This is a genomic window from Pseudomonas sp. AM8 (assembly GCF_036346475.1).
GTDB classification, from domain to species: Bacteria; Pseudomonadota; Gammaproteobacteria; order Pseudomonadales; family Pseudomonadaceae; genus Aquipseudomonas; species Aquipseudomonas marginalis.
The window spans coordinates 797,944-855,174 of sequence record NZ_JAOTNX010000002.1; the positions used below are offsets into that span (position 1 = coordinate 797,944).

51 protein-coding genes and 1 pseudogene (2 of these 52 cut by a window edge) are annotated in these 57,231 nt (G+C 63.4%); 17 read left to right on the forward strand and 35 right to left on the reverse strand.

All coding sequences use genetic code 11. The features are described from left to right. From pxpB to nac, 4 genes are all read right to left on the reverse strand, one after another. A protein-coding gene (pxpB, locus tag V3W40_RS08745) for a 5-oxoprolinase subunit PxpB (RefSeq protein ID WP_315872206.1) crosses the window boundary here: on the reverse strand, nt 1–126 show its beginning. The gene continues 531 nt to the left of window position 1, outside the view; 126 of the gene's 657 nt are visible here — the first part of the coding sequence; it begins with the start codon at nt 124–126; its stop codon lies beyond the left edge, outside the window. Next, the gene (gene accC, locus V3W40_RS08750; RefSeq protein ID WP_315872207.1) at nt 123–1,475 is read right to left on the reverse strand and encodes an acetyl-CoA carboxylase biotin carboxylase subunit; all 1,353 of its coding nucleotides are present in this window, start codon (nt 1,473–1,475) and stop codon (nt 123–125) included. Before accC ends, pxpB begins: the two co-directional genes overlap by 4 nt. A 33-nt stretch (nt 1,476–1,508) precedes the next feature. Then, nucleotides 1,509–1,922: an acetyl-CoA carboxylase biotin carboxyl carrier protein gene (locus V3W40_RS08755; RefSeq protein WP_315872208.1), complete on the reverse strand. Its 414-nt coding sequence runs from the start codon at nt 1,920–1,922 to the stop codon at nt 1,509–1,511. Nucleotides 1,923–2,036: 114 nt separating this feature from the next. Next, nucleotides 2,037–2,942, reverse strand: a complete 906-nt coding sequence (gene nac, locus V3W40_RS08760) for a nitrogen assimilation transcriptional regulator NAC (RefSeq protein ID WP_150675591.1) — start codon at nt 2,940–2,942, stop codon at nt 2,037–2,039. Between the two features lie 379 nt (nt 2,943–3,321). Here nac and V3W40_RS08765 point away from each other — a divergent pair, with 379 nt between their 5' ends. The 4 genes from V3W40_RS08765 to V3W40_RS08780 all read left to right on the forward strand — a co-directional run bounded on the left by V3W40_RS08765 (nt 3,322) and on the right by V3W40_RS08780 (nt 8,555). Then, on the forward strand, nt 3,322–4,530 hold the full coding sequence (locus V3W40_RS08765) for an aspartate transaminase (protein WP_330214853.1): 1,209 nt from the start codon (nt 3,322–3,324) through the stop codon (nt 4,528–4,530). Nucleotides 4,531–4,539: 9 nt separating this feature from the next. Beyond that, entirely contained in the window at nt 4,540–6,090 is a 1,551-nt protein-coding gene (locus V3W40_RS08770; protein WP_330214854.1) for an MFS transporter, read from the forward strand. A 63-nt stretch (nt 6,091–6,153) separates the two neighbouring features. Continuing rightward, complete coding sequence (locus V3W40_RS08775) at nt 6,154–7,485, forward strand: OprD family porin (protein ID WP_315872211.1); 1,332 nt, start codon at nt 6,154–6,156, stop codon at nt 7,483–7,485. A 245-nt stretch (nt 7,486–7,730) separates the two neighbouring features. Further along, entirely contained in the window at nt 7,731–8,555 is an 825-nt protein-coding gene (locus V3W40_RS08780) for a 5'-nucleotidase, lipoprotein e(P4) family (protein ID WP_315872212.1), read from the forward strand. 7 nt (nt 8,556–8,562) lie between these two features. Here V3W40_RS08780 and V3W40_RS08785 read toward each other — a convergent pair whose 3' ends face one another. From V3W40_RS08785 to gabT, 6 genes are all read right to left on the reverse strand, one after another. Further along, nucleotides 8,563–9,903, reverse strand: coding sequence for an OprD family porin (locus tag V3W40_RS08785; RefSeq protein ID WP_442962836.1), 1,341 nt, complete (start codon nt 9,901–9,903; stop codon nt 8,563–8,565). A gap of 69 nt (nt 9,904–9,972) precedes the next feature. Further along, nucleotides 9,973–11,178 (reverse strand): DUF1624 domain-containing protein, encoded by a 1,206-nt coding sequence (locus V3W40_RS08790; RefSeq protein WP_065926969.1) that lies wholly within the window; start codon nt 11,176–11,178, stop codon nt 9,973–9,975. A gap of 28 nt (nt 11,179–11,206) precedes the next feature. Then, complete coding sequence (locus tag V3W40_RS08795) at nt 11,207–11,977, reverse strand: DUF4198 domain-containing protein (protein ID WP_242001079.1); 771 nt, start codon at nt 11,975–11,977, stop codon at nt 11,207–11,209. An 825-nt stretch (nt 11,978–12,802) separates the two neighbouring features. Next, a complete protein-coding gene (locus V3W40_RS08800) occupies nt 12,803–13,291 on the reverse strand; it encodes an Lrp/AsnC family transcriptional regulator (protein ID WP_010449292.1) in 489 nt (162 codons plus the stop codon). Between the two features lie 45 nt (nt 13,292–13,336). Continuing rightward, nucleotides 13,337–13,981: a 2-haloalkanoic acid dehalogenase gene (locus V3W40_RS08805; RefSeq protein ID WP_330214856.1), complete on the reverse strand. Its 645-nt coding sequence runs from the start codon at nt 13,979–13,981 to the stop codon at nt 13,337–13,339. A gap of 48 nt (nt 13,982–14,029) precedes the next feature. Next, nucleotides 14,030–15,322 (reverse strand): 4-aminobutyrate--2-oxoglutarate transaminase, encoded by a 1,293-nt coding sequence (gene gabT, locus V3W40_RS08810; protein WP_141606817.1) that lies wholly within the window; start codon nt 15,320–15,322, stop codon nt 14,030–14,032. A gap of 194 nt (nt 15,323–15,516) precedes the next feature. On the opposite strand from gabT, the gene V3W40_RS08815 reads away from it, so the two are divergent. Continuing rightward, nucleotides 15,517–16,443, forward strand: coding sequence for a 2-hydroxyacid dehydrogenase (locus tag V3W40_RS08815; protein WP_330214934.1), 927 nt, complete (start codon nt 15,517–15,519; stop codon nt 16,441–16,443). A 226-nt stretch (nt 16,444–16,669) separates the two neighbouring features. On the opposite strand, the gene V3W40_RS08820 is transcribed toward V3W40_RS08815, so the two are convergent. The 12 genes from V3W40_RS08820 to V3W40_RS08875 form a co-directional block, all read right to left on the reverse strand. Continuing rightward, entirely contained in the window at nt 16,670–17,761 is a 1,092-nt protein-coding gene (locus tag V3W40_RS08820) for a tartrate dehydrogenase (protein ID WP_330214857.1), read from the reverse strand. Between the two features lie 20 nt (nt 17,762–17,781). Next, the gene (locus V3W40_RS08825; RefSeq protein ID WP_330214858.1) at nt 17,782–19,242 is read right to left on the reverse strand and encodes an NAD-dependent succinate-semialdehyde dehydrogenase; all 1,461 of its coding nucleotides are present in this window, start codon (nt 19,240–19,242) and stop codon (nt 17,782–17,784) included. Between the two features lie 117 nt (nt 19,243–19,359). Beyond that, nucleotides 19,360–20,517 carry an acetylornithine deacetylase gene (gene argE, locus V3W40_RS08830; protein ID WP_330214859.1) on the reverse strand — a complete coding sequence of 386 codons (1,158 nt, stop codon included), beginning with the start codon at nt 20,515–20,517 and terminating at the stop codon, nt 19,360–19,362. Beyond that, a complete protein-coding gene (locus V3W40_RS08835) occupies nt 20,514–21,668 on the reverse strand; it encodes an NAD(P)/FAD-dependent oxidoreductase (protein WP_330214860.1) in 1,155 nt (384 codons plus the stop codon). Before V3W40_RS08835 ends, argE begins: the two co-directional genes overlap by 4 nt. Beyond that, on the reverse strand, nt 21,665–23,044 hold the full coding sequence (locus V3W40_RS08840; protein WP_330214861.1) for an FAD/NAD(P)-dependent oxidoreductase: 1,380 nt from the start codon (nt 23,042–23,044) through the stop codon (nt 21,665–21,667). The genes V3W40_RS08835 and V3W40_RS08840 overlap by 4 nt, the downstream gene beginning before the upstream one ends. Continuing rightward, complete coding sequence (locus V3W40_RS08845; RefSeq protein ID WP_330214862.1) at nt 23,026–23,334, reverse strand: (2Fe-2S)-binding protein; 309 nt, start codon at nt 23,332–23,334, stop codon at nt 23,026–23,028. Before V3W40_RS08845 ends, V3W40_RS08840 begins: the two co-directional genes overlap by 19 nt. Then, entirely contained in the window at nt 23,331–25,172 is a 1,842-nt protein-coding gene (locus tag V3W40_RS08850; protein ID WP_330214863.1) for an ABC transporter ATP-binding protein, read from the reverse strand. Before V3W40_RS08850 ends, V3W40_RS08845 begins: the two co-directional genes overlap by 4 nt. A 1-nt stretch (nt 25,173) precedes the next feature. After that, complete coding sequence (locus V3W40_RS08855; protein WP_330214864.1) at nt 25,174–26,049, reverse strand: ABC transporter permease; 876 nt, start codon at nt 26,047–26,049, stop codon at nt 25,174–25,176. Next, nucleotides 26,046–27,002 carry an ABC transporter permease gene (locus V3W40_RS08860; protein WP_053138848.1) on the reverse strand — a complete coding sequence of 319 codons (957 nt, stop codon included), beginning with the start codon at nt 27,000–27,002 and terminating at the stop codon, nt 26,046–26,048. Before V3W40_RS08860 ends, V3W40_RS08855 begins: the two co-directional genes overlap by 4 nt. A 13-nt stretch (nt 27,003–27,015) precedes the next feature. Next, the gene (locus tag V3W40_RS08865) at nt 27,016–28,653 is read right to left on the reverse strand and encodes an ABC transporter substrate-binding protein (RefSeq protein WP_330214865.1); all 1,638 of its coding nucleotides are present in this window, start codon (nt 28,651–28,653) and stop codon (nt 27,016–27,018) included. 95 nt (nt 28,654–28,748) lie between these two features. After that, nucleotides 28,749–30,023, reverse strand: coding sequence for an NAD(P)/FAD-dependent oxidoreductase (locus V3W40_RS08870; protein ID WP_330214866.1), 1,275 nt, complete (start codon nt 30,021–30,023; stop codon nt 28,749–28,751). A 23-nt stretch (nt 30,024–30,046) separates the two neighbouring features. After that, entirely contained in the window at nt 30,047–30,715 is a 669-nt protein-coding gene (locus V3W40_RS08875; RefSeq protein ID WP_053138855.1) for a haloacid dehalogenase type II, read from the reverse strand. An 805-nt stretch (nt 30,716–31,520) separates the two neighbouring features. Here V3W40_RS08875 and V3W40_RS08880 point away from each other — a divergent pair. Together V3W40_RS08880 and V3W40_RS08885 are read left to right on the forward strand one after the other, a co-directional pair. Then, the gene (locus tag V3W40_RS08880) at nt 31,521–32,372 is read left to right on the forward strand and encodes a GNAT family N-acetyltransferase (RefSeq protein WP_065948057.1); all 852 of its coding nucleotides are present in this window, start codon (nt 31,521–31,523) and stop codon (nt 32,370–32,372) included. Nucleotides 32,373–32,394: 22 nt separating this feature from the next. After that, the gene (locus tag V3W40_RS08885) at nt 32,395–33,108 is read left to right on the forward strand and encodes a cupin domain-containing protein (protein ID WP_330214867.1); all 714 of its coding nucleotides are present in this window, start codon (nt 32,395–32,397) and stop codon (nt 33,106–33,108) included. A gap of 1 nt (nt 33,109) precedes the next feature. Here the strand turns inward: V3W40_RS08885 and V3W40_RS08890 are convergent, their stop codons facing one another. Beyond that, a complete protein-coding gene (locus V3W40_RS08890) occupies nt 33,110–33,994 on the reverse strand; it encodes a LysR family transcriptional regulator (protein ID WP_330214868.1) in 885 nt (294 codons plus the stop codon). A gap of 95 nt (nt 33,995–34,089) precedes the next feature. Between V3W40_RS08890 and V3W40_RS08895 the strand changes: the two genes are divergently transcribed. The 7 genes and pseudogenes from V3W40_RS08895 to V3W40_RS08920 all read left to right on the forward strand — a co-directional run bounded on the left by V3W40_RS08895 (nt 34,090) and on the right by V3W40_RS08920 (nt 39,897). Then, nucleotides 34,090–35,226: a DSD1 family PLP-dependent enzyme gene (locus V3W40_RS08895; protein WP_330214869.1), complete on the forward strand. Its 1,137-nt coding sequence runs from the start codon at nt 34,090–34,092 to the stop codon at nt 35,224–35,226. Further along, on the forward strand, nt 35,216–35,623 hold the full coding sequence (locus tag V3W40_RS08900; RefSeq protein ID WP_330214870.1) for a RidA family protein: 408 nt from the start codon (nt 35,216–35,218) through the stop codon (nt 35,621–35,623). Before V3W40_RS08895 ends, V3W40_RS08900 begins: the two co-directional genes overlap by 11 nt. Next, complete coding sequence (locus V3W40_RS08905) at nt 35,620–36,792, forward strand: NAD(P)/FAD-dependent oxidoreductase (RefSeq protein WP_330214871.1); 1,173 nt, start codon at nt 35,620–35,622, stop codon at nt 36,790–36,792. Before V3W40_RS08900 ends, V3W40_RS08905 begins: the two co-directional genes overlap by 4 nt. Nucleotides 36,793–36,935: 143 nt before the next feature. Further along, nucleotides 36,936–38,399 carry an aldehyde dehydrogenase family protein gene (locus V3W40_RS08910; protein ID WP_330214872.1) on the forward strand — a complete coding sequence of 488 codons (1,464 nt, stop codon included), beginning with the start codon at nt 36,936–36,938 and terminating at the stop codon, nt 38,397–38,399. Nucleotides 38,400–38,903: 504 nt separating this feature from the next. After that, a pseudogene (locus V3W40_RS34680) lies at nt 38,904–39,209 on the forward strand (NAD synthetase); the annotation flags it as partial. Further along, entirely contained in the window at nt 39,194–39,415 is a 222-nt protein-coding gene (locus V3W40_RS34685; RefSeq protein ID WP_442962832.1) for a hypothetical protein, read from the forward strand. The pseudogene V3W40_RS34680 and the gene V3W40_RS34685, both read left to right, overlap by 16 nt. Next, on the forward strand, nt 39,412–39,897 hold the full coding sequence (locus V3W40_RS08920; RefSeq protein ID WP_137213134.1) for a hypothetical protein: 486 nt from the start codon (nt 39,412–39,414) through the stop codon (nt 39,895–39,897). Before V3W40_RS34685 ends, V3W40_RS08920 begins: the two co-directional genes overlap by 4 nt. A gap of 3 nt (nt 39,898–39,900) precedes the next feature. On the opposite strand, the gene V3W40_RS08925 is transcribed toward V3W40_RS08920, so the two are convergent. Beyond that, on the reverse strand, nt 39,901–41,235 hold the full coding sequence (locus V3W40_RS08925; RefSeq protein ID WP_330214873.1) for an LLM class flavin-dependent oxidoreductase: 1,335 nt from the start codon (nt 41,233–41,235) through the stop codon (nt 39,901–39,903). A 317-nt stretch (nt 41,236–41,552) separates the two neighbouring features. Here V3W40_RS08925 and V3W40_RS08930 point away from each other — a divergent pair, with 317 nt between their 5' ends. Next, on the forward strand, nt 41,553–42,281 hold the full coding sequence (locus V3W40_RS08930; protein ID WP_259191820.1) for a class I SAM-dependent methyltransferase: 729 nt from the start codon (nt 41,553–41,555) through the stop codon (nt 42,279–42,281). Here the strand turns inward: V3W40_RS08930 and ribD are convergent, their stop codons facing one another. The 7 genes from ribD to V3W40_RS08965 all read right to left on the reverse strand — a co-directional run bounded on the left by ribD (nt 42,282) and on the right by V3W40_RS08965 (nt 49,436). After that, entirely contained in the window at nt 42,282–43,385 is a 1,104-nt protein-coding gene (ribD, locus tag V3W40_RS08935; protein WP_330214874.1) for a bifunctional diaminohydroxyphosphoribosylaminopyrimidine deaminase/5-amino-6-(5-phosphoribosylamino)uracil reductase RibD, read from the reverse strand. Then, entirely contained in the window at nt 43,382–44,038 is a 657-nt protein-coding gene (locus V3W40_RS08940; protein WP_065948047.1) for an SAM-dependent methyltransferase, read from the reverse strand. The genes ribD and V3W40_RS08940 overlap by 4 nt, the downstream gene beginning before the upstream one ends. A 17-nt stretch (nt 44,039–44,055) precedes the next feature. Continuing rightward, entirely contained in the window at nt 44,056–45,744 is a 1,689-nt protein-coding gene (locus V3W40_RS08945) for a WD40 repeat domain-containing protein (RefSeq protein ID WP_065927310.1), read from the reverse strand. A 28-nt stretch (nt 45,745–45,772) separates the two neighbouring features. Beyond that, complete coding sequence (gene ribA, locus V3W40_RS08950) at nt 45,773–46,369, reverse strand: GTP cyclohydrolase II RibA (protein ID WP_330214875.1); 597 nt, start codon at nt 46,367–46,369, stop codon at nt 45,773–45,775. Nucleotides 46,370–46,379: 10 nt separating this feature from the next. Continuing rightward, nucleotides 46,380–47,411 (reverse strand): formylglycine-generating enzyme family protein, encoded by a 1,032-nt coding sequence (locus tag V3W40_RS08955; protein ID WP_330214876.1) that lies wholly within the window; start codon nt 47,409–47,411, stop codon nt 46,380–46,382. Between the two features lie 76 nt (nt 47,412–47,487). Further along, nucleotides 47,488–48,381, reverse strand: coding sequence for a VOC family protein (locus V3W40_RS08960; protein ID WP_065927308.1), 894 nt, complete (start codon nt 48,379–48,381; stop codon nt 47,488–47,490). After that, the gene (locus V3W40_RS08965) at nt 48,381–49,436 is read right to left on the reverse strand and encodes a class I SAM-dependent methyltransferase (RefSeq protein ID WP_065927307.1); all 1,056 of its coding nucleotides are present in this window, start codon (nt 49,434–49,436) and stop codon (nt 48,381–48,383) included. Before V3W40_RS08965 ends, V3W40_RS08960 begins: the two co-directional genes overlap by 1 nt. Nucleotides 49,437–49,779: 343 nt before the next feature. Between V3W40_RS08965 and V3W40_RS08970 the strand changes: the two genes are divergently transcribed. Together V3W40_RS08970 and V3W40_RS08975 are read left to right on the forward strand one after the other, a co-directional pair. Continuing rightward, entirely contained in the window at nt 49,780–50,433 is a 654-nt protein-coding gene (locus V3W40_RS08970; RefSeq protein WP_065927306.1) for a helix-turn-helix transcriptional regulator, read from the forward strand. 35 nt (nt 50,434–50,468) lie between these two features. Then, entirely contained in the window at nt 50,469–51,206 is a 738-nt protein-coding gene (locus V3W40_RS08975; RefSeq protein ID WP_330214877.1) for a nitroreductase family protein, read from the forward strand. Here the strand turns inward: V3W40_RS08975 and V3W40_RS08980 are convergent. The 4 genes in view from V3W40_RS08980 to V3W40_RS08995 are tightly spaced (at most 36 nt apart) and all read right to left on the reverse strand, a layout consistent with a single transcriptional unit that may run on beyond the window. After that, the gene (locus V3W40_RS08980) at nt 51,173–52,615 is read right to left on the reverse strand and encodes a TolC family protein (RefSeq protein ID WP_330214878.1); all 1,443 of its coding nucleotides are present in this window, start codon (nt 52,613–52,615) and stop codon (nt 51,173–51,175) included. The genes V3W40_RS08975 and V3W40_RS08980 overlap by 34 nt on opposite strands. Next, nucleotides 52,612–55,695, reverse strand: a complete 3,084-nt coding sequence (locus tag V3W40_RS08985) for a MexW/MexI family multidrug efflux RND transporter permease subunit (RefSeq protein ID WP_330214879.1) — start codon at nt 55,693–55,695, stop codon at nt 52,612–52,614. Before V3W40_RS08985 ends, V3W40_RS08980 begins: the two co-directional genes overlap by 4 nt. Before the next feature lie 21 nt (nt 55,696–55,716). Then, nucleotides 55,717–56,823 carry an efflux RND transporter periplasmic adaptor subunit gene (locus V3W40_RS08990; protein WP_065927302.1) on the reverse strand — a complete coding sequence of 369 codons (1,107 nt, stop codon included), beginning with the start codon at nt 56,821–56,823 and terminating at the stop codon, nt 55,717–55,719. A gap of 36 nt (nt 56,824–56,859) precedes the next feature. After that, on the reverse strand, nt 56,860–57,231 hold the 3' portion of the coding sequence (locus tag V3W40_RS08995) for a DUF2165 family protein (RefSeq protein WP_323147364.1). 129 nt of this gene lie beyond the right edge of the window; only the last 372 of its 501 coding nucleotides appear in the window; its start codon lies beyond the right edge, outside the window — the gene reads right to left on this strand; the stop codon is at nt 56,860–56,862.

Genomic DNA, 57,231 nt, shown 5'->3' on the forward strand with positions numbered 1-57,231 from the left:
GGGCCATTCGCCGGCTTGCAGGGCCAGGCGCCAGATACGCTGCTGCGGGGCCAGGTCCAGTTCGCCCGGCGCCTCGAACAGCAAGGCGCTGGAGCCCAGCAGGCTGATGACAGGGGCGGTGTTCATGTCGGACTCCTTTGCTGCAACCAGCGCTCCAGGTGATGAATATCGACGCCGGCGGCGCAGAACGCCGGGTCATCCAGAATCTCGCGGTGCAACGAAATGTTGGTGCTGATGCCGTCCACAATCATCTCGCTCAGGGCCAGGCGCATGCGTGCCATGGCTTCTTCACGCGTGGCGCCGTGGGTGATGACCTTGGCCACCATCGAGTCGTAGTACGGCGGCACGCGGTAGCCGGTGGTGACATGGGAGTCGACCCGCACACCAAAGCCGCCGGGCACTTCCCAACGCTGGATCAGGCCGGGGGTCGGCATAAAGGTCAGCGGGTCCTCGGCGTTGATGCGGCACTCCAGGGAGTGGCCGTTCAGCTGCACGTCTTCCTGGCGCACGCTCAGCACTTCACCGCGGGCCATGCGCAGTTGCTGCTGGACGATGTCGATGCCGGTGGTCATCTCGGTAACCGGGTGCTCCACTTGCAGGCGCGTGTTCATCTCGATGAAGAAGAACTCGCCGTCCTCATACAGAAACTCGAAAGTGCCCACGCCGCGATAGCCGATGCGGCGGCAGGCCTCGGCGCAGCGTTCGCCGACCGTGGCGATCAGTGCGGGATCGATGCCCGGCGCCGGCGCTTCTTCCAGGACTTTCTGGTGGCGGCGTTGCAGGGAACAGTCGCGGCAGCCGAGCCAGATCGCATGGCCATGGGCATCGCACAACACCTGGATTTCCACGTGCCGGGGGTGGCCGAGGAATTTCTCGATATAGAGCTCAGGGTTGCCGAACGCCAACCGCGCTTCTTCGCGGGTGAGGCCGATGGCAGCGAGCAAGTCGCCCTCTGCCTGTACCACGCGCATGCCGCGACCGCCGCCGCCACCGGCGGCCTTGACGATCACCGGGTAACCGATTTCGGCGGCGATGGCGAGGATGCTCGCATCGTCGCTCGGCATGCTCGAATCCGGCCCCGGCACGCACGGCACACCGGCTTCACGCATGGCGCGCTTGGCTGCCACCTTGTCGCCCATGGTGCGAATGCATGCGGCGCTCGGCCCGATAAAGGTCAACCCGGCCGCTTCGATGCGCTCGGCAAACCCGGCGTTTTCCGACAGGAACCCGTAACCGGGGTGGATCGCCTGGGCGCCACTGACCTTGGCGGCAAACAGCAGCGCGGTCTGGTTGAGGTAGCTCAGCCCCGGTGCGGCCGGGCCGATGCACAGCGACTCATCGGCGTTTTGCACATACTGCGCATGGCGGTCCGCTTCGGAGTGCACCGCCACGGTTTTGATCCCCAGGCCATGGCAGGCACGCTGAATGCGCAGGGCGATTTCGCCACGGTTGGCGATCAGCACTTTGTCGAACATTGAATTCACCTGAATAACGAATACGCGTGGGGGTCAATCGAGCCGGAACAAGGCTTGGCCCGCTTCGACTTCGACGCCGGCCTGGGCAAGAATCTCAACCAACTTGCCGGCAACCTTGGCCTTGACCGGGTGGAACATCTTCATCGCCTCGATCACCGCCACCGTCTGGCCGGCCTCGATGGCTTGGCCCACGGTGACAAACGGCGCCTCACCGACGGCGGGCGTCAGGTGCAAGACGCCATAGAGGCTGGCCTTGATCTCCACGGCGGCGCTGGCCACGGCGGTGGCGGGTGTTGGAGCTGAAGTCACGGTCGGTGCGGCGCTGGTGATCACCTGACCTGCCTGCTTGAACAGCCGCAGCGTGCTGTCGCCTTCGGTCAGGCTCAGTTCCAGCAGATCGGATTCGGCCAGCAAATCCATCAACCCCTTGATACGTGCTGAATCCATGTATGGCCCCTGCCTGTCGAGCGTGTCTTGAGTGGATGGGCCCAATCTACCGAGCCCCTCGAAAAGCGGCCAAGACGCTTTGGCTTTGGGGTGATAAGCCGACCTTATGACCGCTCAAATCAGGCTGCCACGCATCTTCGCCACCAGCTCCAGCAGGATCGCCTTGACCGCCTGGGCCGGCACCGACAACGGCAAATGCCCCGACAGGCACAGCGCCAGCGGCGCCTCCACCTCGGGTTCGACGATGCGGCACATGTGCACCGAAGTGGCCGCCACCATCACCCGCGCCGACGACTCCGGCAGGATGGTCGAGCCGAAATGGTCGGCCACGGCGGCGGTCAGCGTGGTCGAGGATTCAATTTCGGCCACCACCCGCGCACTCAGGCCAATGCGCAGGAAGGCTTCGTCCACCAGCCGGCGCATGACGTTGTAGGGACGCGGCAGCAGCATGTCCATGTCGGCCAGTTCGGCCAGGGGCACTTCTTCACGCGTGGCAATCGCCGGGTCGGCACTCACCAGGTACAGCGGCTCGCGCAACAGCGAGACAAAACTCAGGCCATGCACCTCGCGCCCGCCATACAGCACGGCCATGTCCATGCGGCCGTTCATGATCAGCTCGCTCAAGGTGGTACCGAAGTTTTCATTGAGGTACAGCAGGATGCCAGGGTGGCGCTCACGCACGGTGCGCAGCAGCGGCAATGACAACGCCGACGCCGCAGTGCCCGGCGCCAGCCCCACCGACACCTGCCCGGACAACGCCTGGCCGGTGGCATTGATATCGCTCTGGGCCTGCTCGCACTGACGCAAAATAATCTGCGCATGGGCATACAACACCTTGCCCGCCTCAGTCGGCGTGACGCCGCGCTTGGTGCGAATCAACAGCTGCTGTTGCAGCTCGGCTTCCAGGGTTGCCAGTTGTTGGCTCAACGCCGGTTGCGCCACATGCAGTACATCGGCGGCCTGGGTCATGCTGCCGATGTCGACCAGTTTCACGAAATACTTCAGGCGGCGCAGGTTCAAAATGGCGATGCTCATGTAATGGACAAGTGATGCCTTAAATGTGGGAGGGGGCTTGCTCCCGATGAGGCAGTGTCAGTTGATGCATCTGTGACTGACATACTGCTATCGGGAGCAAGCCCCCTCCCACATTTGGTTTTGCGTACACCTGGCAGGTTTGCAAAAGACAGGCCATCCGTATAACCAGCCATAAGGCTTTGCTATGGCTGTCCCTGATCTCCGATCCAAAGCACCCGCCCGGAGCAGCCAGGACTGGAGGCACCACAACAGTGCAACCCCAGCCATAAGCACTGCCTATCAAACCAGAACGAACTCATCTTATGGCGCCCTTCCCCGCGCCTCGTACTGTGGCCCCTGTCAACGCCATCAACGAGGAACGCCTGTGACTGCCTCCCGCATCGCCGCCCGTGTGCAACGCATCAAACCATCGCCCAGCAGCGCCGCGTCCGACCGCGCCAACGAGCTGCGTCGCCAGGGCCAGTCCATCATCAACCTGGTGGTGGGCGAGCCGGATTTCGATACGCCACCTAACATTCGCCAGGCCGCCAGTGCCGCCATCGAGCGCGGTGAAACCCGCTACACCCAGAACGCCGGTACCCCGGAGCTGCGCCAGGCCATCGTCGACAAGCTGGCACGGGAAAACGCCCTGATCTACACCGCCCAGCAAGTGCTGGTGACCAGCGGCGCCAAAAGTGCGATCTTCAACGCCTTCGCCGCCACCCTCGGCGCCGGCGATGAGGTGCTGATCCCGGCGCCATACTGGGTGTCGTACCCGGACATGGTGCTGGCCTGCGAAGGCGAGCCCGTGACCCTCGCCTGCCCTGAACACAACGGCTTCAAGCTGACCCCAGGCCAGCTGCGCGCGGCGATCACCCCGCGTACCCGCTGGCTGCTGCTCAACTCCCCCAGCAACCCCACCGGCGCCAGCTACAGCCACAGCGAATTGCGCGCCCTGGCCGATGTGCTGCTGGACTATCCGCATGTGCTGCTGATGACCGATGACATCTACGAGCACATCCGTTTCGACGGCCTGGACAACCCGCATATCCTCGCCATCGAGCCGGCCTTGAGCGAGCGCAGCCTGGTGGTCAACGGCGTGTCCAAGACCTACGCCATGACCGGCTGGCGCATCGGTTACGCCGCAGGCCCCGCCGACCTGATCGGCGCCATGGCCACCCTGCAATCGCAGTCCACCAGCAATGCCTGCTCGATCAGCCAGGCGGCGGCGGTGGAAGCGCTCAACGGCGACCAGAGCTTCGTCAAGCAAAGCGTGTTGGTCTACCAGCAACGCCGCGACCGCTGCCTGGAGCTGCTCAATGCCATTCCCGGCCTCAGTTGCCGCAAGCCCGATGGTGCGTTCTACCTGTATGTGAATTGCGCTGGCCTGCTGGGTAAAACCACGCCCGAGGACAAGGTGCTGCACACCGACAGCGACGTCGTGATGTACCTGCTGGAAAGCCAGGGCGTGGCGGTGGTAGCCGGCACGGCGTATGGCCTGGCGCCGTTTTTCCGTATGTCGATCGCCACCGCGATCGCTACTCTCGACCAGGGCTGTGCACGCATCGCCACCGCCGTCACCGCGTTGCGCTGAGGGCCGACCATGACCGTGGCAGCCCACCCGCCCTTGAGTTTCCAGCAAGCCTTGCTGGCCATGCTCGGCATCTCCCTGGTGCTGATGCTCTCGGCACTCGACCAGACGGTGATCGGCAACGCCTTGCCAAGCATCGTCGCCGAACTCGATGGCTTTGAACTCTACGCGTGGGCGGCCACCGGTTACCTGTTGGCGTCCATCGTCACCATTCCGATTTTCGGGAGGCTGGGGGATTACTACGGGCGCAAGCCGTTCGTGCTCGCCGCCACGTTGATTTTCACCCTGGCCTCCCTGGCCTGCGCCGTGGCCGATGACATGCGGGTGCTGGTGATCGGCCGCGCCTTGCAAGGCGTGGGCGGCGGCATGCTGATCGGCACCGCGTTCGCCTGCATTCCCGAACTGTTTCCCGATACCCGTCAACGCCTGCGCTGGCAAATGCTCTTGAGTGCGCTGTTCAGCGTGGTCAATGCCATCGGCCCGGGCCTGGGGGGTTACCTGACCGGCGCCTTTGGCTGGCGCTCGGTGTTCTACCTCAACCTGCCCCTGGGGTGCCTGGCGCTGTTGATCGCCTGGCGCTTCCTGCCCTGGTACCGCCCGCAGCAGCGCAGCGGCATTCGCCTGGACTGGCCCGGCGCGCTGCTGATCGCCACAGCCCTGGGCAGCCTGCAATTGTTTGTGGAATGGCTGGGGCATTCGAGCCTGGCGTTGAGCGCCGCCCTGGGCCTGGGCTGTATTGCCGCGATCATCGCGCTGTGGCACTGGGAGCGGCGTTGCCCGCATGCGCTGTTGCCGGCGGCGTTATTCAGCTTGCCGAGCCTGCGATTGTTGTTCGTGCTGTCGGTGGCGGCCGGCGCGATCATGTTTTCGCTGTTGTTCTACCTGCCGCTGTTGCTGCAAGGCGCCTACGGCTACTCGCCCCAGGACGCCGGCCTGCTGATCACGCCGCTGGCGTTGAGCATCACCTTGGGGGCCATCGTCAACAGCCGCATCGTGACCCGTTTGCGCAACCCCAACCATTTGCCGCTGGCGGGCTTTGTCGCGCTGCTGCTGGCGTGCCTGGGCCTGGCGGTGGTCGGGCGCGGGGCCGCGTTCAACCTGTTGCTCGGTTTGATCCTGCTGGCCGGCCTGGGGCTGGGATTTATCCTGCTCAACCTCACGGTCTTCACCCAGACCCTGGCCGAACGGCAGTTCCTGGGGATTGCCACGGCACTGACCCAGTCCCTGCGCCTGGTCGGCGGGCTGCTCGGCACCGCGGGCATGGGGGTGCTGGTCAACCTGCTGTACAGCGCCAATGTGCAGCGGGTGTTTCTCGCCGCGAATCACGCCGAGGGCATTGCCGTGTACGCCGATCCGCAAACGCTGTTGCATGCCAGCCTCGACGCCTCGCCGTGGCTGAACCTGGCCCGGGATGCCCTGGCTCAGTCCGTTGGCGTAGGCCTGTTGCTGTGCGCCGGGATCGGCGTGCTGGCGCTGTTCATCCTGTACCGCTTGCCGCCGGTGCGACTGCATGTCGTGCCGGCCACCGTCGCTCCTGAAAAACCTGCTCCTGAAAACAAATAGAAAACCTTCACTGCCGCTTTTGACTGCCCTCAAAAAAACCAAACACACATGGGGATGACACCGATGGAGCTTTTCAATCGCGCACCGACAGTACTCGCCGGCCTTTGTGGCCTGCTGATCGCCCAACAGGGCTACGCCGCCGGCCTGGTGGAAGACAGCAAGCTCAACGTGCTGGCCCGCAACTTCTTCAGTAACGCCGACAACCGCAGCGGCGCGGCCGACCCCAACTACACCCAGGAATGGGGCCAGGGCTTTATCGCCAACTTCGAGTCGGGTTTCACCCAGGGCACGGTGGGCTTCGGCATCGACGCCATCGGTATGTTCGGTGTGCGCCTGGACTCCGGCAAGGGCCGTCACTACAACCCGCAAAGCACCGCATTCAACGGCAACGTGTTCCCCACCGATCACGATGGTCGCGCGGTGGACGAGTTCGGCAGCCTGGGCCTGACCGCCAAGGCACGCTTTGCCCGGACCGAGCTGAAATACGGGACCCTGGTGCCGATGCTGCCGGTGGTGATGTCCACCGACCGCATGCTGCAACAGACCTTCAACGGCGGACAGGTGCAGTCCAAGGACCTGGACCATTTCACCTTCACCCTCGGCCAGTTGGAACACGTGAAAGGCCGTGGTTCGAGCAACCAGATGGGCATGTCGATCCCGGGCGCCAACAACGCGGTCAGCGGTGAGTTCGTCAACAAGTTCTACTACGGCGGGGTCGACTACAAACCCACCAAAGACCTGACATTGCAGTACTACTACGGCAACCTGCAGGACTTCTATAAGCAGAACTTCCTGGGCCTCAAGTACGACTGGCAGATCGGCCCGGGCACCCTGCGCACCGACCTGCGCCACTTCGACAACCGCTCCGACGGTGCCAACGGCAACGACCCGGCGTTCTACACCTTCGGCTACTACGGCGACGGCGTGACCAAGGGCAAGGTCGACAGCCGCCTGAGCAGCGCCCTGTTCAGCTACCTGGTCAACGGCCATACGATTGCCGCCGGCCTGCAACAGGTCAGCGGCGACAGCGATGCGGTGTGGCTGAACCAGGGTGACGGTTCCACGGCCTACTTCATGACCGAGTCGATGATCGGCAAATTCCAGCGCGCCGGGGAAACCACCTGGCAGGTGCGTTACGGCTATGACTTCGCCACGGTCGGCGTGCCAGGCCTGAGCTTTATGGGCATGTACGAAAGTGGCTCGAACATCCGCACGCCAACGGGTGACAAGAGCGAGTGGGAACGCAACCTGACCGTGAGCTATGTGTTCCAGCAAGGCCCGCTGAAGAACCTGAGCATCGCCTTGCGCCATGCCTCATTGCGCACCGAAGTGACCACCCAGCGTGACAGCGATGAGCATCGGGTGATCATCAGTTACCCGTTGAGCATCTTGTAAGCCGATCAAATGTGGGAGGGGGCCTGCCCCCTCCCACAGTTTGACTGGCGTTATGGCTGGCTGATGTGTTCCAGGGTGTAGCGCAGCGATGCCGGCAACATCGAGCTGGCGATGAGGCCGATGCTAGATGATAAGTTTCACAATCACGTCAATTTCGCATCCGGCAAAAGTTTCGCAATGTGGTGAATCCACGCCGGATTAGGCTAAGGTGCCGCCCACGCGCCCTTTCCCTGCGAGACCTCTGCATGCGACCCCTGATCTTCGCCAGCCTGTGCCTGCTGGCAGGCTGCCAACAAACGCCGCCGGCCAACGACCAGCTCGACGCCGTACTCTGGACCCAGACCTCCATCGAACACGAGTTGATCTATCGCCAGGTCTTCGCCCATGCCACCCGCCAGCTCGACGTGGCGCTGGCCGATCCCAGCTGGGACGCGCTGCCCTTCCCGCCCCGCAACCTGAGCGGCCTGCCGCCGGCGGTGGTGGTGGATATTGACGAAACCCTGCTGGACAACGTGCCGCTCAATGCCCGCGACGTCATCAATAACCAAGTGTATGGCTACGACCGCTGGAACACCTGGGTCGACCAGGCCAAGGCCCAGGCCCTCCCCGGTGCCGTGGCGTTCCTGCAAGCGGCGCAACAAAAAGGCATCACGGTTTACTACCTGACCAACCGCGAGCACAGCCAGGTCGCGGCCACGGTGGCCAACCTGCGCCTGCGCGGTTTTCCGGTGGAGAGCCATCAACAGGTGCTCGCCGCCAGCACGCCTACCGGGCACTGCGAAAGCGCCGGCTACGGCAAGAACTGCCGCCGCCAATGGGTCGCCAGCCAGGCTCGCGTGCTATTGATGGCCGGTGATTCCCTGGGGGATTTCGTCCAGGCCGAACGCAACACCCTCGAGGCCCAGCGCAAGGCCGTCGAACCCTATGTGAACTGGCTCGGGCAGCGCTGGTTTTTGCTGCCCAACCCGACTTACGGCAACTGGTACAGCGCGCCCTATGGGGACGATGAAAAGCTGCCGTTCGCGCAGAAACGCCAGCTCAAGCAGCAGGCGTTGCAGTTGCAGGAGTAACGCCGGCCTAGTGCAAGCGCCCGCCCAATGGGTACTCGACCGCCAGGCGGATCTGGTTGGCATCCAGCTCCGCCTGGGCCGCATTGCCCCGGTGCACGGCATGGCGCAGGGTAAAGGCGAGATTTTTCGCGGCCCCGGACTGCACCACGTAGCGTGCTTGCAGGTCGCGTTCCCAGTGTTTGCCCCCATCACCGTAGCCGAGCCATTGGTAGCCACCGCCAGGATCCATGTGGCGGCCGTCGATGCCACTGCCGCGGACATACAACGCCGCCAGGCTCAGGCCGGGCATGCCATGGGCCGCCAGGTCCAGGTCATAGCGCGCCTGCCACGAGGCCTCCCGTGGGGCGTTGAAGTCGGACAACGCCACGGCGTTGCTCAGGTAAATCGCCCCGCGCGTCACGTAGTCGAACGGCGTGTCGCCACTGACTTTCTGATACCCCACGCCCACACTGTGGGCACCGAACCGATAGGTCGAGAGCAGGCTCCATGTGGTGTTATCGATGCGCCCCGACAACGCCTTGCCAGTGTCCTGGGTGCGATACAGGTTCAGGTCAACGGTCAGTGCCTGGCCGGGAAACAGCGGCCGGGTGTAGACCGCCCCCAGGTAATGCTGGCGCCAGGTGTCTTCATAGACAGCACTGAACACGCTGGCGCTCAGCCCCTTGATTGCCGTATTGCGCACGCCCACCAAGTCAAAGCGGTCGCCTTGCCTGCCGTTGGAATAGTTGACGACAAACCCTCGGTCATGGCTGCTGGCGTTGCGGTCGGTGCTCTCATTGAAGTGCCCCGCGAACAGGGTGGTGGCCGGCAACTCGCGGCTGGTCAACCACCATCCCGTCGCGGTTTCGGGCAGCAAGCGGCTGTCGGACGAGGCAAACACCGGGGTTTTCACCCGCTGCTCGCCGTAGCGCAATTCGGTGGAGGAAACGCGTAGTTTGGCAACTGCGCCACCGCGGCTGAACTGCTCCTTGGGGTGGCCGTCATTGTCCACCGCCAATAGCCGTGCCTTCCCGGTGCGCCCACCGCCACTGTCCAGTTGCCAGGCGGAATAAACGTGCGCATCCAGGCCAAAACCCAGGGTACCGGTGGTGAAACCCGAGGCGTAGTCAGCCATCAGGCCATAGGCCCATTCTTCCGCCAGGTCGCTGCGCTGGGATCGCGGTTTGTAGGCGTTGCGTGCGCCGTTGCTGAGGGCGCCATGCTGGTAGTCGCGGCGGTCGTAGACACTGCGGTTGAGCAGGTTCCACTGGCTGTCCTCGATAAAGCCTTTGGCGGTGTCTTGTTCGGCGGCGAAGGCGAGCAGGCTCTGCCCTCCCAATGCCAATAGCAGGGTGCGGGTCGATAGCATCTTCACGGTTTGACTCCAGAACGTGTCAGGCAAAGGTGTTCCGCAGGACGCAGAACACCGTTGGTTCCGTCAGAGGTATTTGAGAATCGCGATGTCGCGACGACGCTGTTTGAGGTCGGCGAACCAGCGTGTCGGGAAGAACAGCAACACCCCGAGTATCACGCTCCACAACCACACCATCGGCAGGTCGTCAAAACCGTAGTAGGTGCCTTGGTTGGCGCCCCAGATCGCCAGCGCGACCAGGTACATGGCCTTGAGCACGTACAGGTGCAGCAAGTAGAAAAACATCGGCGCCCCACCGTAGATCGCCAGGGTCGCAGTGGCCCAGCGGGCCTGCCACTTCTCGAACAGCGCCAACAGCAGCAGCGACAGGCCCAGGGTGGGCATCAGGAACATCAGCGACGGCGGGTATTTCTTCGCGCTCATGAAGCTCATGAAGGTGCGCAGCGCATCACCGGTCTGCACCCAGGGTTTCTCGCCATACACATTGAGGTAGCGGATAAACACGAACGCGACCAGCAAGCCTGCACCCAGCTTGACCAGGCGCGAGATACGCTCCGCCGACGGCATTGCCTTGCCAAACCACGGGCCGATGCCCCAGCCCAGCAGGATCACACCGATCCACGGCAATATCGGATACGTCGTGCGGGCGCGGGTGAATTCGGTAATGTCGATAAACACCCGCTGATGCAGGATCGACCAGGGCACGAAGAACGGCGACTCCGGCCCGACGCTCACGCCGTCGAGCAGGTTATGCCCGGCGACAATCGCCACCCCCAGCACGATCAGCCAGGCGCGCTTGAAGTGCAGCAAACCGGCGAGCACGATCATGCACAGGCCGATACACCAGATCACTTGCAGCCACAACGTCTTGGGTGGGAATTCGGCATTCCAGGCAAAGCACACGAAGGTGATTTCCAGGAACACCAGGAACAGCCCGCGCTTGAGCAAAAACACCGAGGTTTCGCGGGCGCTGTGTTTCTGGCTGTAGAGCCAGGCCGACAAGCCCGTCAGGAAGATAAACGCCGGGGCGCAGATCTCGCTGAGCATACGGGTGAAATACAGGTCCGGGGTGACACTCAAGGCGTCGATCGGGTCGGTGACCTGCCGGTGCAGCAAGAAGGTTTCGCGCACATGGTCGATGAGCATCAACAGCATCACAAAACCACGCAGCGCATCGATAGCCAGCATGCGCGTGGCCGCCGTGACGTTCGTGCGGGCAAGCGTCGGCGCAACAGTGCCCGCCTGACCGGCCAATCCTGAAGAAAGGGTCATATCAATCACTCATGAAGGAGGCAATGAATCAGGCTGACTTTTTCAGCCTGGCGACTTCCGATGCCGGCAGTTGCGACGGCGCGCGAGGTAACGCCGCCTGGCCTTGCTGGCGGTGGAACGACAACGTCGAACTGAAGCGTTTGACGTCAAACCGCTCGGGCTTGCCCGCCGGATCAAGACGCTCCCCAGGGCTGTTGTCCTGGTACTCGACGGCCACCACGTAAGTGCCCTGCCAGGGCAGCTCGAAGCTGACGTTGCCGGCGGCATCGCTGCGCTGCTTGAAGACTTCACCGGAGGCGGTTTCCAGCACGACCTCCTGGCCCGTCAGCGGCTTGCCCGCGTAGAACACCCGGAACTGCGCACGGCCCGCCTCGGCAACGCCGGTGGGGACGATATCCAGGGTCAGCTCCGGGCTACGGGCCCGCAGGTCACCGACCCAACGCGTGGCCGGGGTCCAGGCGGCTTTCAAGGTCTTGGCGCCTTCATGCACATCGAACATCGGATAGTGCAGGTCTTGCGCCAGCAGCGAATCCTCTTGCCCGGGCTGCTCCGCCAGCAGGAACGCCTGGCGCTGCAGGCTCAGCTGCAGCGGTGCCGACCGGTCGGCCATCGACCAGGCCCGCAGCTGCCTGAACCGGTCCATGCCCCCCGGGGTCACCTCCAGAACATTCTTGTCATACTCCCCGTAGTACAAGGCCAATGGCTGGCCGGGAAGTTGTTCGTACCAAATCTGATGCGCCTCGCTGGCGGTCGCCAGCATGAACGCCCCATAACCCAACAGTGCTTTTGCGTTGCTCATTCGCATTTTTTTCGCTCCGATTGGTGGTGTTCAACCCAAGGCTGTCGCGGCTGGAAAACACCGCACAACCCTGCGCTCCCTCACTCTGCGAGCATTACAGCGCAGGCCCTTTTGCGTTTTTCGCCGAATTGCACCCACGGATCGGTGCAGACCACTGTTTAAGGGCCCGAAAAAGTGTTTTATGCGGGTTGCGTCGAGATGAGGCGTTTAGCCAAGACTACGAGTGAGCGTGTCCAATTGAGGTGCAAAAGCAGTGAGCTTTGATCGTTCCCACGCCCTGCGCAAAGCTGTGTACCTGATGTACCGAGGTGCCTGCATCGCAGGCAAGCCAGCTCCCACATTTGAACCGGTTCACCCCATAAAGCGGGGTCAGCTGAAAGACCGCCGTCGGGGCATAGCTATCTAACAACGTCGTAGCCGCCAACAGTAACCACGATGCGAAGCGAGCCGCCCTTGATCTTGCTTTTGATCTTGATCTTGATCTCAGGCGCCCCGTTAAACCACGCTGGCCGGAATTCGACAGTGATTTGGGGGGTAAACCGGCAGGGATGCCGGTTTAGCCGCCCCGCACCATGGATGGCGCGTGGCGGCGGCCCCCCAAATCACTGTCGGATTACGGGCACACCGAGCCTGGGCGAGGTGCCGAGTGGTGGGGCGAAGCGTTTTGCTTACTTTTGCGCTGTTCAAAAGTGAGTCGCTGTAAGAGCGAAACCCTAAGTGGCCGTTACCGCAGCAACGGATATGTACTCGATCTGATCCAACATCCTCGTCGGCCGTCAGGCCGCCATCGGGGGCAAGTCCCTCCCACAGGAAAGCGAGCGTGGGTCAGTGCCGCAGCAGTTTGCGCAACGGCACACCATCCTTGAGCACCGGTGACTTGATCACGATGTAGCTGAAGTACTTGGAGATGCCAATGTTCTTATCCAACAGGCTCTCGACCACTTCCTGGTAGTGCTGGATGCTGCGAGTCATGAAACGCACCAGATAGTCGTAGCCACCGCTGATCAAGTGGCACTCAAGTACCTCGTCCACCAGGCGGATATTCGATTCGAACTTGGCGAAGTCTTCGCGTTTATGGTCGCTGAGGGTGATCTCGGTAAACACCGTCACCGAGTCGGTGATCTTGGCCAGGTTCAAGTGCGCCTTGTAGCTGGAAATATACCCGGCCGATTCCAACCGCTTGACCCGTTGCAGGCAGGGGCTGGCGGACAGGCCCACGGCATCGGCGAGGCTGACATTGGTCATCCGCCCGTCTTTTTGCAGTTCAACCAGAATACTGATGTCGATCCGGTCCAGCTTGACTTGCCCTTCCATCACGTACCTCTTGACTGCCATTTGTAAGACAATCTTCTAGCAAAATCAGCGCCGTAAAGACAGCTGATGCTGCGCCACCAGATCCGCCATGCTGTTGATGCAGTACTCCGCCGCACAAGGCGAAGGCTGCCGTGCCCGGTGGCGGCCGATCAAACAGCGGTCCAGCGCCCCGTGTGCGCCGACCGCCGGTCGCGTCACATGCAGCACCGGTTGCAGCTGCGCGCCTCGGTCCGTGAGCCATTGCGGGTCTTCGGCGAGGGAAATGAAATCTTCCGGTGCAATCCCCAATCGCTCGCACAACACCCCGCGGTCCTCGGCATCACGGTCGCCACGCACCAGCAAACGGTAGAACTTGCGCAGGTACAGCATGGCCCCCGGCGCATCCTCGAACAACGACCAATTGCCCGCCGAACGCGCAAAGCTCATGCCCTCCTCCCAACTGGCGTGCAGCCCCCAACTTTCGGCCAGTTGGCGATGGGCAAAACACAACACGCCACTGAAACCCAGCTCGGCGAAACGCGGGTAGAGCCTGGCAACCTGCATGTTGAATTCGGCCAGCACCTGATCCTTGGCCGGCTGCCCGCCACGGCTGTCGAGCAGCGGCTGCAACGCCGCCCACACCCCTGAATCGCGATCCACCAGCACTTCATCGCAATCGATCAGCAACGCTCGATAATCTGTCAGTCCCATGTGGGGTCAAGCCTCCAATGCCGCAGTTGGCCCGTAGCGGGCACAGCCTCAGTTCAAGACCCGTGCCAAGGCGCCGTCGAGGATTTCCAGCGCTTCGTCGACCTGGGCTTCGCTGGTCACCAGCGGCGCGAGGAAGCGCAGCACATTGCGATGTACCCCGCACTTGATCACCAGCAAACCACCGGCCCGGGCTGCATCGATCAGGCGTTGGTTGAGGTCGGCATCCGGGGTGCGGGCCGGGTCATCCTTGATCAACTCCATCGCCAACATAAAGCCGGTGCCGCGCACATCGCCGATGCGCGAGCAGCGCGCCTGCAAATCGAGCAACCCCTGGCGCAGGCGCTCGCCCAGTACTTGGCTGCGCGCCAGCAACTGCTCCTGCTCGAACGCATCGATCACCGCCAACGCCGCCGCACAGGCCAGCGCATTACCACCGTAGGTGCCGCCCAGCCCGCCGGGCAGCGGTGCATCCATGATGTGCGCCTTGCCGACCACGCCGGACAACGGCAAGCCGCCGGCCAGGCTCTTGGCCACGGTAACCAGGTCGGGCTGGATGCCCGCGTGCTGGAAACCGAACCAGGTGCCGGTGCGACCGAAGCCGGTCTGGATCTCGTCGAGGATCAACACGATGCCATGCTTGTCGGCCAACGCTCGCAGCGCCTGGAGAAACTCAGGGGGCGCAGTGAGGAAACCGCCGTCGCCCTGCACCGGTTCGATGATGATCGCAGCCACCCGCTCCGGCGCTACCTGGGTCGCCAGCAACTCATCCAGGGCCTTGAGCGCGATGTCACTGGTCACGCCGCGATAAGCGTTCGGGTAAGGGGTATGGAACACCTCCGGCGCAAACGGCCCGAAGTTCTGCTTGTAGGGCTGGCTCATGCCGGTGAGCGTGGTGCCCAGCAATGTGCGCCCGTGGAAACCGCCACGGAAGGCGATGACCGCCGAGCGATTGGTATGGGCGCGGGCGATCTTCACCGCATTTTCCACCGCCTCGGCGCCGGAGGTGAAAAACGCCGCTTTATAGGCTTCCTGGCCGCCGATCATTTCACACAGGCGCTGGGCCAGGTCGAGGTAAGGCTGGTAGGCCACCACCTGGAAGCAGGCATGGGAAACCTTCTGCAACTGGGCCTGCACGGCGGCGACCACCTTGGGGTGGTTATGGCCGATGTTGAGCACGCCGATACCGCCGACGAAGTCCAGGTAACGCTTGCCATCCACGTCCCACAATTCGGCGCCCTGGGCGCGGTCGATCACCAGCGGGTGCGCGGTCACCAGGCCACGGGGCACGAACTGCTCGCGCTGACGGAGCAAATGAGGGGTTTCGTCGACTTTGCTATTCATGGCATTTCCCATCGTGAGTCCGGCAACCGGAAGGTGGTTGCGATGCAGTCCAGAGTACGGCCTGCGGGCAACCAACTACGCCGAACTTGCCCCGTGAGAAATTCGGATCAACTGTTTTCGCCCCGCGTTTCAACAGATCCTGCGCCGGGCTTTGGGCGATGATGATGCTTCCGTTTATCCAGCAGGAAATGCCCATGGCCTTGCTCTACAAAGCTGACCCGGTGCGCGGCCGACACTGGCAGGCACTGTTCGCCCAACACGCGCCGGACATCGAATGGCGCACCTGGCCCGACCTCGGCAACCCCGCCGAGGTCGACTACCTGGCCGCCTGGCAGGCGCCGGACGATCTGGCGCGCGTGCTGCCCAACCTGAAGGTGTTGTTTGCGTTGTCGGCCGGTGTCGATCAGTTGGACCTTGATCGCCTGCCTGCGGGCCTGCCGGTGGTGCGCCTGTTGGATCCGGGCATCACCCGCGGCATGTGCGAATACGCCAGTTGGGCGGTGCTGAGCCTGCACCGGGATATGTTGCGCTACCGCCAGCAACAGGTGGCGCGCTGTTGGCAGGCGCACCTGTTGCATCCGGCTGCGAACCGGCGTGTGGGGGTAATGGGGTTGGGTGCCCAGGCCCAGCAGATCCTGGCGACCTTGGCACCGCTGGGCTTTGCCCTGTCCGGCTGGGCGCGCAGTACGCACCGGGTGCCGGGGGTGGAGTGTTATGCGGGGGAAGCGCAACTCCCGGCGTTTCTCAGCCAGTGCGATATTTTGCTGTGCGTGTTGCCGTTGACGGAGCAGACCCAGGGGATCCTGGACCGGCGCTTGTTTGCGCAACTGCCACGGGGGGCGGGGTTGGTGAATATGGGCCGTGGGGGGCACCTGGTTGAAGAGGATTTGCTCGAGGCGCTGGAGAGTGGGCAGTTGAGTGGGGCGGTGCTGGATGTGCTGCGGGAAGAGCCGGCGACGCCGGAGCATCCGTTTTGGGAGCACCCGCAGGTGTTGTTGACGCCGCATATTGCGGCTATGACCCAGCCGGAGAGTGCGTTTGGGGTGTTGTTGGAGAATATTCGGCGGTTTGAGCGGGGGGAGGAGATGGTGGGTGAGGTGGATCGGTTGCGGGGGTATTGAGTACCTATTCGGTTCCAAGGCCGTCGGTTCCAAGGCCGCAAGAGCAGGCCAAGGTTTACCTGATGTATGCAGATCAAATTGTGGGAGGGGGCTTGCTCCCGATGGCGGTGGGTCAGTACCAGATGCATCCACTGACACCGCCTCATCGGGAGCAAGCCCCCTCCCACATTTTTAACCCAGTACATCAGGCAGAACGCCGATCGGCTATAAGGCCGCCGCGCGTTGATCAATTCGCCTCAGCCAACCGCGTCGCAATTGCCAATCCCACATCCTGAGTCGATCCCCGGCCCCCCAGATCCGGCGTGACCCCCCCTTCTGCAATCACCGCCTCAATCGCCCGCAATATCCCATCATGCGCGTCCCGATAACGCCCTTCCCCATTGCCCAAAAAGTCCAGCATCAATGCCCCCGACCAGATCATCGCAATCGGATTGGCAATGTTCTGCCCATAGATATCCGGCGCCGACCCATGCACCGGCTCGAACAATGACGGAAACCGCCGCTCCGGATCCAGGTTCGCCGACGGCGCGATCCCGATGGTCCCCGCACACGCCGGCCCCAGGTCCGACAGGATGTCGCCGAACAGATTCGAGGCCACCACCACATCAAAGCGGTCCGGCTGCAACACAAACCGCGCACACAGGATGTCGATGTGCTGCTTGTCCCACGTCACCTCGGGATAGTTCGCCGCCATCAATGCCGTGCGTTCATCCCAGTAAGGCATGCTGATGGAAATCCCATTGGACTTGGTCGCCGCCGTCAGCTTCTTGCGCGGACGAGTCTGGGCCAGGTCGAAGGCGAACTTGAGAATGCGATCAACCCCACGTCGAGTGAACACCGATTCCTGCAGCACGAACTCATGCTCGGTGCCTTCAAACATCTTGCCGCCCACCGAGGAGTATTCGCCCTCGGTGTTTTCGCGGATCACCACAAAGTCGATGTCCCCCGGCGCGCGCCCGGCCAGAGGGCAAGGCACGCCGGGGAACAGCCGCACCGGGCGGATGTTCACGTACTGGTCGAAGTCGCGGCGGAACTTGAGCAGCGAGCCCCACAGGGAAATATGGTCCGGGACTTTGTCCGGCCAGCCCACGGCGCCGAAGTAGATCGCGTCAAAGCCCTTGAGCTGCTCGAACCAGTCCTCGGGCATCATCTGCCCGTGTTCCAGGTAGTAATCGCAGTGGGCCCAGTCGAGCACTTCGATGCTCAGGTCCAGGTCCCAGATCCTGGCGGCCTGCTCCAGTACCCGCAGCCCTTCGGGCAGGACTTCCTTGCCGATGCCATCGCCGGCAATCGCGGCGATTCTGAATGCCTTGCTCATGGTGCATGCCTCGCAAAAATTCAGTTCAGCCCACCGATATGGAAGGCTTTGACTTCAAGGTATTCGTCCAGGCCGTACTTGCTGCCTTCGCGCCCCAGGCCCGATTGCTTGATGCCGCCGAACGGCGCGACTTCCATCGAGATGATCCCCGTGTTGAGCCCGACCATGCCGAACTCCAGGGCCTCGCCAAAGCGCCACGAACGCTGCAGGTCCTGGGTGAAATAGTAGGCGCCCAGGCCGTACGGGGTGGCGTTGGCCAGGGCGAGGGCCTGGGCTTCGTCGGTAAAGCGCATCAGCGGTGCCACCGGGCCGAAGGTTTCTTCATTGGCCAGCAACATCCCGGCGAGGGTATCGCCAAGTACCGTGGGCTGCACAAACTGGCTGTCACCGCTGGGGACGGCGCCGCACAGCAGCCGGGCGCCCTGGCTCAGGGCGTCGTCGATATGCCGCGCGACTTTGCTCACCGCTGCGGGGTTGATCAGCGGGCCGATGGTCACGCCGTCGTCCAGGCCGTTGCCGACCTTGAGCTTGCCCACCTCTTCCACCAGCCGCGCCGCGAAACGCGCGTAGATACCGTCCTGCACCAGGATGCGGTTGGCGCACACGCAGGTTTGCCCGGCGTTGCGGAACTTGCTGAGCATCACCCCGGCCACCGCCTGCTCCAGGTCGGCATCGTCGAACACGATAAACGGCGCATTGCCGCCCAGTTCCAGGCTCAAGCGCTTGATGTGCTCGGCGCTCTGGCGCATCAACAGGCGGCCGACGGCGGTGGAGCCGGTAAAGGAAATCTTGCGCACCGCCGGGTTGCCGGTCAGCTCTTCGCCAATGCCGGCGGGCAAGCCGGTGATCACATTGAACACCCCGGCCGGAATGCCGACGCGCTCGGCCAGCACCGCCAGGGCCAGGGCCGACAGCGGCGTGAGGTCCGAGGGTTTGACGATGATCGGGCAACCGGCGGCCAGCGCCGGCGCGCATTTGCGCGTGATCATCGCGTTGGGGAAATTCCATGGGGTGATGGCGGCGCATACGCCCACCGGTTGCTTGAGGGTCAGCAAACGCCGATCACCGCTGGGCGCGGGCATGGTTTCGCCGTAGACCCGGCGCGCTTCCTCGGCGAACCATTTGACGAAACCGGCACCGTAGCGCACTTCGCCACGGGCTTCGTTCAGGGGTTTGCCCTGCTCGCAGGTCATGATCAGCGCCAGGTCATCGAGGTTGTCGATCATCACCTGGTACCAGCGCTCCAGCAGCGCCGCGCGTTCGGCAGCCGGGCGTGCGCGCCAGGCCGGCCAGGCACGCTCGGCGGCTTCGATGGCGCGGCGGGTGTCCACCGCGTCCATGGCCGGCACCTGGGCAATCAAGTGGCCGGTGGCCGGGTCGCGGATGTCCAGGGTGGCGCCGCTGTCGGCAGCGATCCACTGGCCATCTACGTAGGCGAGTTCAGCCAGCAGGCTGGGGTCTTGCAAGCGATTCTTGAGCATGGTCGAGTCCTGATCCGAGACACGCTCCAGTCTAGGGAGGCGCCGCAAACGAGGATGCCGAAAGCGCGGTTAAAGCAGCGTGCCGTGCTGAAATTGCGTTCAGGACGGCAGGCTCTGCTAGGCCGTCAGCGAACCGAGCAAGCCTTGCAAAAAGCGCTCGCCGGCGTCCATCTGGCTGATCTCGATAAACTCGTCGGGCTTGTGCGCCTGCTCGATGGAGCCCGGCCCGCACACCACCACCGGTACGTCCAGGCGCTGCTTGAACAGGCCGCCTTCGGTGCCGAACGAGACCTTGGAGGTGCCGGTGCCCGGCGCGGCGAATTGCTTGAGAAAGTGCACCGCCTCGACACTGGGATGGGTGTCGAGGCCAGGATAGACGTTGATCGTTTCGATCTCGATGGCCGCCACGCTGGACAGCTTCTGCGCCTCACGCACGATCACCTCGGCGCGCTCGCGCATCTGCTCCAGGAACGCGTCCAGGTCGTCGGCCGGCAGGTTGCGCACTTCGAAGTCCAGGGTGCACAGGTTGGGCACGATATTCAGCGCCTTGCCGCCGATAATCTGACCCACATGCACGGTGCTGTAGGGCACGTCATAGTCATTGTCCTGGGCACCATGGCGTTGCAATTGCTGCTGGCTGTCACGCAGGGCGGCAATAAAGTCGCAGGCCACGTGGATGGCGTTAACCGAGCGCGGCGCCAGGGATGAATGCGCCTCCTGGCCTCGGCAGTACGTGCGGTAGGACCCCTTGCCCTTGTGGCCGAGTACAAACTGCATGTTGGTCGGCTCACCGATCACACACAGAAACGGCCGCACCGGCGCCAGGTGCAGCACGTCGAGCAAGCGCCGCACGCCGACGCAGCCGATCTCTTCGTCATGGGACAGGGCCAGTTGCAGCGGGCGGTTCAGGCTGTGGTCGGCGGCGTCCAGCATGGCGTCGATGGCCAGGGCGATAAAGCCCTTCATGTCGCAGCTGCCACGCCCATAAATGCGCCCGTCCTGCACGGTGGCGGCAAAGGCGGGAAAGGTCCAGGCCTGCCCCGCCGCCGGCACCACGTCGGTGTGCCCGGACAGCAGCACGCCGGGCTGTTCCCTGGGCCCGGTGCTGGCGAACAGGTTGGCTTTCTTGCCGCTGGGGTCCTTGACGATCAGCGACTCGATGCCCTTGCCCAGCAGCAGGTCGCGCACATATTCAATCAAGGCCATGTTCGACTCCGATGACACGGTGTCGAAGGCCATCAGCTGTTTCAGAATCTCCAATACGCGGGGTTTCATGAGGCCTGGCTCCGTTGCTCGTCAGGTAAGGCGAACCGGGTGATGGAAAATGGCTCGATCGGGGTACTGGTGCTGCCAGTGGCGAGCAGCTCGGCCATCACATCGCCGACGCCCGGGCCAAGCTGGAAACCGTGGCCGCAAAACCCGAAGGCATAGAACAGCCCGTCAACCGTACCGCTGGGGCCCATCACCGGCAGCGAGTCCGGCAGGTAGCCTTCGATGCCGCTCCACACGCGGATGATGTTCAGGTTGCCGACGCCCGGCAGCAGGCGGCGCATCTGGCTGACCTGGTTGAGGATGCTGCGCGGTTCCACATAGGCGCGGCGGTTGAGCATGTCCGGCTTGCTGCGGTAGCCGCCGCCGATGACGATATTGCCCCGGGGAATCTGGCGGAAGTAGATCACCTCTTCGGGCACCTTGGTGTACACGCCGATCACGGTGGGCAAGGCATAAGGCACCGGCTCGGTCACGGCCATTTGCGGGCCGTGGGTGTCCAGCGGCACCGGTTCGCCGAACTGCGCCGAGAGCTTCTGGCCCCAGGCGCCGGCGGTGATCAACAGTTGCGCGGCGTGGAACTGGCGGCCGTCGGTGGTGGTGACCTGGAAGTCGGCGCCGACCTTCTGCACCTCGGCCACTTCGGTGCGTTCTTCGATCTGCGCGCCCAGGCGCCGGGCGGCACGGGCAAACGCCGGCGCGGCCAGGCGCGGGTTGGCATGCCCGTCGTGGGGCGCGTAGGAGCCGCCCTTGACGTCCGGGCCGAGGAAGCCGAAGCGTTGATGCAGTTCGGCGCCACGATAAATCTTCAGGTCCAGTTGTTGCGCTTCCGGTGCGGCGGCGTAGGCCTCCAGCTCGGCAATTTCATCCTCGCGGTAACACACGCGCATATGCCCGCTGGGGATGAATTCCAGGTCGTCGTCGATCAGTTCCGGCAGGCGCTTCCACAGCGCCCACGAGCGGTTGGCCAGGGCCAGTTGGCCGAGGAAACGCCCTTGCCGGCGCACATTGCCAAAGTTCACACCACTGGCGTACTGGCCGATCTGGTCGCGCTCCAGCAGGATCACCGACTGCCCGCGACGGCGCAGAAAAAACGCAGTCGCCGAGCCCATCAGCCCCCCGCCGACAATCACCACATCGGCTTTTTGCACACTCATGACGAGACCTCCTCGGTGATCAGCATCGATAACGGTTTGACCGGCGCCTGGCCGCGCTGGCGCCCGACCGCCTGCACCGGCACGCCGGCAGCGGCGGCGATCACTTCGGCCCCGGCCTGGGAGCAATAACGCCCCTGGCAACGACCCATGCCCACGCGGCTGAACGCCTTGGCGCGATTGACTTCGCAGGCGCCCTTCTCTTTCACCGTGCGCCGTAACTCGCCAGCGCTGATCATCTCGCAGCGGCACACGATGGCGCTGTCCGGCAACGCCTTGGCCTGTTCGCTCGGCCACGGGAACGCCTGGGCCAGGCCCAGGCGGAATTGATCCATCACCGCCAGGGCCTGCTGTTGCTCATCCCGCAGGCCGGTGTCCACCGGTTGTTGCAGGTCTTCCAGCAGCGCCAGCGCCACCAGGCGCCCGGCATGCTCGGCGGCATCGGCGCCGCGAATTTTCGCACCGTCACCGGCCGCGTACACGCCCTTCACCGAGGTGCGCCCGGCGTCATCCGTGGCCAGCCACCATTGGCTTGATGCCTCATCGAACGCCATGCGACAGCCGGCCAGGTCACCCAGCTGGGTTTCCGGGCGCAGGTGGTAACCCAGCGCAACGGCATCGGCCTGCACCGTGACGGCCTGCCCGTTGCCAGTGGTAAAGCGCACACCGCTTACACCATTGGCCGCGTCGCCCATCACTTGCAGCGGCTTGACCCCCAGGTGCACCGCCACCTTGGCGCGGTACAGTTGCGCCAATAGCTTGATCCCGGTGAACAGCACGCCAGGCCGCGCCAGCAGTTTGGGCAAGGCTTTCAGACGCAGGCTCAGAGGCGAGGTGTCGAGCACCGCCGCCACCTCGGCGCCGGCCTTCACGTACTGGCTGGCGACCAGGTACAGCAACGGCCCGCTGCCCATGAACACCACGCGATGACCGATGGACACGGCCTGGTTTTTCAAGGCGATCTGCGCCCCGCCCAGGCTGTAGGTGCCCGCCAGTTGCCAGCCCTCGATGGGCATCAGGCGGTCGGTGGCGCCGGTGCAGAGGATCAGTGCATCGTAATCCACCGTGGTGTGGCGGCCCTGGCTCACGCAGCACAGTTGCCCCGGCGTGAGGTTCCACACCAGGGTGTCGGGGCGGTAGTCGATGGCGTCGCGCAGGCGGTCGAAACTCTGGTGCAGCGCCTGGGCCTTGGCGGCCTCGCTGCCGTACAGGGTCGAGTAGTCGCGGGTGAAGCCTTCTGGCTGACGCCGATAGATCTGGCCACCGTCGCGGCGGTTTTCATCGATCAGGATCGGTTTGATCCCGGCCGCCAGCAGGGTTTCGGCGCAGCGCGCCCCGGCCGGTCCGGCGCCCACAATAACTACCCGTGCAGTGGCCATGTCGCCTCCGGTTGTGTGGTAACGATGTCCAGCCCGTCACGGACTTCATTGGAACAGGCGCGCAGGCGTTCGCCGCTGCGGGTCCACACCCAGCAATCCTGGCACGCGCCCATCAAGCAGAAACCGGCGCGGCGGCCGCTGTCGAATTCCGACTGGCGCAGCGCGTTGCCCTGGGTCAGCAGCGCGACCATCAAGGTGTCGCCCTGCAGGGCTTGGACGGCGGCGCCATCCACGGTCAGGCTGACCGTCGGCCGGCCCTGTTCGGCCAGCCTCACAAAACGCACGTTCATGCATAGGCTCCCACAGTGAGGGTGTTGACGCCCTGCTGGGTATCCAGCAAATGGGCGCTGTCGTGGTGGCAAAGGATTTCACCACCGTCGTCAAGGCGGCGGCGCGGCGGCGCGGTGCGGTTGCACAGGCCGTCGACGCGCACCGGGCAGCGATTGAGGAAGGTGCACAGTTCCGGCCCATTGGCCCGCTCGCCGAGCGCTGGCAGCGTGTCGCCTGCAGTACCGCAGGTTTCCAGCCAGCCCTGGCGCAACTCGGGCACCGAGTGAATCAACAGGTCGGTGTAGGGATGGAACGGCGGCTCGGCAAACGCCTGGCGACTGCCGGCCTGGACCTTGCGGCCGCTATACATCACCACAATGTCATCGCACAGCGCGCGCACGGTAGAAATGTCGTGGCTGATAAACAGGTACGACACCCCCAGTTGCTGGCGCAGGTCGCGCAGCAGTTCGAGGATCGCCGCCCCCACCACGGTGTCGAGGGCCGAGGTCACTTCGTCGCAGAGGATCAGGTCGGGCTTGGCCGCCAGCGCGCGGGCCAGGTTGACCCGCTGCTTTTGCCCGCCGGACAGCTCATTCGGGCGCCGTTCGGCGAGGTCACGGGGCAGGCGGACCAGGTCGAGCAGTTCGCCGATGCGGGCTTGCAGCGCCGCGCCCTTGAGGCCGAAATACATTTTCAACGGCCGACCGATGATGGCCGCCACGCTGTGCATGGGGTTGAGCGCGGTGTCGGCGTTCTGGAACACCATCTGGATCCGCCGGAACTGTTCCGGGGTGCGCTCGGCGAGGCTGCCGCCCAAGGGCTGCCCGTCGAAGGCCAGGCCGCCGAGGGCCGGGGTCAGCAGCCCAGCCACCACCCGGGCCAGGGTGGACTTGCCCGAGCCCGACTCGCCGATCACGCCGATGGCCTGGCCACGGCGCACGGTGAGGTCGATGTCTTCCAATACCCGAATCGACGGCATGCCGTGCAGGTTCTTGTTGCCGTAGCCGGCGGTGAGGCCGGTGATGGTCAGCAGCGGTACCTCCCCGGCGACGCCGCAGGGCGGACGAATGCTGCTGTCGGGCCGTGCGGCGGCCAGCAGGCTGCGGGTGTAGGCGTGGGTCGGGGCATTGAGCAGCGGCGCCGTGGCGCTCTGTTCGAGGATCTGCCCGCCGTTGAGCACCACGATCTGGTCGGCCATTTGCGCCACCACTGCGAGGTCGTGGGACACGTACACCGCCGTGGCACCGCGCTCGCGCACCACGCGTTTGAAGGCGCGTAGCACGTCGATCTGGGTGGTCACGTCCAGGGCGGTGGTCGGCTCGTCGAGCACCACCAGCAGCGGGTCGCTGATCAGCGCCATCGCCGCCATCACCCGTTGCAGCTGCCCGCCGGAGACCTGGTGCGGGTAGCGTTGGCCGATGCGTTCCGGGCCCGGCAGCGCCAGGTCGCGGAACAGGCCGATAGCCTTGGCGTGCAGCTCGGCGCGCGTGCCCAGGCCGTGGATCAGTGCGCCTTCGATGACCTGGTCGATGAGTCTTTTCGCCGGGTTGAATGCGGCGGCGGCGCTTTGCGCGATATAGGACACACGGTTGCCGCGCAGGCCCTGCAATTGGTGTTCGCCCAGGGCGAGCATGTCGTGCTCGCCGACCTGCACCACGCCGCCGGACAAGCGACACCCGCGCCGTGCATACCCCAGCAAGGCCAGGGCGATGGTGGTCTTGCCCGAGCCGGACTCGCCGATCAATGCCAGCACTTCACCTTGTTTCAGGGCAAAGCTCACGCCCTTGACGATTTCCACCTCGCCGCGCTCGCCACAGGCGACCACGCGCAGGTCTTCGACGCGAATCAATTCAGTCATTTCAATGGCCTCCCGTGCGTCGACTACGTCGCGACGACAGATAGTCGATCAGCAGATTCACGCCGATGGTCAGCGTGCCGATGGCCAGCGCCGGAAGGATGATGGCCAGCGCGCCCTGGTTAAGGCCGCCGATATTTTCCCGCACCAGCGAGCCGAGGTCGGCGTCCGGCGGTTGCACGCCCAGGCCAAGGAAACTCATGCCGCTGAGCAACAGCACGATGTAGCCGAAACGCAGGCCCAGGTCGGTCAGGACCGGGTTGAGCATGTTCGGCAGGATCTCCATGCACGCCACGTACAACCGGCGCTCGCCACGGGTACGCGCGACCTGCACGTACTCCAGGGCTTCGATATTGACCGCCATGCTGCGGGCGACGCGGAACGAGCCGGGGATATAGCTGATCACGGCCGTACAGATCAGCAACGTCACCGATGAGCCAAAGGCCGAGACCATGATCAGCGCAAGCATTTTGCTCGGGATCGAGATGAAGGCATCCATGATGCGACTGATGATTTCGTCCAGCCACTTGGGCGAGACCACCGACAACAGCGCACACCCGGTGCCGAAGGTGCTGGCCAGTAACGCCGCCACCAGCGCCAGCCCGACGGTGAACCGCGCGCCCACCAGCACCCGGCTGAGCATGTCGCGGCCCAGGTAATCGGTGCCGAATGGATGCGCGAGGCTGAAGCCTTCGAAGATGTTATCGGACACCACCTCCCCCACCGGGTGAGGTGCCAGCCACGGGCCGAGCAGCGCCACCAGCAGCCAGGCGACGCACACCACGCCGCCCAGCAGCCCCAGCCACGACGGGCCGCTGGACACCTTGGCGAGTGCCAGGGCGGAGGAGACAGGCTTGGATTTCGCAATGAGGTTGTTCATTGGTTTCTCAGCCTCGGATTGGACAGGATCGCGCACAGGTCGGCGAGCAGCACCAGGCCCAGGTAGGCCGCGCAGAACAACATGGTGCACGCCTGCACCAGCGCCATGTCGCGGTTGGTCACGGCATCGACCATCAAGCTGGCAATGCCGGGGTAGTTGAAAATGGTTTCGACAATCACCACCCCGCCCAACAGGTACGACAGGCTCAGGGCGATGGCGTTGGCAATCGGCCCGATCGCATTGGGCAAGGCATGGCGCAGCACGATGCGGATCGGGCTGACGCCTTTGAGGCGGGCCATTTCCACATAGGGGCTGTCGAGCTGGTCGATCACGGCGGCGCGGGTCATGCGCGCCATTTGCGCGACGATCACGCAGCACAGCGTCATCACCGGCAAGGCATAGGTGCGCAGAAATTGCAGCGGTGAGCTGATGTCGCTGGCATAGGAGAGGGCCGACAACCAACCGAGGTTGACCGCAAAAATCAGCACCGCCAGGGTCGCCACCAGGAATTCCGGCACCGCGACCATCGCCAGGGTGATGAAGCTCAGGCAACTGTCGATGCGCCCGCCCCGGCCCATCGCCGAGCCGATGCCGAGCACCAGTGCCACCGGCACCGAGACCAGCGCCGTGGCGCCCGCCAGCATCAGGGTGTTGGGCACCCGGCCCGCCATCAGCTCACCGACCGGCATGGCGTTGGAGACCGATACGCCCATGTCGCCAGTGAGCAGGCTCATCAACCAGTGCAGGTACCGCAACACACCGGGCTGGTCCAACCCCAGTTTCAGGCGCAGGGCCGCCACCTGTTCAGGGGTCGCGAACTGGCCCAGGGATTGTTGCGCCGCGTCCCCCGGCAGTACCGCCGTGATCGCGAACACGACCATGGACACGATCAACAAGGTCAAGGCCCCGGCGCCGAAGCGCCGGCCGATCAACCACAGTGTATTGCTATTCATCCCACCACCCTCCTCAAGCGTCCAACCACACCTGCTCGGCAAACATGTAGCCCATGAAACCGCCCAGTGGGTTGCTGTCGTAGCCTTTGATGCGCTGGTCGACGCCATCGATATTGCTGATGAACACCGGCACGCCGATGCCGCAGTGGTCGTGCACCAGGACCTGCATGTCGCCATACATCTTGGCGCGCTTGGCGTCGTCGGTTTCGCCACGGGCCAGCATCAGCAACTGGTCGAATTGCTCGTTCTGCCAGCCGGACTCGTTCCACGGCGCCTTGGACTGGAAGAACTGCGAGAACATCACGTCGGCATTCGGCCGCGGGTTGATGTTGCCGAAGCTCAGCGGGTGCTTCATCCAGTGGTTGGACCAGTAGCCGTCGCTCGGCAGGCGGTTCACGTCGAGCTTGAGCCCGGCCTGTTTGGCCGACTGCTGCAACAGCACGGCGATGTCTACCGAGCCGGTGGCGGCAGGCGAGGCCATCACGGGCATGGTGATGCTTTCCATGCCGGCTTTCTTCAGCAGGAACCTGGCTTTTTCCGGATCGTAGACCGTCTGCGGCAAGTCGGTGTTGAAGTAGCGCGAACCCGGCGCAATCGGGTGGTCGTTGCCCACCACCGCAAAGCCACGGAATACGGCGGACTTGACCTGTTCACGGTCGAGCAGCAGCTTCATGGCCTGGGTGAATTCCGGGCTTTTGCCGGGCAGTTGGTCCTGGCGAATGATCAAGTCAGTGTAGTTGCCCGACGGCGCGTCGACCACGCGGTGCTTGGCGCTGGCCTTGATGCGCGTGGTGGAGCGCGGGTTGACCTCGTTGATCATGTGCACGTCGCCCGACAGCAGTGCATTGACCCGCGATGGCTCGTCGGCAATCGCGATGAACTCGATCTCGTCGAGGTACGGCAGGCCCGGTTTCCAGTAGTTCTTGTTGCGCACCGCAATCGAACGCACGCCGGGCTTGAACTCGCCCACGGTGAACGGTCCGGTGCCGATGCCTTTGCTGAAGTCGCTGGTGCCCTCGGGGACGATCAACAGGTGTGACACCGCGAGGATCGACGGCAACTCGGCGTTGGCCGCGCTGAGGCGGATCTGCACTTCGTTCGGCCCGCTGGCCTTGATCTCGGCGAACTGCTCCATCAACGGCATGACCTTGGAACCGGTCAGCGGGTCTTTGTGGCGGTTCAGGGAGAACACCACGTCGGCGGCGGTCAGGGCCTTGCCGTTGTGGAAGGTCACGTCCTTGCGCAGGGTGATGGTCCAGACAGTGGCGTCGGTATTGTCGATGCGCTCGGCCAGTTCCAGTTGCGGCACCAGTTGCTTATCGAAGCGGGTCAAACCGTTGTAGAACATGTAGTGGCGCACATAGTCGGTGGACAGCGCGCCCTTGGCCGGGTCGAGGGTATCGGCGGTGGAGCTGGACATGCCGGCCACGCGGATCTTGCCGCCTGGCTTGCCTTTGCCGGCCACGGCGGCCTCGTCGGCGAACAGCTTGCCGGCGGCGCCGAACAGGCTGCCGGCACCGGCGGCGGCGACACCGGCCACGCCCAGCATTTGCAGGGCGTTGCGGCGCGACATGCCACGGTTGAGACGTTCGAACACCCGCAGGCTGTCCTGGCCGGAGATGAGTTCGGGGGTGTTTTTGTTGTCAGTCATAGCAAGGCTACCTGTCGATAATCGGAAGAATCGAGTGCTCACGGATGTCCGGAGCGTCCTGGAAACACAAACGACGGTGACGCAACAACGGCAACTCAGTGCAAATAGTCCTGGAAGCGGTAGTAAGCCCCCACGAACGGCAGGAACCACGGCTTGCCGAAATGCCCGGGAATCGCCGGCCATTCCAGTTCGCGCCAGGGGTTGGCGGCGGTATTGCCGGCCATGACATCGGCCATCACCTGGCCCATGTGCACCGACATCTGCACGCCATGGCCGCTGTAGCCCATGGAGTGGAACACGCCGCCATGCTGGCCGGCGCGGGGCAGGCGGTCGGACGTCATGTCCACCAGGCCACCCCAGCAGTAGTCGATCTTCACGTGCGCCAACTGCGGGAACATGTTCAGCATCGCCGCTTGCAGTACCTTGCCGCTCTTGGCGTCGGAGACACTGTCGGACATCGCAAACCGCGCACGTCCGCCAAACAGCAGGCGGTTGTCCGGGGTCAGGCGAAAGTAGTTGCCGATCATGCGGCTGGTCACATAGGCGCGATGTTGCGGCAGCAACTGGTCGATCAGCGTCTGGGGCAAGACTTCGGTGGCGATGACAAAACTGCCCACCGGCACAATCCTGCGGCGGTACCAACCCAGGTCGCCATGCTGGCAGGCACCGGTTGCCAGCAGGACTTGCCCGGCGTGCAGTGAACCCTTGGCGGTGTTGACCTGATAGCCGCCGGCCTGGGCCTTCCAATCCTTGACGGGGGTGTGCTCGTAGATCATCGCACCACGCCGCGCCGCCGCTTCGGCCAAGCCGACCCCGAAGCGGCCGACATGCATCTGCACGCCGTTGCGCTGCAGCAGGCCGCCATGAAACTGCGCCGAATGGACTTCAGCACGGGTCTGTTCGGCACTGAGCAGCTCGACCTCGGCATCCACCTCCTGGCGGATCAGCTCGCAGGTGCGGGCTAGGCCTTCGTAGTGCATCGGCTTGGCCGCCAGCTTGAGCTTGCCGTTGCGCACCAGGTCGCAGGCGATCCCTTCCTGCTCGACCAGTGACACCACCGTCTGCACGGCACTTTCATAGGCCTGGTAATAGGCGCGTGCCTTGGCGGCACCGAGGCTGGCGTGCAGCCCGGCGTAATCCTGGGCCACCCCGGTGTTGCACTGCCCACCGTTGCGCCCCGAGGCCTCGCCGATCACCCGCCCGGCGTCGAGCACCACCACACTGGCGCCCTTGAGCGCCAACGCCCGCGCCGCCGCCAGGCCGGTGAACCCACCGCCGACCACAGCCACATCGACCTGCTTGGGCAAGCCGCCCAGCTGGGCACCGGTAAACGCCGGTGCGGTGTCGAGCCAATAGGATTCACTGCCCATGTCTTGCCCTCAGAGGTGTGCGGTTACAGACCGACCAGCGCCGGCAGCCCACCGATATCGGGGATCTGCTGGTAACTGTAGAACGCGTTGCCCGGCACTTCGTGGCCACGGGCAACGAAGGCTTTGTTTTTGATCTTCATGTCATGGGCCGGCATCAGGTCGTAACGGAAGCTGGACGACACATGCAAGATGTCTTCCGGGCCGCAGCCGAGGTTGTCGAGCATGAATTCAAACGCGGCCAGGCGCGGCTTGTAGGCCTGGGCCTGCTCGGCGGTGAACACCTTGTGGAACGGCGCGCCGAGCTTGTCGACGTTGGACATGATCTGGCTGTCGCTGGCATTGGAGAAGATCACCAGGGGAATCTTGTCGGCAATTTTCGACAGCCCGGCCGGCACGTCTGCATGGGGGCCCCAGGTCGGCACGGCGTCGTAATACAGCTGGCCTTCCTCGCGATAGTCGATACCCCAGCGTTTGCAGGTACGGGCCAGGGCGGTCTTGAGGATTTCATCGTAGGGGCGCCAGTCGCCCATGACCTGGTCGAGGCGGTAGGCCGAGAAATCCTTGACGAACTGGTCCATCTGCTCGGGCTTGATGCGATCGGCAAACAGCTCGCGGGTCATGGTGCCCATATGGAAGTTGGTCAGCGTACCGTAGCAGTCGAACGTAATGAATTTGGGACGAAGAAAGCTCATTGAGTGCGGTCCTGGAGTTCGTTGAGTGTGACAAGCGTTCGCTGCCCTGGCGGCGCGTCGGCCTCGTTGCAGCACAGGTTCATTACACCACTGTGAAATCAGCATATGCCGTCTAAAACGACCTGCGCTCAATACAAACCACCGTTTTGGTGGCCGGGCTCAGCAGACTTTGCGGTGCGCGCCAGGCTTGGGCAGGGCCAGTGTTTGTGCGCTTTTAGGGGGCTTTTGGGGGTGCAGAGGCTTAAGCACGGGGGTGGGGGCGGCAGAAAGTGTGGCGGGTTGATGGGGTGTGAACGAAAGCAGGCCGAGGACTACCTGATGTATGCAGATCAAACTGTGGGAGGTGGCTTGTCCTAATGCCAGTCAGTTAAGGCTTTTTGTAGGAGCGAGCTTGCTCGCGAAAAATTCACAGGCGCCGCGTTCATTCAGGAAGCACGCGTTATCGTTGACGTTTTTCGCGAGCAAGCTCGCTCCTACAGGAGGCGACGTACGCTTAACTAGCTGGCATTAGGGCAAGCCCCCGATGGCAGTGGGTCAGCTACAGATGCATCCACTGACACGGCCTCATCGGGAGCAAGCCCCTCCCACATTTTTAACCGTGTACCCCCGCCCTACTCCAGTTGGCTCCAACGCCAACCCCATGGCATTTGCTGCTGCCCCCCAACCCCAATTAAGTAGTAACTGTGGTCTCGCCCCACACACCACGAGGAATCTACCGAATATTCCCGCCCCCCTTGCCAGCCCTCAACCCAGGTGGGATACAAGCACCCTGACGCCACAATTAACAACGCTCCGGAGGCTCGCCATGTCCGCCCTGCCACACCCCACTTATCTCTACCGCCCAATGACCGCAGCCGACCTCCCGGCCGCCCACGATTTGTCGGTGCAACTCAAATGGCCCCACCGCCTGGAAGACTGGGCAATGTTGCAACGGGTCAGCGACGGCTTCGTGGTCATGGATGGCGAGCGGCTGATCGGCAGCGCGTTCACCTGTCCCCAGGGCGACTACGCCACCATCGGCCTGGTGATCGTCAGCAATGACTACCAGGGCCAGGGCATCGGCCGGCGCTTGATGGAGAAGGCCATTGCCGCCTGCGATACGCGCACGCCGGTCCTCAACGCCACCCTCGCCGGCGCGCCGTTGTATGCCAGCCAGGGGTTCGTCGAGTTCGGCCGGGTGCAGCAGCATCAGGGCCAGGCGTTGGTGCCCGCCCTGCCGACGCTTGCCGACGGCGAAACCTGCCGGGCGCTTAACGCCGATGACCACGCCAGCCTGCTCGCGCTGGCCAAGGCCGCCAGTGGTATGGACCGTCGTGAAGTGCTGCGTGACCTGCAGGTGGAGCACGCCGTGGGTATCGAACGCGACGGCCGCCTACGCGGCTTCGCCCTGCTGCGGCCGTTTGGGCGTGGGCGTTGCATCGGCCCGGTGGTGGCGGAAAATATCGAGCAGGCCAAGTACCTGATCGCCACCTTGCTGGCCCAGGTGCCGGACACCTTTGTGCGCATCGACATTCCCGTCGCCTGTGGCCTCAGCGACTGGCTCGAACAGGCCGGCCTGAAGAACATCGACACCGTCGCGCAAATGGCCCTGGGTACGCCGCCCCAGGCCAGCCAAGGCGTACACCCCTTTGCCCTGATCACCCAGGCGATCGGCTGACTTTTCTCCCGGAGCACTCCCCATGTCATCTCCCCGTATCCTGCTGTTGGCACGCGCCGACGGCAGCCGCGTTGCCACGTCTTTCAACAAGGCCGCCTTGAGCGCGCTGGACCCGTTCGGCGACAGCCGCCACCTTGCCTGGATGGGCGACGATGGCGTGTCCGCAGGCGTGGTGTCCTTCAGTGGCGAAGCGGTGATCGAAGATTTCCCCCATAGCGAAACGCTGGTGGTACATGCAGGCCATGTCGTACTCAGTGCCGCGAAACAGACCTTGGAATTGGACGTCGGCGCCAGCGCCGTAATCGGCTTCGGCACACGCCTCACGGTGCAGGCCAGTGCAGGCAGCGAATGGGCGTTCTGCGCGGTCGACCAGGCCGATGCCCCGGTGTGCCCCGGCCTGACCCTGCTCGACCCGCACACCCTGCTCAACCCCTCCGCCGCGCCGGAACCCCAGATACTGATCGGCCCCACCCCGCAGTGCCGCGCATTCAACCTGTTCGACGATGCCGTGACCGAGCTGCGCGTCGGCATCTGGGACTCGACGCCCTACGCCCGCCACGGCCGCCCGCACAAACTGCATGAATTGATGCACCTGCTCGAAGGCCGCGTCACTCTGCTGGACAACGAGGGTGGCGAGGTCACGATAAAAACCGGAGACACGGTATTCGTGGCCAAGGGCGCGCCCTGCGCCTGGACCAGTACGGTGTACGTGCGCAAGGTCTACGCGGTGAAGTGACTCAGGCCTTCAACGCCTCTTCCAGAAACGTCACCAACGCCTGTACGCGCGGGCTGCGCAGTTTTCGCGACGGCACCAGCAGCAGCACCGGTGCGCTGTCAAAGCCCCAGTCCGCCAACACACGTACCAGGCTGCCGCTGGCCACGGCGTCACTCACGTCCCACTGCGAACGCAGCACCAGCCCCAAGCCTTGCTCGGCCCAACGCCGGGCAACGCTGCCATCGTTGCTCAACAACGCAGGTTCCACGCGCAGGGTCTTGCGGCTCTGGCCTTTGCGCAGGTGCCACAGGGTCACGTCCTCATCATTTTCGCGAATGCAGATGCAGCGATGGGACGCCAGCTCATCCGGCGCAGACGGCACGCCGTGGGCGTGCAGGTAGGCCGGGCTGGCGCACAACCAGCGCTCGTTTGGTGTCAGTGGCCGCGCGGTCCACAGGCTGTCATTCAGATGGCCGATGTGAACCACCGCATCGCTGTCATGGCGATCGGGCCAGGGCGTCTCGCGCAAATCCAGCTGCAAACACAGCTGCGGGTGCAGTTTGGCAAACCGCGCCAACAGCGGTGCGATGCGCTGGCGGCCATAGCCAAACGGCGCCGCCACCCTCAAGGTGCCCACCAGGGTTTCATCCTTGTGCCGGAACGACTCCGGCAGCGCCTCAAGCTGTTCCAGCAACAGCGCGCTCTCCCGCGAAAACCGCTCGCCATCCGCCGTCAGGCTGAGGCGCCGCGCATCGCGATTGGCCAGGCTCAGCCCGAGCAGCGCCTCCAACTTGCGCAGGCGCATGGACAACGCCGGCGGCGACACATTCAGGGTGCGGGCGGCGGCGCTCAGCGACTCCGAGCGGGCCAGGGTCACGGCAAGGCGAAGGTCTTCGATGGAAATCATTCAATTTTACTTAATGATTGATGAGCGCTGATTGAACCACACGTTAACAAGAGCTGAGTAGAGTGCAGCCTGTACCCAGCCACGCGAGCTCCGCCATGTCCACGCCGATTGCTTCCCTCGACACGCCCGCCGCGCTCGTCGACATCCCGCAGATGCAGCGCAATATCCAGCGTATGCAACAACGCATGAGCAGCCTGGGCGTGCGTTTGCGCCCGCATATCAAGACCAGCAAGTGCCTGCCGGTGATCCACGCCCAGATCGCCGCCGGGGCCAGCGGTGTGACGGTGTCCACCCTCAAGGAAGCCGAGCATTGTTTCGCCGCCGGTATCCGCGATGTGTTCTACGCCGTGGCGATGGCCCCGGGCAAACTGCCCCAAGCCCTGGCCCTGCGGCGCAAAGGCTGTAACCTCAGCCTGCTCACCGACAGCGTCCCGGGCGCCGAGGCCATCGTCGCTTTCGCACAGCAGCATGACGCACGCTTCGACGTGTGGATCGAAATCGATTGCGACGGCCATCGCTCCGGCCTGGCCGCCCACGACCCGGTACTGATCGACGTCGCCCGCATCCTCAGCGACGGCGGCCTGCACCTGCGTGGGGTGATGACTCACGCCGGTTCCAGTTACGAGCTCGACAGCCTTGAGCCCCTGCAAGCACTGGCCGAACAGGAACGCGCACTGTGCGTGCACGCCGCAGACACCCTCCGCGCAGCCGGGCTGGCGTGCCCCGAGGTCAGCATCGGCTCCACCCCCACGGCCCTCTCGGCGCTGAACCTGGACGGCGTCACCGAAGTACGCGCAGGTGTGTATGTGTTCTTCGACCTGGTCATGCGCAACATCGGCGTGTGCCAGGCCGATGAGTTGGCGTTGAGCGTACTGACCACCGTGATCGGCCATCAGCCGGACAAAGGCTGGATTATCACCGACGCCGGTTGGATGGCCATGAGCCGCGACCGTGGCACCCAGCGCCAGCGCCAGGACTTCGGTTACGGCCAAGTGTGCAGCGAAGCGGGCGACTGGATCGACGGCGCGCGGGTCACCGCTGCCAACCAGGAACACGGCATCGTCACCCTGGGCGCTGCCCACAGTGACGCGCTTGTCACGCGCTTCCCCATCGGCAGTCGGCTGCGCATCCTGCCCAACCATGCCTGTGCCACCGGCGCGCAGTTCCCGGATTATCACGCCGTGGAGGCCGATGGCAGCGTGCACACCTGGAGTCGCCTGCATGGCTGGTAATCGCATCCACTCGATTCATAGCACCCACGCGGCACCGCCGGGCGGGCACTATTCCCAGGCAGTGGCACACAGCGGCGTGCTGTATGTATCGGGGCAACTGCCGGTACGCGCCAATGGCGAGCACAGCGCCGGGCAACCGTTCGCAGTGCAAGCCTCGATTGCCTTGGATAACCTGGTGGCGATCCTCGGTGAAGCGGGCCTGAGCCCCGGCGACCTGCTCAAAGTGACGGTGTACGTGGTCGGCATAGAACACTGGCCCGCCTTTGATCAAATTTACGCGCGCTACCTGGGTGAACATAAACCGGCCCGCGCCGTGGTGCCCGTGCCGGTGTTGCACCATGGCTACCTGATCGAAATCGACGCAGTGGCCCGTACCGCACAGGAGCAGCCTGCATGAACCCGCAAAAAAGCGCTGTGCTGATCATCGGCGGCGGCATCATGGGCGCCTCGTCGGCGTTTTTCCTGCGCCGCCACGGCTGCTCGGTCACGCTGCTGGAACGCGACCAGATCGGTCAGTACGCCAGCGGTGTGAACTTCGGCAATGTGCGCCGCCAGGGCCGCTACCTGGGGCAACTGGAACTGGCCAACCGTTCGTGGGCGCTGTGGAAACGCCTGCCGGAGTTGATCGACGAAGACCTGGAATTCATCCCCAGCGGCCACATGCGCGTGTGCTATCGCGAAGATGAAATCGCTGAACTGGAGGCCTACGCCGCCGCGCCGGAAGCCGCGCAACTGGACCTGAAAATCTATCGCGGCGCCGAGTTGCACCAGCGTTTCGGTTTCCTCGGCCCCGAGGTGAAAGGCGGCTCCTACGCGCCCCACGACGGCCACGCCAATCCTCGCCTGGCGGCACCGGCATTTGCCCGCGCCGCACAGCGCCTCGGGGCGCGAATCGAGGAAAAAACCGAAGTCGCCGACGTGGAAAAGGTCAACGGCCTGTTCCACGTCACCACCACCGACGGTCAGTTGTTTGTTGCCGAGCAACTGTTGATTACCGCCGGCGCCTGGGCCGCGCGCCTGTCCGAGCGCTTCGGCGAGCCGGTGCCGCTGGAGCCCAACGGCCCGCAGATGTCGGTGACGGAACCGGTGCCCTACGCCTTGCCCACCGTGATCGGCGTGTTCACCAAGATCAAGGAAGAGGTGATCTACTTCCGCCAGATCCCGCGCGGCAACATCATCATCGGTGGCGGTGCCCGCTGCACGCCGGACATGCTCAACCGCCGCGCGTTTTTCAAGCCCGAGAGCCTGCTCAACCAGATGCGCCAGATGAAACGGCTGTTACCGGGCGCCGAGAAGCTGAACATCATCCGAGTGTGGAGCGGCATCGAAAGCTACACACCCGACTCCCTGCCGGTGATGGGCCCCAGCGGCAGCGTGGACGGGCTGTTTTATGCCTTCGGCTTCTGCGGCCACGGCTTCCAGCTCGGCCCGGGCGTGGGGGATGTGATGGCCGAACTGATCAGCACCGGCAGCACCAGCACCTTGATCAGCCCGTTCGATATCCGGCGCTTTACCCAACCTTCGACGGTGCCGGCAAACGCCCCCACCACAGGAAAACTCATATGAGCCTCACCCGCCTGCCGGATTCAGCAGATTATCCCTTGCAGCGTTGAATAACGGCATCTTTGCGCGGGAGCCTTTTGCTAGCTTATCCGGACACCGGGCCGTGCTGTTTGCAGCGCCTATTACCGCTCCAGGGAGCCAGTTGGATGACCACTCAATCTTCAAACAGCTACAGCGTTGATGCGCAAACGGCTCACCAGTTTTACATCAACGGTCGTTGGACGTTCCCGGCGATCCCGGCGACGCTGCCGGTGGTCAACCCGGCCAATGAAGCCGTGGTTGCCGAGGTGGCACGCGGGTCTGCCGAGGATGTCGACCGGGCCGTTACGGCGGCACGCGGGGCGTTCGCCGGTTGGTCTGCGACCCCGGCTGCTGCGAGAGCCCAGGTGCTGGGGAAAATCCACGAACTGATCCTTGAGCGCAAAGAGCAGTTGGCACAGGCGCTGTCCCTGGAAATGGGCGCGGCCATTGGCTTCGCGCGGGCCATGCAAGTGCCGCTGGCGGCCGAACACGTGCGGGTCGCCCGTGACCTGCTGTCCAGCTATCGCTTCCAGACCGTGGAAGGCGGCACCGCAATCGAGCGCGAGCCCATCGGCGTGTGCGGGCTTATCACGCCGTGGAACTGGCCGCTGTATCAAATCACCGCAAAAGTCGCCCCGGCCATCGCCGCCGGCTGCACCGTGGTGTTGAAACCCAGCGAACTGTCGCCATTGAGCGCCCTGCTGTTTGCGCAACTGGTGCATGACGCCGGCCTGCCGCCTGGGGTGTTCAACCTGGTGAACGGCAGCGGTGCCGAAGTCGGCGCGGCCATGGCGGCCCACGTGGACATCGACATGATCTCCATCACCGGCTCCAACCGCGCAGGCGCGTTGGTTGCCCAAGCGGCCGCGCCGACAGTCAAGCGGGTCACCCAGGAACTGGGGGGCAAGTCGCCGAATGTGCTGCTGCCCGACGCCGACTTCGCCAAGGCTGTGCCGCTGGGGGTGATGTCGGCGTTTCGCAACGTCGGCCAGTCGTGCAGCGCGCCGACCCGCATGATCGTGCCGAGAAACCGCCTGGCCGAAGTCGAAGCCCTGGCGGCGGCTACCGCAAATGCATTGATCGTGGGCGACCCGCAATCGGAACAGACGCAGTTGGGCCCGATTGCCAACGAAGCCCAGTTCCATCGCGTCCAGGCCATGATCCAGGCCGGCCTCGACGAGGGCGCCAAACTGCTGTGCGGTGGGCCGGGACGGCCGGCGGGTTTTGACAAGGGCTTCTATACGCGGCCGACGGTTTTCTCCGACGTGGACAACGCCATGCGCATTGCCCAAGAGGAAATATTTGGGCCGGTGCTGTGCATCATTGCCTATGACACGGTGGATGAAGCCGTCGCCATCGCCAACGACACGGTATACGGGCTGGGCGCCCATGTTCAGGGACAGGACCTTGATCTTGCGCGGGCTGTGGCGTCGCGCATACGGGCAGGCCAGGTGCACCTGAACCATCCGGCGTGGAATCCGATGGCGCCGTTTGGGGGCTACAAGCGCTCGGGAAATGGGCGGGAGTATGGGGTGCAGGGGTTTGAGGAGTATCTGGAAACCAAGGCGATTATTGGGTTTGGCGAGTGAGTGATGGGCCTTTATCAAACTTAAAATAACTTATTGATTTTAAAGGGTTAAATTTTCACTCTAAAATCTTGAGTCTTGCATAAACAATTTCAGGCGACCGCATTCTTGTGGTGAGCGGGCTTGTCCCGCGCTGGGCTGCGAAGCAGCCCCAGTCAAGAAGAACGCGGTGTATCAGACACTCTGTAGAGGCTGGTTTTGGGGCTGCTCCGCAGCCCAGCGCGGGACAAGCCCGCTCACCACAGGGAGATGTGTCAGGGTTTGAAAGGTTGTGTAGATACCTATGCCCTCTCAGCGCATCACACCTTGACGTTCTGCCGGATATTCCAGCCAAACTTCACCGGCCCACCATCCTTGGCGCCATCAGCCCTTTTCCTCAATCGGGAGCGGGCCTACAAGACGTCAACGTCGCGTCAGGAAGTGCCCGACTGCAAATGGCGAAGCTTCCGACACTCATCCCAGTCGCGGCGTCTTTACTCTCTCAACTCCCAAAAAAGGAGTTCAGGAATGACCGTCGCCCTGTTCAAGGATGGCTTCCCATCAACCCACCGCACTACACGCCAACGCATTGAAAGCAGCCTCGACCTGCGGCGGTTGTTTTTCGCCATAGACGCCGACCCGACGTTGATCGGCGCGGGGGTGGTGTATATCGATGGGGATTTCAACGTGGTGGTACTGCGTGAGTTCCAGGCGATTTGCAGTGTGCGGCCGATCAAGGTGGTGCTGCGGGAAGCGCCGAGGTATGTGGGGCCGGTGGAGTTCAAGCGGATGTTGGAGCATGAGCCTCGGGAGTCGGAATGGGTAGCGGAGTCCAAGACCCGCGCCTGACACCCAAGCTCCTCAAGCTCAAGCAAGCCGCACGTAACGCGCCAAAACGCATTCCAGCAACAAAGATAAAACCAATCATCGCGACCCATCGAAATGATGCCATTGCAGCAGCACTGGGCCTCGCCAGCAGCGGTATGTCCGGAAACACCAAGACGCTGGCCATCGGTATCTACGAAGAGTTCAGCGAATGAAAAACCGCCAGGAGCCCCTTTACCTTATAGATCCTCGCTCTCTTTGGGCGCGTCACAGACTGGCGTTGTTTGGCGGTCTTATAGCCTTGTGCCTTTCGATTGCCACCACCGGCACCCTGATGAATCTCACCTACTTCGCCCACGCATCCGATGAACTGACCAGTAATGCGTTCTTCATCGCAGGCGGGATTGCGTGTGCGGTATTCGGCGTCGCGCAGAGCTTGGTCCTTCACGGTTATCCACGATGGGTGTGGCTTCAGGTGGGTGTGTTCCTCATCTACTTACTGCTCGTAGTGCCGACAATCCTTTACAGCCCCGATCACCTCCTATTTACCCTTGCCTTACTAAGCCCGTTGATCGGGCTTCTATGCCTGAACAGCAAACGCCAACGACAAATGCGCCGAGAGATGTTGGAAATCAGGCATAAACGCAACGGCGTTATCGCCACCCTGAAACAACAGGGCCGCTGGAAATGGTGGTGAGCCTCAGGCCGCCTCGCTCCTTGCCGCCGTATGCCGATTCACCGGCACCGGCAAGCCCAGATGCCCACGCAACGTGCTGTGGCTGTACTCACTGCGAAACAACCCGCGCTCGCGCAACAATGGCAGCACCTGGTCGATAAACCGCGCAAAGTCATCCGGCGCGCCGACATGGATATTGAAACCATCCACCGCCCCTTCGACAAACCAGCGTTCGATCTCGTCCGCCACGGTCTTGGGGGATCCGACAAAGCTCGAGAACGGCTTGGCAAAACGCAACGCCGCCTGGCGTAGGGTCAACTGCTGGTCACGGGCGACTTGCTTGATGTTTTCGGCATGCCCGCGATAGCCGTTGCTGCCTAGGTCGCCCAGGTCCGGGAACGGCTCATCCAGCGGGTACTGGCTGAAGTCGTGGTAGTTGAACGGTCGCCCCAACTGCACCAGTGCCTTGTTCAAATCCAGCTCGCCATTGCGTTCGCGATCGATGGCCTGGGCCTGTTCGTCGGTGTCGGCAATGATCGGCGAAATGCCCGGCAGGATGGTCACGTGGTCGGGGTTGCGTCCGGCGGCGGCGGTGCGTTGTTTGATGTCGCGGTAGTAGGCCTGGGCGTCCTCGAAATTGCCCACGCCGGCAAAAATGCCCTCGGCATAGTTGGCCGCCAGGCTGCGTCCGGATTCGGAAATACCCGCCTGGAAAATCACCGGCTGGCCCTGGGCTGAGCGCGCGATATTCAACGGCCCGGTCACCGAGAAGAACTCGCCATGGTGATCCAGGCGATGCTGGCGTTGCGGGTCGAGGAACACGCCGCTGGCCTTGTCGCGCACGAAGGCGTCGTCTTCGTAGGAATCCCACAGTCCCTGCACCACCTCCAGGTGCTCGGCCGCGCGGCGATAGCGCTCGGTGTGGTCGATATGCTGCTCACGGCCGAAGTTGCCGGCCGCGCCTTCGAGGCCGGTGGTGACCACGTTCCAGCCGGCGCGGCCGCCGCTGATCAGGTCCAGGGAGGCAAACTGGCGGGCGACGTTGAAGGGTTCGGTATAGGACGTGGTCAGGGTGGCCACCAGGCCGATCTTCGAGGTGGCGCCGGCCACGGCCGAGAGCAGGGTCAGCGGCTCCAGGCGGTTGAGAAAATGCGGCGCCGAATCCGGGGTGATGTAGGGGCTGTCGACGATGAACACCAGGTCGAACTTTGCCGCTTCCGCCTGCTGCGCCTGGGCGCGATACCACTCTATATCCACGCTGGCGTCGCCGGGGATTTGCGGGTGCAGCCATTCGTTCTGCGCAGTGCCGACGCCGGTGAGGATGGCACCGAACCTGAGTTGCCGGGGTAAGTGGGACATCACGATATTCCTCCGTGGATGGCAGCGACGCTGACCTGTGGAGAAGGACCATAATGCCCGCCGGCAGGCTTGTGAAATGCTTTGTGGATCTATGCTAATCATTAAAAATAATGATCAAAATAATGCCGGACATTCCCTAAGCGCATAATCAGCCCAACGCTCTCCCATCAGCAGACTGACCCGATCGAGCAGCACCGCCCACTAAGCCGTTTGTTAAATCGAGGCGTTGCGCCTAATATCGCAAGCAACACCTTGCATAAAAAACCACCAAGGCTTGCTCATCACCCAGCCCGCATATTCGAAGGAGTGGCATGCAGATGAAAGAATCCAAAGAAGTGTACGAACGCATCAGTGAACAGTTCGAGGATTTCACCGCCAGGGCCTCTCAACGCAAGGTCGAGGTCGACACCTTCCGTAGCATGGTCGGCAATGTCGAGGGCCTGCGTATCCTGGACCTGGCCTGTGGGCATGGTTTCTTCAGTCGCCAGTTGAAGGACTGGGGGGCGGCCAAGGTGCATGGCGTGGATATTTCCGAAAACATGATCTACCAGGCACGGCAAGCCAACGACGGTATCGCCTACGAAGTGCGGGATGTGGCGAAGATGGGCCGTATCGGCGCCTACGACATGGTGACGGCGGCCTGGCTGTTCAACTATGCCAGCAGTGTCGACGAACTGAGCAAGATGTTTCAGTCGGCGGCCGACAACCTGAAGCCCGGCGGCCAATTGGTGGCCTACACCGCCAACCCGTCGTTCGAACTGCAAAAAGGCAATTTCACTCGCTATGGGATTGAGGTGTTCGATGAAACCCCGGTCGCTGGCGGGTTTCGCTGCAATGCGCAATTCATGTCATCGCCACCCGCACCGTTTACCTACTACCGCTGGGAGCAAGGCGTGTACGAAGAAGCCGCACGGGTGGCCGGTTTCAACCAGCTCACCTGGGTCGCCCCGCTGATCAGCGAACACAGCCGCACCACCATGGGTGCGGGGTACTGGCAGCTGTTCGAGCGCAACAGCCTGCAGATCGGTTTGACCTGCCGCAAATAATCACGCCGGGGCGGCGACCGGGCGCAATCGCACCCGGATGTCCGCCCCCACCAGGCACTGCTCGATGATCGACAAGGGTTGCGCCTGGCCCAGATCGGTCAAGCCATCCAGCGCCAGCAACGGCCGTGCATCACTGCCCAGGAACAGCGGGGCGATGTAGACCAGCCACTCATCCACCAGGCCTGCCGCCGCAAAGGCGCCACACAATACCGGGCCGGCCTCGACCTGGACCTCGTTGCACCCCTCCTCAGCCAGGACCGTCATGACCTCTCGCAGGTCAAGCCCTTCGCCGTCCACCCCGACCTGCCGGAAACGCACACCCGCAGGTGGTGGGTGCGCCGGCTGGACGCCGGGCCCATGAAACACCAGGGTCGGTGCCGCGCCATCCAGCACATGGGCCTGGGCATCGCCCTTGAGATGCTGGTCGAGCACCACCCGCAGCGGAACGGAAAACGCCGCGTGCGGGTCGGGCAGGCGCACCGTCAGGCGCGGGTTGTCCGCCAGCAGCGTGCCACTGCCGGTGAGCACCGCGCAGGCCCGGGCGCGCCACATTTGCACATCGTCCCGGGCCTCGGGCGAGGTGATCCATTTGGATTGCCCGTTACCCAGGGCCGTGCGACCGTCCAGGCTCATGGCCAGCTTGATCCGCAACCATGGCCGCTTGCGTTCGGTACGTGAAAAAAACCCCTGGTTCAACTCGCGCGCCTCCGGACACGGCAAGTGTTCGACCAGCACACCCGCCGCCTCAAGCCGCTCAATGCCATGATGCTCATGCTGGGAGCGGTCGACACTGGCAATCACCACCCGCGCCACCCCGGCCCTGATCAACGCGTCGGCACAGGGCGGCGTGCGCCCATGCCCGCCGCACGGTTCCAGGGTGACGTAGGCGGTGGCGCCCCGCGCATCGGCGCCCGCCTCGCGCAGGGCATTGACTTCGGCGTGTGCCTGCCCCGCCCACTCGTGCCAGCCCTGGCCAAGCAGCAAGTCGCCCTTGGCGATCACGCAACCGACCCGGGGGTTGGGTGCCGTGGTAAAGGCGCCCCGGTCGGCCAGTTTCAGGGCGAGCCGCATGAAGTGCATGTCACGCGCCAGCGCCAGGCTCATGTGCGAACCAGCGCCAACAGGTACACCGCCTCACCATGCTGGCGCTCGATCACCACCAGGTCCTGCCAGGTGAAACCAAACGCTTCCAGGGTGTCGCGCACACCCTGTTCGGTGAAGAAATAACCTTGACGCTGGTTATCCATCTCGCGCCAGCCCGGCTCCGGGTTGCTCGCGTCGACGCCGAAGACGTTGAGCCCGATCAACGCGCCAGGGCGCGCGTACTGGCGGATATTGGCCAGGTAACGGTCCCATTCATCCGGATGCTGGTGATGGAAGCAGCCATTGTCGAGTACGCCGTCAAACACCTCCCCTGCCGGTGGCTGCCAATCCTGCAGGGCGCTGCACACCAGGCTGAGACGCTCGCCCCAGCGTTTGCGCAGCAGCGGCCAGCTGGAATTCTCGACGATGTCCAGGCCGGTCACCCGGTGCCCTGCCAGGATGAACTCCGAGGCATCCCGCGCACGGCCGACTCCCACGTCGAGGATATGCTGGTCCGGCGTCGGCCCCAGTGCCTCGAGGAAAACCCGGGCGGCCTTGGCCATGCCAATGTCCCAGGACCACTCATCTTCACCATGGCTGTAGCGGTGGACAAATGAGGTGTCGAGCGCCCGGCGGTACGTCGATACGTCCATGAATTGCGCTTGCTTGCTCATATCAGGCAGTCCTTGGGTCAAGAGGCGCGACGGGTGGCGATCCCGTAGATCTGGCCATCGTAGGAACTGGCCAGGAAATCATCGCTGGCCGTGCTGTGGGTGATGCAGGAGATACCACTGGCGGTGGGACGCTGTACTTGCTGCCAGGAACGGCTGGGCAAGTCGAACAGCGCGATGGTGCCGCTGTAGTTCGCGGTGGCAATCACTTCCCCGTCGGCGGAGGCACAAATGCACTTGATGGAATTGCGGTGCGGCGTGTCATAGACCTCGTCACCGGACTCCAGCCATAGGCGCAATTTCAGGTCGCGACCAATGCTGGCGAAACCGCCGTCGACCCGGCAGCAACCGTTGGAGATACGCGTGTGGGCATTTTCGATATGCCGCGCGCAACTGAAGTCGCTGATAGTGTGCAGGGCGGCGGCGGCCGAGGCGCATACGCTGAACAGGTGATGCTCGTTGGCCGCCACGCCTTTGATCGCGTTGTCGTGCATCGGGATCGACGCCACCAGCTCCAGGCTGTTATCGCCGGCGATGACAAACACCAGGCCTTCGCCGGTGTAGGTTCCGATCAATGCATGAAGCTGGCCATTGCGCTGGAACGTGGTGCCGCAATTGAGCGGCGAGCGATGCTGATACAACAGGCGCCCGCTGAGGGCATCGAACACTTGGCCCATCTGCCCGCCGGTCAGCAGCAGCGGGCCGAACGGCAGCAGGAAGTTGCACAGGCTGCCGACGCCGCTCACGGGCTGGTTATCGCGAAACAGCAGGCCCGCGTCACCGATGCTGTATTGCCCGCCCTCGGTGGTCACCACGGCGTTGATGCTCACCGCCGGCTGAATGCCGTCCACGGTCCACTGATCGTGTTCATAATCCCAGGTGGCGTAGCGCGAGCCGAAGGTGGCGAACACCAAGGCGTCACTGCCGACGAACGCACAGCTGCGCGGCCAGACGATGCTCGGCAAATTGGTGCTGCGCAGGCGCTCCAGCTGCGTGCCATCGAAGCGCCAGAGGATCGCCAGGCGGTCATAACTCAAGGTCACCAGCAGCTGTTTTTCATCATTCCAGACAATGCGCTTGATCCCGGCATCGTGGGCAGGAACGGAGCGGATCTCGCCTCCATGGATGATCGAGATACGCCCTTCGTCGTCACCGGCAAACACTACGCCGGCGCGGGTAATGGCGACGGTATCGGTCTCGACGCCACCGATGTCGACTTCATCGCATTGCTCGAAGGTGCTGGTGTCCCACTGGCGCACCGTGCCGTCGTCGCTGCTGGAAATCAGGCGTTTGCCATCCGGCGACCAGACCACGGAAATCACATCGGCCTGATGCCCGCGGCAGGTGCCCTTGAGGTTGCCGTCGAGGTCGAAGAGGCGCAGTTGATGATCGCGCGAGCAGGTCGCGATTGACGCACCGTCCGGCGAGAACACCGCCATTTCCACGTCGTCGTCATGCCCCGACAGCACGGCCTTGAGGCGCATGCTCGGCACTTCCCAGACGCGGGCGGTGTAGTCGCTGCTGGCGCTCACCAGGTACTTGCCATCGGCACTGAACGCGCACTGGTTGGCCAGGTGGTCATGGCTGACGCGGTGGATCGAATGCCCGGTCTGGGCGTTCCACAGAATGACTTGGTTGTCGTAGCCGGCGGTGGCGATGAACTCACCAGCATGGGCGGCGACGCCGCTGATAGGGCCTATGTGTCTCATCGAAAAGTCCTTTTCCTGGAGAATGAAATCAAAGCTTGATGGTGTGGCTCGACTTGCTGACTTTTGATCGCAGGTAGTTGTGGTTGTGCTTGGTCAGGAACACCCCGGTCGGCACTGAGCTGACCACGTCGATCCCGCCATCGCGCAACTGCTTGACCTTGTCCGGGTTGTTGGTCAGGAGCCGGCAGCGATGCACATCCAGGGCCCGCAGCATGGCGACCGCCGGGGCGAAACTGCGCGAGTCTTCCGGGTGGTTGAGCTTCACGTTGGCCTCGTAGGTGTCCATGCCGGCGTCTTGCAGCAGGTAGGTTTCGAACTTCGAATACAGGCCGATACCGCGACCTTCCTGGCGCAGGTAGATCAGGTAGCCGCCTTCGGCATCGAGCGCCTTCAGGGCTTCCTGCAGCTGCGGGCCGCAATCGCAGCGCTGGGAACCGAACACATCACCGGTGATGCATTCGGAATGCACGCGCACCAGGGGCACATCGGCATCGGGCTCACCGGCCTTGACGGCAAAGTGTTCATTGTTCTTGTCAAAGCCCTTGAACCCGAAGAAGTGGGCGTTGACCTCACCGCCAAGAATGGAGATGGGAACTTGCGTATGAAGCGTTACTGGAGTGTCCATGGCATAGCCTCTATGGAAGTGTCGCGTTCTGGCCAGAGTGGTTTTCTACCAAACGGAATCCCATGACATAGATGGGTCTTGGATAACGTCCATGTCGGCGCTGATTGCGCGCAAGATCCCTGAAGCGGGTAAAACTGCCGCCACGGGCTACCCGGTGCCTACCAACATCCAGCACCAGGTCATCGTTGATCTCAGGCCCGCCCGGATAGGCCCGATAATCGTCGGCAACGTACTCTTCCACGTTGCCGGCCATGTCCAGCGCGCCAAATATCGACGCGCCCTCGAGGAACACCCCGACGGGTGTCGACGTGAGCAACCCCAACTCGATGGTGTTGGCGTACTCGACATTGAAGGTTTCGCCCCAGGGAAACTGAGAGCGCTGCGGCCCTGCCGCGGCGTATTCCCACTGTGCTTCGCTGGGCAGCGCAAACGCCCGCCCGGTGCGTCGGCTCAGCCATTGGGCGTAGGCGTCGGCATCCACGTCGCTGACGCTGTAGACCGGGTGGTTGGCCTGGTGCTGGGGAAAGCGGCCAAAGGCCCAGCCGGTCGGCAGGAACGGATAACCGGTATCCAGCAGGAAGGCGCGATATTCGCTGTTGGTGACCGGGTAGCGACCGATGCGAAAGCTCGCCAGGTCGACCCGATGGTTGGGGGTTTCTTTCTCGATCCAACTGCGGTCCAGGCCCAGCCCGGCGTAGGCGGTCATGACCGCGTCGACGCGCTGCGGCTCCAGGCCGATCTCGACCTGGGCGGCAGGAACGTCGCACATGGCGGGGCTGAACACGTCGATGCGCGGGTCGCCCTTGTAGCCCAGCACTTCACCGGCGGCGATACGCCGCACCAGGGGTTCGGCAACCGACTCGACCACCCGTAGCAGTTGCTCGATGGGCGCACTCATCAGCTGTCCGGTGGCGTCGGCGATTTGCCGGGTCAGTTCATATTCGACGTAAGCCTGCGGGTAGCCCATCAATACCCGATCAGACACGTTCTTTGGCAAAGGGCTCGGCAGCGTCGGCCAATGCCAACCGTATTGATTCGTCATAGGTACACCTTTATTCCGAGCGAACACATCCACGACCGAGCGCGAAACCGCTCGGCGTGTGGGGATCAGTCAGGTATCAGAGTCGGTCGAGCAGCAACCTTCGATTGGTCTCGATCATCTCGATTTCGGTGGAGTACACCTCAACCACCAGGCCATCGGGGTCTTCGAAGTACACGGCCGTGCGGACGTTGTCCGGACCGTGGTGATAACCCGGCGCGGGGCCATTGCCCTTGACCAGGGTGATGTTGTCGTCGGCAGCCACCTTGTCGGCGATGCGCTTGACATCCTCGGGCAGCGCACGAATGCCGATGTGGTAGCCCGGCGGGTAGACAAAGTCGGGATTGTGTTCGATGAAGAAGTCGAAACCATTCAACTCCATCACTACTTTGCGCGGCCCCAGGTTGTAGCAATAGTGGGCGCCGAAGATGTCGCGATAGAACGCCTGGGAGGCTTCCAGGTCGCGGGTGAGGATGTTGATATGGGTCAGTTGCGGGCGCTGGGACTCCAACGCGGCAGCCTCGATGGATACACCTTCCAGGGACCGCCACATTTTGATCGCGGCGGCGAATTTGGAGAAACCGGCCAACCAGTTTTTCACCGTGTCCGGGGATACGCCCGCGTCAGTGATCGCCAGGCCATGGGGGTAAATGAAACAGGCCGTGCGTTGCAGCAATGCCGCGTTAAGCGGATCGCCGGCAGGTTGCCCGGCGCTGCCTTCGGCAAGGCGCACGATGCTGACGGCCTTGTTGTGGTAACCATCGGCCAATGCCGCGAGCCGGGTAGTGAGGGTATCGAGGCTGTCTGCCGCCGACACCAACAGGATAAACCCGTCGGCCTGGGGTAATTGCGCGCCCTCCACGGCCGCGCACAGTTCAAAACCGGCGGCTTTCGCGCAGGTGTTCAACGGCTCGAGAAAGCCGTTCAGACGTGCGGCCGTGTCGGAGCTGTACAAGGTAATAAAGCGCAGCATCAGGCAACCCTCCCCTCGGTACGGCGACCTATCAACAGGCTGTAGCGCCCGATAGGTTCCTGCACCACCTCAAAGCCCTGGGCAACCATCTGTTCGGCAATCCAACGGGTGGGATGCAGTTCGCCGTGCACCGTGTTGACCATCATGTGCAGGGAGAAATCCGCCGACAGCGCCGGGTGAATTTCATCGTCTTCCAGGGTCATGCTCAGCACCAGCAACGAACCGCCGTCGTTGACCAACTGGGCAGCCGAGCGGATCAGCGTGCTGGTTTCTTCGCGGGTGAAGTAGTGCAGGCAGTCATTGACCATGATCACGTCGGCGCTTTCACCTTCGTAACGGGCCAGGTCCAGCAGGTTACGTTCCTTGAACGTCAGGCGCCCCGCCAACTGGTACTTCTCGACGGTGCTTTCGGCGGACTGGCGCGTGGCGGCCAGGTCCCAGATTTCGCCCTGGACCTGAGGGTGCCGCCGAGCGATTTCGGCGATATAGGTGCCGTGTCCACCGGCCAGGTCGATGACCTTGCTGGCGGTATCGAACACTGGCAATTCCTTGAGCACATCGACCATGGGTTGACTGAAGCGCACCATCGCATCGTTGAAGGCATCACGTGCGGCAATGTCGTGTTTGAAGCGGTTCTCCTGCTGGAAATCCATGGACTCGGCGCTGCTCAGGATTTCCCCGAGGCGTGGCCAGTTCTGCCACTGCAAGCGCTGGTGGGCAATGATCGGGCCGATGAACTCGGCGCTGCGGCTGACCAGGAAACGCTCGGCCAGTGGCTGGTTGGTATAGGTGTCGGCGGACTTTTTCAACAGACCCAGGGCAACCAGGCCATTGAGAAAGATCTTGGCCTTGTTGGGCACCCAGCCCAATTGCTGGCTGATTGCGTCGGCGGTAGCCGGGCGGGTGGTTTGATCGAAGAGGTGCTGCGCTACAGCGAAGTGAAGGATGGCGGATTGTCGATACTGGTCGGAGAGTTTCACCAGGTCGACCACGCTGGACAGAGCAGTTACTTCATCAGCGTGCTCATAGATGGTCGTCGGCTTTTGCGCATTCATACAGATTCTCTTCCTTGAATGTTTTTGTCTTCGCTGACGTCGGCAAGCAATCAGTGTTTGAGACGTAGCGTGTTTTCTAACGGTCCGGAGTCGTGTGCAAATGAATGTTCAGGAGCAGCTTCCAAAAAAGCTAGCTACGATCCTAGTCCTAAGTCCTACAAAAGCAAGTCAAACCTTTTATAATTATTCGCTATTTATAATTAATTATTAATTCCTTTTATTTATTATTTTCCTGAGCGGCAAAAATGACTATGCTCATGCCCACTACCCCTTACGCAATGGATGGCGCCAAAGGTCGACGAACTCCAGTGATGCCCTCACTCCCCATGGTTACACGCGATTTATGACCTCCAAACCTGCCGACGATACCCAGTCATCCACCGCCGAACGCATCCTGTTTTTGCTCAAGACCCGTGGCCCGTTGAAAACCACCGAACTGGCTTCGCTGCTGGAACTCACGTTTGAGGCGACCCGGCAACAAATCCAGAAATTGCAGGCATCGGAGTTGATCGTCGGCGTTTCGGCACCCACTTCCGGGGCCGGCCGGCCGTCGTTGAAGTGGGCGCTGACGGACACCGCACACAACAAATTCCCCGATTCCCACAGCGTGCTGACCCTGCACCTGATCGAATCCATCGAGGGGGTTTTCGGCAGTGATGGCATCGAGAAAATCATCACCAGCATGGAAGCGACCAATCGCCAGGAATACGTCCAGGCGTGTTCGCAAGCCTCGTCCCTGGAAGAAAAAGTCGCCATCCTGGTGCGCATCCGCGAACTCGCCGGCTATATGGCGCACATGGAACCCGCGGGTGAAGGTTGGCTGCTGATCGAAAACCATTGCCCGATCTGCGCTGCCGCGCGCAAATGCCAGGGTTTCTGCCGCTCGGAGTTGCAGATATTTCGTGCAGCCATGGGCGACGACACCCTTGTCGAACGTTGCGAACACCTGATCTCCGGCGACCGACGTTGCGTCTATAACATTCAACCGCGCACCTGACCGCCCCACACCAACCGCCCTAAAGGAATAAGGCCATGACACCGACTATCGACTTGCTCGCCAACCACCGCAGCGAGCGCAGCTTCCAATCCATGCCCGTCAGCGACGAACACCTGGATGCCATCTTGCGTGCCGGTCACCTGGCGCCGACGTCCTTCAATGCCCAGCATATTTCCGTGGTGGTCGTGCGCGACGCAGGCACCCGCCAACGCATTGCGGCAATAGCTGGCGGCCAGCCCTGGATCGCGTCGGCACCGGTGTTTATCACCCTGGTGGTGGACTTTCACAAGACCGCCGTCGGTGCCGCGCTCAATGGCCAGCAACAGCAGATCCAGCGGCACTTGGAAGGGCTGATCGCCGCCAGCACCGACGGCGGCATTATCCTCAGTACCCTGATGATCGCCGCACGCTCATTGGGGTTGGGCGTGGTGCCGGTGGGTGGCATTCGTGCCAACGCTGAAGCGATGATCGAGCTGCTCGGGCTGCCCGAGCAGACCTTCGCCCTGTGCGGACTGGCCCTGGGTCATGTGCACGAGCCGGCGGCACAGAAACCGCGCATGGGCATCGAAGCCTTCCGTCACGACGAGCGCTACAACCGTGCCGCGCTGGCACCGGCGATCAGTGCCTATGACCAGCACCTGATGCGCCATTGGCAGATCATTGGCCGTGCGGACGGCCAATCCTGGTCAAGCACCGTGGGCCGCACGTATGCACGCAACTACCGGCCCGATCTCAAGGCTCAGTTGCTGGCCAATGGTTTGTCCGCTGATTGAGCCTGCTGCGCACCGCCACTGCCCCAGCCCAGCGCCTTGTATAGCGCGATGGCGTTGAGGTAGGACGCCGTCTCGGCATCGGCCACGTCCTTCTTGATCAGGAAAAACGCGCGCTGGTTTTCCAGCACCGCCATGTAGGTGCCCGAACCGCTGCGGTAGCGTTTGCTGGCGATGTCGATCGCCTGCTCGGCATGGGTGGCGGACGCCAGCAACGCGCCCAGGCGGGTCTGGTCCTGCGCCAGGCGCATCAGTGCATTTTCCACATCTTCCTGGGCCTTGAGCAGCGACTGTTGATAGCGCGCCAGGGCACCTTCGGCCTGGGCCTGGGAACCGCGCAGGCGCGCGCGCACGTTGCCCAGGCGAAACGCCGGCCAGTCCACCGACGGCGCCAGCTCATACGCACGGGATGCGCTGCCCAGGTCGCCGCCGCGCAGGGCGAAGAAACCAATGAAACCGCCCAGGTTCAGGCGTGGGTACAGGTCGGCCGTGGCGGCGCCGACGTCTTCGGTGCTGGCGGCCAGCAGGCGTTCGGCGCTGACCACATCCGGACGATTGCGGATCAACTGGTCGACATCGCCCAAGGGCAGTTGCCGGGCCAGGGGCGCGAGGAAATGCGCCTTGGCCAGGGCCTGCTGTTGACGCGGTGGTTGGCCGGTCAATACGTCCAGGCGATAAGCGGTTTCCTGGATCCGCGTCAGCAACGGTGGAATCGCCGCCTCACTGAGCAGCAGGTTGGCGTGGGCGTTTTGCTGATCCTCGAATTGGCCGCTGCCGGCGCGCACCTGAGCGCTGGTCAGCGTGAGCGTTTCGCGCCAGGCACTGACCTGGGCCTTGGCCACCTCCAGGCTGCGGCTCAAGCCCTGCTGCTCGTAGTAATAACGCGCCACGTCGGCAGCGATGCTCAACTGCATCAGCGCCAGGTCCGCCTGCGCCGCCTGCGATCGTGCCATGGCCGATGCCGTCAGACGTTGCAAACGCCCGAACACGTCGATCTCCCACTGCACATCAAAGCCGGCGCGATAGGTCTGCGACAGCATCCGCTCGGGAGGCCCACCGTCGAACGGCAACTGCTGCTCCAGACTGCGGCCATAGGCGGTACGGGCGGTGACGCCGGGATACTGGTCGAGCCGGCGGTCATCAAACACCGCACGGGAGGCCAACAGGTTGGCCTGGGCCTGGCGAATGTCATGGTTATGCGCCAGCGCCGTGTCGATCAGGCGATCGAGCTCGGCGTCGTCAAAAAACGACCACCACTGGGCCTGCACCGGCGCCTGTTGGGCGAACAAGGCCTTTTGTGCAGTGACCAGGCTGATCGGCGGGGTTATGGGCTTTTCGTAATGCGGCCCGACCATGCAGCCGTTGAGCAGAATCAGCGCCAGCACGGTGGTGACAGTTTTGCCGGGCTTCATGGTTCACTCCTCAGGGTTTGCGCCAGGGACTGGGCCCGTGGGGTCGAGGCCGCCACTGAATGCTTGCGGGCCAGCAGGGTGTAGACCGTCGGCAGCACGAACAGGGTGAAGCAGGTACCGATCAGCATGCCCGATACAATTACCACCCCCAGGCCATAGCGGCTGTTGGCCCCGGCCCCCGAGGCGAACAGCAGCGGCACCAGGCCGACCACCATGGCCGCCGTCGTCATCAGGATCGGCCGCAAGCGAATCTGCGCGGCCTTGCGTATCGCCTCGGAACGGTCAAGGTGTTCCTGGGCCTGCAAGGCGTTGGCGAACTCGACCATCAGGATGCCGTGCTTGCTGATCAGCCCGATCAGGGTCACCAGGCCGATCTGGGTGTAGATATTGATCGTGGCGTAGCCCAGCGCCAGGGGAATCAGCGCGCCGCTGATGGACAGCGGCACGGTGATCAGGATGATCAGCGGGTCCATCAGGCTTTCGTACTGCGCCGCGAGTACCAGGTAGATCACGATCACCGCCGCCAGGAACGCCAGCAGCAGCGCATTGCCTTCCTGGGTGTACTGCCGCGCATCGGATTGCCAGTCGTAGCTGAACCCCACGGGCAACTCGGCGGTGACGCCTTCCAGGAACGCCACGGCGTCGCCCAGGGTGACCCCGGCAGCCGGCACCCCCTGGAAGGTCGCGGCGTTCTGCTGGTTGAACTGGGTCAGCTTGTTGGGTTCGACGTGCTCGGACACCTGGATCACCGTCGACAGCGGAATCAGTGTGCCGTCTTCCGTGCGCACATACTGGCGGGTCAGGGCTTCGGGCGTCAGTCGCTCACTGCCCGGGCTCTGGGCAATCACATCATAGGAGCGGCCCTCCAGGCCAAAGCGGTTGAGGTAGTTTTCCCCCACCAGCACCGCCAGCGATTCGCCGATGTCCTGCATGCGGATCCCCAGGCTGTTGGCCTTGGCCCGGTCCACTCGCACCTGTACCACCGGGTTGTTGTAGTCCAGGTCACTGTCGACCACGGCGAACAACCCACTGTCGCGGGCCTTCTGCTTGATCTGCTCCATGGTCTCGTACAGCACGCGGTAATCCTGGGAGCTGCGCAGCACCAGTTGCACCGGCAGGCCACCGGTGGAGCCCGGCAAGGCAGGCAACTGGAAGGCAAAGATGCTGGTGCCTTCCACGTCGTTGGTAGCCGCTTGCAGGTCGACCTGGATCTGCGCGGCGGTGCGCTCGCGCTCGCCCCACAACGTCAGGTTGATGCCGCCAATGCTCGAGGCGATGCCGTCGCTGCCATTGATGATCCAGGTGCTGACGGTTTCCGGCAGGCGCCCGTAGACCTCATTCAGCTTGGCGGAAAATCGCTCGACGTACTCCAAATTGGCATGTTGCGGCGCCTTGATGGCGGTGAGCAGCCCCGCCTGGTCCTCGGTGGGCGCCAGCTCCCGCTGCGGCAACTGGTACAGCCACGGCAGGCTGATCATCACCAGCAAGGCAAACAGCCCGCTGAGCCAGCGATGCCGCAGCGACAGGTCCAGCACCTTGGCATAACGCAGGGCCAGGCCGTCGAAGAAACGGTTGGCCAGGTGTGCCATGCGCCCTTCCGATTGCTTGGACTGCAGCAGGAACGAGCTCATGACCGGCGACAACGTCAGCGCCACCACGCCGGACACGATCACCGCGCCGGCCAGGGTCAGGGCGAATTCACGAAACAACGCCCCCGTGAGGCCGCCCATCATGCCGATGGGCGCATACACCGCCGCCAGGGTAATGGTCATGGCGATCACCGGGCCCGCCACTTCCCGCGCCCCGACCAGGGCGGCCGCCACCGGGGTCTTGCCTTCCTCGATATGCCGGTGCACGTTCTCCACCACCACAATCGCATCGTCCACCACCAGACCCACAGCCAGCACCATCGCCAACAGCGTCAACAGGTTGAGGCTGAAACCGAACACCAGCATCAGCGCCGCGGCCCCCAGCATCGACAAGGGGATGGTCACCACCGGAATCAGTACCGTGCGCAACGACCCCAGGCACAGGTAGATGACGATCACCACGATCAGCAAGGCCTCGAGCAGGGTCTTCATCACCTCGTCGATGGAGGTCTGGATAAAGCGCGCGGTTTCAAACGCCAGCTCGGCCTTGACGTCCGGCGGCAGGGTCTTGCGCACGTCCGGCAGGAGTTTCTTGATACCGTCGACAATCACCAGCGGGTTGCCGCCGGGCGTCGGGAACAACCCCAGGTGCACGGCCGAAACGCCATCCATGGTGGCACTGGTTTCGCTGGACGCCGCGCCCAGCTCCACGGTACCGACATCCTTCAGGCGCACCAGGCCGTTGCCATCGTTGCGCAGCACCAAATCGCGAAATTCATTGACGTTGGTCAGGTCGGTATTGACCCGCAGGTTGGCGACCACGAACAGGCCTTTGACCTTGCCCGGCGCCGCCTGGTAGTTGTTGCGGCGCACCGCGTCGGCCACATCGGCGGCGGTCAGGCCGCGCGCGGCCAGCCGTGCGGGGTCGATCCACAGGCGCATCGCCAGGGTTTGCCCGCCGAACACCTGGACCTTGGCCACGCCCTCGATGGTGCTCATCACCGGCTCCACCACCCGTGCCAGGTAATCGGTCAAGGCCGGGGTCGACAGGGTCGGGCTGGAGAACCCGATATAGGCCACCGCCGTCGACTCGCCGGACGAGCGCTCGATCACCGGGTCATAGGCCTGCTCCGGCAGCCGGAAACGCACCTGGTTGACCTTGGCCATGACTTCCGTGAGCGCCTGGGTCGAGTCACGGTTGAGCTCCATGCGCACCGTGACCACGCTGCGCCCCTGCACCGACGAACTCGACAGGTAATCCACGCCTTCCACCGATGACACCGCCTGGGCAATCGGTTGCGTGACGAAGCCCTGCATCAGGTCTGACGAAGCGCCGGGGTATTCGGTGGTCACGGTGATGGTGGAGCTTTCCAGCATCGGGTACTGGCGGATCGGCAGCTGCAACAAGGACATGATCCCCAGCAGCAGGATCAGAATACTGACGACAAGCGCGAGCACCGGCCGCCGAACGAAAATATCGGTGAAAGTCATGAGCGTTCTCTGGGCGAAGAATCAGATGCCCGTCACAGGCGGTTTGGACGCAGGCAGGGCCAGGGTGTCATCGGTCGCCTGCACCGCCATGCCGTCACTGAGCTTGAGTTGCCCGGAGGTCACCACCTGGTCACCCTCGTGCAAGCCTTCCTGGATCTGGACCCAACCGTCCTGGCGCTGGCCGATTTTCACCGCCACCCGCTTGACCACCAGCGTGGCGCCCTGGTCCGGGCGGGCAAGGAAAACGGTATCGCCATAGGCGGTGTAGGCCACCGCCGTTTCCGGCACGGTGAGCACATCGGCCACCTCGGTATCGGCCACTTTGACGCTGGCGTACATGCCCGGCTTGAGGGGGGCGTCCGGGCTCTCCAGCGTGGCCTGCACCTGCACCGTGCGTGAGCGGCCGATCATCGGGTCGACGGCACTGATCCGCGCCTTGAACACCCGGTCAGGGTAGGCGTCGATCAGCACGCCCACGGTTTGCCCGACGACCAGGCGGCGACTGAGCTGCTCATCCAGGGAAAAATTGACATAGAGCACCTGGGTGTTGACCAGGCTGACGATGCGGTCGCCGACATTGAGGTACTGCCCTTCGTTGACCTGGCGAATGCCGAGCACTCCGGCGAAGGGCGCGCGGATGGTCTTCTGGGCGATCAGGGCCTGGACTTTTTTCAACTCGCCCAGGGCCATGTCATGGGCGGCCCGGGCGTTGTCGAGCTGTTCCTGGGTCGCAGCGTTTTCCCTGACCAGCCCGGTCACGCGCTTGCGGATGATCTCGGCATTGCGCACCTGGGCCTGCAGCCGCAACTGCTCGGCCTGTTCCGGGGCATCGTTGAGCTTGACCAGCACTTCGCCAGCCTTGACCTGGCGGCCCGACTCAAAGTTGATCAACGTGACCCGCCCGCCTACCTCGGCGGAAACCTGCACCTGGGAAGCCGCTTCCAGCTCACCGACGCCGGCGAAATACACATTGGCCGGGCGCACTTGCACCGCCCCCAGGGCCACCTTGGTCAATGCGCCGGCCGGGGCATCGGCGGATTGGGCCTGGGACGGCGCGCGCGACATCATCACCACTGCGATGACCGCCACCGGAATCAACACCAGGCTGGTTATCTTCTTCTTGTTCATGGACGTCCTTATCACGATGAGTGCATTACACGCGGTTCACAGCCAGCTGTGGTTGAACAGGAAGAAGGCCAGTACCGCCCAGATCGTCAGCACCAGGTGCGTCAGTTGCAACCCCTCCTGGCGAATCCAGTAGCCGAACCACAAGCCCCCCAGCAGCATCGCGAAGACAAACGCCGAAAACGCACTCAGGGCCAGGTTGAGCCAGGGCCGTGCCGACAGCAGGCCGTCGCCGAGGATCAACTGATAGCTGCCGGTCCAGGCCGCGAGCGCGGCGACCAATTGCAGGGCCAGCACCACCAGCAGGGCCAGTTGGTGCAGACGGGGTGAACGCACGGCCCGCACCAGCAAGGGAATGTCGATGGCAGGACTCTGGCGCAACGGCTCCATGGCCATGGTCGCGCCTACCGC

Bases quoted from the DNA above. Each gene is read 5' to 3' on its own strand.
- V3W40_RS08900 (WP_330214870.1), top strand. From the start codon at position 35,216: ATGGCTGGTAATCGCATCCACTCGATTCATAGCACCCACGCGGCACCG.
- V3W40_RS08980 (WP_330214878.1), bottom strand. From the start codon at position 52,615: ATGAAGCCCGGCAAAACTGTCACCACCGTGCTGGCGCTGATTCTGCTC.
- V3W40_RS08925 (WP_330214873.1), bottom strand. From the start codon at position 41,235: ATGTCCCACTTACCCCGGCAACTCAGGTTCGGTGCCATCCTCACCGGC.
- V3W40_RS08785 (WP_442962836.1), bottom strand. From the start codon at position 9,903: ATGCTATCGACCCGCACCCTGCTATTGGCATTGGGAGGGCAGAGCCTG.
- V3W40_RS08855 (WP_330214864.1), bottom strand. From the start codon at position 26,049: ATGAACAACCTCATTGCGAAATCCAAGCCTGTCTCCTCCGCCCTGGCA.
- V3W40_RS08840 (WP_330214861.1), bottom strand. From the start codon at position 23,044: ATGGCCACTGCACGGGTAGTTATTGTGGGCGCCGGACCGGCCGGGGCG.
- gabT (WP_141606817.1), bottom strand. From the start codon at position 15,322: ATGAATAGCAAAGTCGACGAAACCCCTCATTTGCTCCGTCAGCGCGAG.
- V3W40_RS08805 (WP_330214856.1), bottom strand. From the start codon at position 13,981: ATGGGACTGACAGATTATCGAGCGTTGCTGATCGATTGCGATGAAGTG.
- V3W40_RS08755 (WP_315872208.1), bottom strand. From the start codon at position 1,922: ATGGATTCAGCACGTATCAAGGGGTTGATGGATTTGCTGGCCGAATCC.
- V3W40_RS08905 (WP_330214871.1), top strand. From the start codon at position 35,620: ATGAACCCGCAAAAAAGCGCTGTGCTGATCATCGGCGGCGGCATCATG.
- V3W40_RS08885 (WP_330214867.1), top strand. From the start codon at position 32,395: ATGTCATCTCCCCGTATCCTGCTGTTGGCACGCGCCGACGGCAGCCGC.
- V3W40_RS08955 (WP_330214876.1), bottom strand. From the start codon at position 47,411: ATGACGAATCAATACGGTTGGCATTGGCCGACGCTGCCGAGCCCTTTG.
- argE (WP_330214859.1), bottom strand. From the start codon at position 20,517: ATGAAACCCCGCGTATTGGAGATTCTGAAACAGCTGATGGCCTTCGAC.
- V3W40_RS08965 (WP_065927307.1), bottom strand. From the start codon at position 49,436: ATGAATGCGCAAAAGCCGACGACCATCTATGAGCACGCTGATGAAGTA.
- V3W40_RS08975 (WP_330214877.1), top strand. From the start codon at position 50,469: ATGACACCGACTATCGACTTGCTCGCCAACCACCGCAGCGAGCGCAGC.
- V3W40_RS08860 (WP_053138848.1), bottom strand. From the start codon at position 27,002: ATGAATAGCAATACACTGTGGTTGATCGGCCGGCGCTTCGGCGCCGGG.
- V3W40_RS08790 (WP_065926969.1), bottom strand. From the start codon at position 11,178: ATGACCCTTTCTTCAGGATTGGCCGGTCAGGCGGGCACTGTTGCGCCG.
- V3W40_RS08870 (WP_330214866.1), bottom strand. From the start codon at position 30,023: ATGGGCAGTGAATCCTATTGGCTCGACACCGCACCGGCGTTTACCGGT.
- V3W40_RS08920 (WP_137213134.1), top strand. From the start codon at position 39,412: ATGAAAAACCGCCAGGAGCCCCTTTACCTTATAGATCCTCGCTCTCTT.
- V3W40_RS08895 (WP_330214869.1), top strand. From the start codon at position 34,090: ATGTCCACGCCGATTGCTTCCCTCGACACGCCCGCCGCGCTCGTCGAC.
- V3W40_RS08775 (WP_315872211.1), top strand. From the start codon at position 6,154: ATGGAGCTTTTCAATCGCGCACCGACAGTACTCGCCGGCCTTTGTGGC.
- V3W40_RS34685 (WP_442962832.1), top strand. From the start codon at position 39,194: ATGGGTAGCGGAGTCCAAGACCCGCGCCTGACACCCAAGCTCCTCAAG.
- V3W40_RS08800 (WP_010449292.1), bottom strand. From the start codon at position 13,291: ATGGAAGGGCAAGTCAAGCTGGACCGGATCGACATCAGTATTCTGGTT.
- V3W40_RS08820 (WP_330214857.1), bottom strand. From the start codon at position 17,761: ATGAGCAAGGCATTCAGAATCGCCGCGATTGCCGGCGATGGCATCGGC.
- V3W40_RS08795 (WP_242001079.1), bottom strand. From the start codon at position 11,977: ATGAGCAACGCAAAAGCACTGTTGGGTTATGGGGCGTTCATGCTGGCG.
- V3W40_RS08960 (WP_065927308.1), bottom strand. From the start codon at position 48,381: ATGCTGCGCTTTATTACCTTGTACAGCTCCGACACGGCCGCACGTCTG.
- V3W40_RS08825 (WP_330214858.1), bottom strand. From the start codon at position 19,242: ATGCTCAAGAATCGCTTGCAAGACCCCAGCCTGCTGGCTGAACTCGCC.
- V3W40_RS08945 (WP_065927310.1), bottom strand. From the start codon at position 45,744: ATGAGACACATAGGCCCTATCAGCGGCGTCGCCGCCCATGCTGGTGAG.
- V3W40_RS08845 (WP_330214862.1), bottom strand. From the start codon at position 23,334: ATGAACGTGCGTTTTGTGAGGCTGGCCGAACAGGGCCGGCCGACGGTC.
- V3W40_RS08875 (WP_053138855.1), bottom strand. From the start codon at position 30,715: ATGAGCTTTCTTCGTCCCAAATTCATTACGTTCGACTGCTACGGTACG.
- ribD (WP_330214874.1), bottom strand. From the start codon at position 43,385: ATGAGCCTGGCGCTGGCGCGTGACATGCACTTCATGCGGCTCGCCCTG.
- V3W40_RS08835 (WP_330214860.1), bottom strand. From the start codon at position 21,668: ATGAGTGTGCAAAAAGCCGATGTGGTGATTGTCGGCGGGGGGCTGATG.
- V3W40_RS08880 (WP_065948057.1), top strand. From the start codon at position 31,521: ATGTCCGCCCTGCCACACCCCACTTATCTCTACCGCCCAATGACCGCA.
- V3W40_RS08930 (WP_259191820.1), top strand. From the start codon at position 41,553: ATGAAAGAATCCAAAGAAGTGTACGAACGCATCAGTGAACAGTTCGAG.
- V3W40_RS08780 (WP_315872212.1), top strand. From the start codon at position 7,731: ATGCGACCCCTGATCTTCGCCAGCCTGTGCCTGCTGGCAGGCTGCCAA.
- V3W40_RS08865 (WP_330214865.1), bottom strand. From the start codon at position 28,653: ATGACTGACAACAAAAACACCCCCGAACTCATCTCCGGCCAGGACAGC.
- ribA (WP_330214875.1), bottom strand. From the start codon at position 46,369: ATGGACACTCCAGTAACGCTTCATACGCAAGTTCCCATCTCCATTCTT.
- V3W40_RS08890 (WP_330214868.1), bottom strand. From the start codon at position 33,994: ATGATTTCCATCGAAGACCTTCGCCTTGCCGTGACCCTGGCCCGCTCG.
- V3W40_RS08850 (WP_330214863.1), bottom strand. From the start codon at position 25,172: ATGACTGAATTGATTCGCGTCGAAGACCTGCGCGTGGTCGCCTGTGGC.
- V3W40_RS08970 (WP_065927306.1), top strand. From the start codon at position 49,780: ATGACCTCCAAACCTGCCGACGATACCCAGTCATCCACCGCCGAACGC.
- V3W40_RS08770 (WP_330214854.1), top strand. From the start codon at position 4,540: ATGACCGTGGCAGCCCACCCGCCCTTGAGTTTCCAGCAAGCCTTGCTG.
- V3W40_RS08910 (WP_330214872.1), top strand. From the start codon at position 36,936: ATGACCACTCAATCTTCAAACAGCTACAGCGTTGATGCGCAAACGGCT.
- V3W40_RS08990 (WP_065927302.1), bottom strand. From the start codon at position 56,823: ATGAACAAGAAGAAGATAACCAGCCTGGTGTTGATTCCGGTGGCGGTC.
- V3W40_RS08985 (WP_330214879.1), bottom strand. From the start codon at position 55,695: ATGACTTTCACCGATATTTTCGTTCGGCGGCCGGTGCTCGCGCTTGTC.
- V3W40_RS08940 (WP_065948047.1), bottom strand. From the start codon at position 44,038: ATGAGCAAGCAAGCGCAATTCATGGACGTATCGACGTACCGCCGGGCG.
- V3W40_RS08815 (WP_330214934.1), top strand. From the start codon at position 15,517: ATGGCCTTGCTCTACAAAGCTGACCCGGTGCGCGGCCGACACTGGCAG.
- accC (WP_315872207.1), bottom strand. From the start codon at position 1,475: ATGTTCGACAAAGTGCTGATCGCCAACCGTGGCGAAATCGCCCTGCGC.